At 61.5% G+C, this 47,137-nt stretch carries 51 protein-coding genes (1 of these 51 running past the window's edge); 16 read left to right on the top strand and 35 right to left on the bottom strand.

The window, feature by feature from the left end:
• Window positions 1–249: hypothetical protein (locus tag EN851_RS36410; RefSeq protein ID WP_210234931.1), on the top strand; the 249-nt coding region annotated here is incomplete at its 5' end.
• Window positions 250–354: 105 nt separating this feature from the next.
• Window positions 355–972, top strand: coding sequence for a MarR family transcriptional regulator (locus EN851_RS22460; protein ID WP_135906851.1), 618 nt, complete (start codon window positions 355–357; stop codon window positions 970–972).
• A 491-nt stretch (window positions 973–1,463) separates the two neighbouring features.
• On the opposite strand, the gene EN851_RS22455 is transcribed toward EN851_RS22460, so the two are convergent.
• Genes EN851_RS22455 through trbB form a run of 11 tightly spaced genes read right to left on the bottom strand, consistent with a single transcriptional unit; the run spans window position 1,464 to window position 11,105 of the window.
• Window positions 1,464–1,688, bottom strand: a complete 225-nt coding sequence (locus EN851_RS22455) for a DUF2274 domain-containing protein (protein WP_135880872.1) — start codon at window positions 1,686–1,688, stop codon at window positions 1,464–1,466.
• Window positions 1,689–1,690: 2 nt separating this feature from the next.
• Window positions 1,691–2,848, bottom strand: coding sequence for a TrbI/VirB10 family protein (locus tag EN851_RS22450; RefSeq protein WP_135880873.1), 1,158 nt, complete (start codon window positions 2,846–2,848; stop codon window positions 1,691–1,693).
• Window positions 2,845–3,900 (bottom strand): P-type conjugative transfer protein TrbG, encoded by a 1,056-nt coding sequence (trbG, locus tag EN851_RS22445; protein WP_135906850.1) that lies wholly within the window; start codon window positions 3,898–3,900, stop codon window positions 2,845–2,847. Before trbG ends, EN851_RS22450 begins: the two co-directional genes overlap by 4 nt.
• Complete coding sequence (gene trbF, locus EN851_RS22440; protein WP_135907075.1) at window positions 3,897–4,586, bottom strand: conjugal transfer protein TrbF; 690 nt, start codon at window positions 4,584–4,586, stop codon at window positions 3,897–3,899. Before trbF ends, trbG begins: the two co-directional genes overlap by 4 nt.
• Window positions 4,587–4,590: 4 nt before the next feature.
• Complete coding sequence (gene trbL / locus EN851_RS22435; RefSeq protein ID WP_135906849.1) at window positions 4,591–5,964, bottom strand: P-type conjugative transfer protein TrbL; 1,374 nt, start codon at window positions 5,962–5,964, stop codon at window positions 4,591–4,593.
• Window positions 5,965–5,966: 2 nt separating this feature from the next.
• A complete protein-coding gene (gene trbK-alt / locus EN851_RS22430; protein WP_135906848.1) occupies window positions 5,967–6,284 on the bottom strand; it encodes a putative entry exclusion protein TrbK-alt in 318 nt (105 codons plus the stop codon).
• A gap of 11 nt (window positions 6,285–6,295) precedes the next feature.
• Window positions 6,296–7,054: a P-type conjugative transfer protein TrbJ gene (gene trbJ / locus EN851_RS22425; RefSeq protein WP_135906847.1), complete on the bottom strand. Its 759-nt coding sequence runs from the start codon at window positions 7,052–7,054 to the stop codon at window positions 6,296–6,298.
• A complete protein-coding gene (gene trbE, locus EN851_RS22420; protein WP_135906846.1) occupies window positions 7,051–9,501 on the bottom strand; it encodes a conjugal transfer protein TrbE in 2,451 nt (816 codons plus the stop codon). The genes trbJ and trbE overlap by 4 nt, the downstream gene beginning before the upstream one ends.
• Before the next feature lie 10 nt (window positions 9,502–9,511).
• Window positions 9,512–9,793, bottom strand: coding sequence for a VirB3 family type IV secretion system protein (locus EN851_RS22415; RefSeq protein WP_135906845.1), 282 nt, complete (start codon window positions 9,791–9,793; stop codon window positions 9,512–9,514).
• On the bottom strand, window positions 9,793–10,125 hold the full coding sequence (locus tag EN851_RS22410) for a TrbC/VirB2 family protein (protein ID WP_135906844.1): 333 nt from the start codon (window positions 10,123–10,125) through the stop codon (window positions 9,793–9,795). The genes EN851_RS22415 and EN851_RS22410 overlap by 1 nt, the downstream gene beginning before the upstream one ends.
• Window positions 10,122–11,105, bottom strand: coding sequence for a P-type conjugative transfer ATPase TrbB (gene trbB / locus EN851_RS22405; RefSeq protein WP_135906843.1), 984 nt, complete (start codon window positions 11,103–11,105; stop codon window positions 10,122–10,124). Before trbB ends, EN851_RS22410 begins: the two co-directional genes overlap by 4 nt.
• A gap of 389 nt (window positions 11,106–11,494) precedes the next feature.
• Between trbB and EN851_RS22400 the strand changes: the two genes are divergently transcribed.
• Genes EN851_RS22400 through EN851_RS22390 form a run of 3 tightly spaced genes read left to right on the top strand, consistent with a single transcriptional unit; the run spans window position 11,495 to window position 13,579 of the window.
• A complete protein-coding gene (locus EN851_RS22400; RefSeq protein ID WP_135906842.1) occupies window positions 11,495–12,154 on the top strand; it encodes an amino acid ABC transporter permease in 660 nt (219 codons plus the stop codon).
• Window positions 12,144–12,803, top strand: coding sequence for an ectoine/hydroxyectoine ABC transporter permease subunit EhuD (ehuD, locus tag EN851_RS22395; protein ID WP_135907074.1), 660 nt, complete (start codon window positions 12,144–12,146; stop codon window positions 12,801–12,803). The genes EN851_RS22400 and ehuD overlap by 11 nt, the downstream gene beginning before the upstream one ends.
• Entirely contained in the window at window positions 12,803–13,579 is a 777-nt protein-coding gene (locus tag EN851_RS22390) for an amino acid ABC transporter ATP-binding protein (protein WP_135906841.1), read from the top strand. The genes ehuD and EN851_RS22390 overlap by 1 nt, the downstream gene beginning before the upstream one ends.
• A 74-nt stretch (window positions 13,580–13,653) precedes the next feature.
• On the opposite strand, the gene EN851_RS22385 is transcribed toward EN851_RS22390, so the two are convergent.
• From EN851_RS22385 to EN851_RS22370, 4 genes are all read right to left on the bottom strand, one after another.
• Entirely contained in the window at window positions 13,654–14,352 is a 699-nt protein-coding gene (locus tag EN851_RS22385) for a response regulator transcription factor (RefSeq protein WP_135906840.1), read from the bottom strand.
• Between the two features lie 118 nt (window positions 14,353–14,470).
• Window positions 14,471–15,085 (bottom strand): acyl-homoserine-lactone synthase, encoded by a 615-nt coding sequence (locus EN851_RS22380; RefSeq protein ID WP_135880885.1) that lies wholly within the window; start codon window positions 15,083–15,085, stop codon window positions 14,471–14,473.
• Window positions 15,086–15,151: 66 nt separating this feature from the next.
• On the bottom strand, window positions 15,152–15,880 hold the full coding sequence (locus EN851_RS22375) for a LuxR family transcriptional regulator (protein WP_135880886.1): 729 nt from the start codon (window positions 15,878–15,880) through the stop codon (window positions 15,152–15,154).
• Window positions 15,881–16,048: 168 nt separating this feature from the next.
• A complete protein-coding gene (locus EN851_RS22370) occupies window positions 16,049–16,315 on the bottom strand; it encodes a helix-turn-helix transcriptional regulator (protein WP_135906839.1) in 267 nt (88 codons plus the stop codon).
• Between the two features lie 202 nt (window positions 16,316–16,517).
• On the opposite strand from EN851_RS22370, the gene EN851_RS22365 reads away from it, so the two are divergent.
• Window positions 16,518–17,780, top strand: a complete 1,263-nt coding sequence (locus tag EN851_RS22365) for a threonine synthase (RefSeq protein ID WP_135907073.1) — start codon at window positions 16,518–16,520, stop codon at window positions 17,778–17,780.
• Here the strand turns inward: EN851_RS22365 and EN851_RS22360 are convergent.
• The 3 genes from EN851_RS22360 to EN851_RS22350 all read right to left on the bottom strand — a co-directional run bounded on the left by EN851_RS22360 (window position 17,775) and on the right by EN851_RS22350 (window position 22,276).
• Entirely contained in the window at window positions 17,775–18,848 is a 1,074-nt protein-coding gene (locus tag EN851_RS22360) for a PLP-dependent cysteine synthase family protein (protein ID WP_135906838.1), read from the bottom strand. The genes EN851_RS22365 and EN851_RS22360 overlap by 6 nt on opposite strands.
• Window positions 18,842–19,780: a kinase gene (locus EN851_RS22355; protein ID WP_135906837.1), complete on the bottom strand. Its 939-nt coding sequence runs from the start codon at window positions 19,778–19,780 to the stop codon at window positions 18,842–18,844. The genes EN851_RS22360 and EN851_RS22355 overlap by 7 nt, the downstream gene beginning before the upstream one ends.
• 114 nt (window positions 19,781–19,894) lie before the next feature.
• Entirely contained in the window at window positions 19,895–22,276 is a 2,382-nt protein-coding gene (locus EN851_RS22350; protein WP_135906836.1) for a transketolase, read from the bottom strand.
• Between the two features lie 124 nt (window positions 22,277–22,400).
• Between EN851_RS22350 and EN851_RS22345 the strand changes: the two genes are divergently transcribed.
• Complete coding sequence (locus tag EN851_RS22345) at window positions 22,401–22,868, top strand: Lrp/AsnC family transcriptional regulator (RefSeq protein ID WP_135880891.1); 468 nt, start codon at window positions 22,401–22,403, stop codon at window positions 22,866–22,868.
• A 450-nt stretch (window positions 22,869–23,318) separates the two neighbouring features.
• A complete protein-coding gene (locus EN851_RS22340) occupies window positions 23,319–24,854 on the top strand; it encodes a Fic family protein (protein ID WP_135906835.1) in 1,536 nt (511 codons plus the stop codon).
• On the opposite strand, the gene EN851_RS22335 is transcribed toward EN851_RS22340, so the two are convergent.
• Window positions 24,823–25,263: a hypothetical protein gene (locus EN851_RS22335; protein WP_135906834.1), complete on the bottom strand. Its 441-nt coding sequence runs from the start codon at window positions 25,261–25,263 to the stop codon at window positions 24,823–24,825. The genes EN851_RS22340 and EN851_RS22335 overlap by 32 nt on opposite strands.
• Window positions 25,264–25,452: 189 nt before the next feature.
• Here EN851_RS22335 and ehuB point away from each other — a divergent pair, with 189 nt between their 5' ends.
• Complete coding sequence (gene ehuB / locus EN851_RS22330) at window positions 25,453–26,325, top strand: ectoine/hydroxyectoine ABC transporter substrate-binding protein EhuB (RefSeq protein WP_135906833.1); 873 nt, start codon at window positions 25,453–25,455, stop codon at window positions 26,323–26,325.
• Window positions 26,326–26,421: 96 nt separating this feature from the next.
• Here ehuB and EN851_RS22325 read toward each other — a convergent pair whose 3' ends face one another.
• The 11 genes from EN851_RS22325 to EN851_RS22280 form a co-directional block, all read right to left on the bottom strand.
• Window positions 26,422–26,862, bottom strand: a complete 441-nt coding sequence (locus EN851_RS22325; RefSeq protein WP_189521913.1) for a CopG family transcriptional regulator — start codon at window positions 26,860–26,862, stop codon at window positions 26,422–26,424.
• Between the two features lie 5 nt (window positions 26,863–26,867).
• Window positions 26,868–28,853, bottom strand: coding sequence for a conjugal transfer protein TraG (locus tag EN851_RS22320; protein ID WP_135906832.1), 1,986 nt, complete (start codon window positions 28,851–28,853; stop codon window positions 26,868–26,870).
• Between the two features lie 141 nt (window positions 28,854–28,994).
• Complete coding sequence (locus EN851_RS22315) at window positions 28,995–30,734, bottom strand: VirD2 family relaxase/mobilization nuclease (RefSeq protein ID WP_135906831.1); 1,740 nt, start codon at window positions 30,732–30,734, stop codon at window positions 28,995–28,997.
• Window positions 30,735–30,977: 243 nt separating this feature from the next.
• A complete protein-coding gene (locus EN851_RS22310; RefSeq protein WP_135930067.1) occupies window positions 30,978–31,640 on the bottom strand; it encodes a lytic transglycosylase domain-containing protein in 663 nt (220 codons plus the stop codon).
• A gap of 110 nt (window positions 31,641–31,750) precedes the next feature.
• The gene (locus EN851_RS22305; protein WP_135906829.1) at window positions 31,751–32,080 is read right to left on the bottom strand and encodes a DUF736 family protein; all 330 of its coding nucleotides are present in this window, start codon (window positions 32,078–32,080) and stop codon (window positions 31,751–31,753) included.
• 34 nt (window positions 32,081–32,114) lie between these two features.
• Window positions 32,115–32,660: a S26 family signal peptidase gene (locus EN851_RS22300; protein ID WP_135906828.1), complete on the bottom strand. Its 546-nt coding sequence runs from the start codon at window positions 32,658–32,660 to the stop codon at window positions 32,115–32,117.
• The gene (locus EN851_RS22295) at window positions 32,657–33,148 is read right to left on the bottom strand and encodes a DUF2840 domain-containing protein (RefSeq protein ID WP_135906827.1); all 492 of its coding nucleotides are present in this window, start codon (window positions 33,146–33,148) and stop codon (window positions 32,657–32,659) included. The genes EN851_RS22300 and EN851_RS22295 overlap by 4 nt, the downstream gene beginning before the upstream one ends.
• Complete coding sequence (locus EN851_RS22290) at window positions 33,145–34,200, bottom strand: replication initiator protein A (RefSeq protein ID WP_135906826.1); 1,056 nt, start codon at window positions 34,198–34,200, stop codon at window positions 33,145–33,147. The genes EN851_RS22295 and EN851_RS22290 overlap by 4 nt, the downstream gene beginning before the upstream one ends.
• 17 nt (window positions 34,201–34,217) lie before the next feature.
• The gene (locus EN851_RS22285) at window positions 34,218–34,499 is read right to left on the bottom strand and encodes a helix-turn-helix domain-containing protein (protein ID WP_135906825.1); all 282 of its coding nucleotides are present in this window, start codon (window positions 34,497–34,499) and stop codon (window positions 34,218–34,220) included.
• Between the two features lie 94 nt (window positions 34,500–34,593).
• The gene (locus EN851_RS36800; protein WP_210234930.1) at window positions 34,594–34,755 is read right to left on the bottom strand and encodes a hypothetical protein; all 162 of its coding nucleotides are present in this window, start codon (window positions 34,753–34,755) and stop codon (window positions 34,594–34,596) included.
• Between the two features lie 46 nt (window positions 34,756–34,801).
• Complete coding sequence (locus EN851_RS22280; protein ID WP_135906824.1) at window positions 34,802–35,128, bottom strand: DUF736 domain-containing protein; 327 nt, start codon at window positions 35,126–35,128, stop codon at window positions 34,802–34,804.
• Between the two features lie 747 nt (window positions 35,129–35,875).
• On the opposite strand from EN851_RS22280, the gene EN851_RS22275 reads away from it, so the two are divergent.
• Window positions 35,876–37,150, top strand: a complete 1,275-nt coding sequence (locus EN851_RS22275; protein WP_135906823.1) for a DUF4238 domain-containing protein — start codon at window positions 35,876–35,878, stop codon at window positions 37,148–37,150.
• Here EN851_RS22275 and EN851_RS22270 read toward each other — a convergent pair.
• Both EN851_RS22270 and EN851_RS22265 read right to left on the bottom strand, forming a co-directional pair.
• Window positions 37,126–38,028: a hypothetical protein gene (locus tag EN851_RS22270; protein ID WP_135906822.1), complete on the bottom strand. Its 903-nt coding sequence runs from the start codon at window positions 38,026–38,028 to the stop codon at window positions 37,126–37,128. The two genes, EN851_RS22275 and EN851_RS22270, sit on opposite strands and share 25 nt — an antisense overlap.
• Before the next feature lie 42 nt (window positions 38,029–38,070).
• Window positions 38,071–38,799: a DUF2971 domain-containing protein gene (locus EN851_RS22265; protein WP_210234929.1), complete on the bottom strand. Its 729-nt coding sequence runs from the start codon at window positions 38,797–38,799 to the stop codon at window positions 38,071–38,073.
• Between the two features lie 243 nt (window positions 38,800–39,042).
• Between EN851_RS22265 and EN851_RS22260 the strand changes: the two genes are divergently transcribed.
• The 5 genes from EN851_RS22260 (at window position 39,043) to hxsA (ending at window position 44,840) form a co-directional block, all read left to right on the top strand.
• Window positions 39,043–40,053 (top strand): nucleoid-associated protein, encoded by a 1,011-nt coding sequence (locus EN851_RS22260; protein WP_167531260.1) that lies wholly within the window; start codon window positions 39,043–39,045, stop codon window positions 40,051–40,053.
• Window positions 40,034–41,224: a hypothetical protein gene (locus EN851_RS22255; RefSeq protein ID WP_135906819.1), complete on the top strand. Its 1,191-nt coding sequence runs from the start codon at window positions 40,034–40,036 to the stop codon at window positions 41,222–41,224. The genes EN851_RS22260 and EN851_RS22255 overlap by 20 nt, the downstream gene beginning before the upstream one ends.
• A 543-nt stretch (window positions 41,225–41,767) precedes the next feature.
• Window positions 41,768–43,177 (top strand): His-Xaa-Ser system radical SAM maturase HxsB, encoded by a 1,410-nt coding sequence (gene hxsB, locus EN851_RS22250; RefSeq protein WP_135906818.1) that lies wholly within the window; start codon window positions 41,768–41,770, stop codon window positions 43,175–43,177.
• The gene (gene hxsC, locus EN851_RS22245) at window positions 43,174–44,274 is read left to right on the top strand and encodes a His-Xaa-Ser system radical SAM maturase HxsC (protein ID WP_135906817.1); all 1,101 of its coding nucleotides are present in this window, start codon (window positions 43,174–43,176) and stop codon (window positions 44,272–44,274) included. The genes hxsB and hxsC overlap by 4 nt, the downstream gene beginning before the upstream one ends.
• On the top strand, window positions 44,271–44,840 hold the full coding sequence (gene hxsA / locus EN851_RS22240; protein ID WP_135906816.1) for a His-Xaa-Ser repeat protein HxsA: 570 nt from the start codon (window positions 44,271–44,273) through the stop codon (window positions 44,838–44,840). The genes hxsC and hxsA overlap by 4 nt, the downstream gene beginning before the upstream one ends.
• A gap of 302 nt (window positions 44,841–45,142) precedes the next feature.
• Here the strand turns inward: hxsA and EN851_RS22235 are convergent, their stop codons facing one another.
• The 3 genes from EN851_RS22235 to EN851_RS22225 form a co-directional block, all read right to left on the bottom strand.
• Entirely contained in the window at window positions 45,143–45,637 is a 495-nt protein-coding gene (locus EN851_RS22235; RefSeq protein WP_135906815.1) for a DUF2285 domain-containing protein, read from the bottom strand.
• 55 nt (window positions 45,638–45,692) lie between these two features.
• Window positions 45,693–45,887: a DUF6499 domain-containing protein gene (locus tag EN851_RS22230; RefSeq protein WP_135906814.1), complete on the bottom strand. Its 195-nt coding sequence runs from the start codon at window positions 45,885–45,887 to the stop codon at window positions 45,693–45,695.
• 128 nt (window positions 45,888–46,015) lie between these two features.
• A complete protein-coding gene (locus tag EN851_RS22225; protein ID WP_245511645.1) occupies window positions 46,016–46,741 on the bottom strand; it encodes a hypothetical protein in 726 nt (241 codons plus the stop codon).
• A gap of 98 nt (window positions 46,742–46,839) precedes the next feature.
• Between EN851_RS22225 and EN851_RS22220 the strand changes: the two genes are divergently transcribed.
• On the top strand, window positions 46,840–47,137 hold the 5' portion of the coding sequence (locus tag EN851_RS22220) for a transcriptional regulator (protein ID WP_245511644.1). Its footprint extends 8 nt past the window's final position; the window shows 298 of its 306 coding nt (coding positions 1–298); it begins with the start codon at window positions 46,840–46,842; the stop codon falls past the right edge of the window.

Here is a 47,137-nt window from a genome sequence, read left to right as displayed (position 1 = left end):
TGTTTAATTCACTCAATGATTGCTCCCGGGCGAAGCGCATCGATGAGCGCGAGCCGCGGGGAACTGCGCACAGAGGAGACGTTTCTCGTGAGTTACGCAGACCTGAGAGGGTTCATCGAGGCGCTCGATAACCAGGGCATGGAAGTCGACCTCGCATGTTTTCCTGTACAGCAGTGGCAAAAAGCGGCACCTGGCGTCGACACGGAAGCTGAAGAGGCGGCGCTGGCGTTCATCGACTGCTCTCCCTGATCGAAGCTCCGTTGCGGAGCATTTTAGGTACAATATATACCTACACTGTGTACCTTTCTAACGCGTTTGGCAAACGCAAATTTCGAGGCGAGGAGCGCAGCGCTCATGACCAATTCAAGGCATACACATGCACTCCAGCAGGGCAGCGCCGGACCCAGTGACCGCCGATCCGAGCGTTTCGTTCCAGCTGCGACCGTTTCGCACCCCGACCTCCTGCGCGATGGTAGCGATTATGAGTTTCGAGATACGATCCATCTGATGACACTCGCGATTGGTCGCCTTCTGATCTGTCGCGATGCGTTTGGAAGACGGGCCAACCTTACGGGGTCGCAGTTCGCTGTTCTTCTCGGCACCGCATATTGTGAGGGCTGCGACGGCGTGACCATAAGGAAGCTTTCAGAACACGTTCATCTAGCCCAGACGCACGTGACGACCGAGGTCGGTCGCCTCGTTCGCATTGGCCTTCTTAAAAAGAAGCCAAGCTCGAACGACCGACGGTCCGTGCAGGTCAGTCTCTCCGACAGCGGTCGCGATGCGGTGGCCCGACTCACCCCCTTCATTCGCACAGCTAACGATTTGCTCTTTGCAGGTGTCACACGATCGGAAATCGACTCGGTCCGCAACTTCTTCGCGAAGGTGGTTTCAAACAGCGAAGGCGCGATCTTTTTCGTCAAGAAGCGGCCCGAAGGCACCTTTCCCTCGCTGGTGCTCGCACCGACGTGATGGGCTTGGCCTAAGAGATGGGAGCTCGTTAGTCGGGGCGCGCCACGCGATAGCCGCCGGGCGGCAGTTCCGGCCTTATGCCGTGGTTAGAGCGTCAATGATATATTGATCGCGATATAAATAATGACAATAATTACGAAGAGCCCGATGAGCAAACCGCCAGCGGGCCGGCGGAAGTAAGATATCATCCGAGAATGCAAACCATGGCCGGCATTTGTGGTCATTTCGGTTTCAATACCATCCCTTGTGCCAAAACTTCCTATAAGTGAGCCAGAACCAGATACTAGCGTAAGTTCTTGGTTTCTCAAAGCTCGCGAGAACGGCCGTGGTCAGGTTGCGAAAGTCCACGCGTTGCAGATGAACTCGTAGGGTGTCAGACCTTGAGGGTCTTGAGCTACGGGCAAAGTTGGCTGCCTACGGGAGGAACCGGTCAGAGCAGTGAACCGTGCTGCCCTTGGCATTGCTCGTTTCGCCTTGCGGCGAGGTGACCCTCAACCTTTTCGCTCCTGCTTGGCTCTGGCAAAGCCCCGATCCGTCGCGATAAATCGCTCAAGCATGGGCACAATCAGGCGAAGGGGATCGGCGGAAGGCTGACCCGCGTCGCGGCCAAGGATCTCAGCATATCTGGACAGATCGCGGTGCAGCGGCGCCGGCAGTTCCACTGTGACCTTGACCGGCTTGTCGTCTGCAATCGGACCGAGTTTCAGCTTGGCCATTTTCAGCCTCCGTAGGGTTCGAGCACGAGATCGCGCGTAACGACGACACGCACATTGAAGCCTGGCCGTATCGTCAGCGTCGGTGCGATGTTGAGTTGGCGCTGGACGATTTGCTGGCCCACCTGGCTGAGGCTGTCGGAGGCGCCGCCGCGCAAGGCGCGCACGATGTCACTTTCCTGGCCGGACGAGCCGGCCTCCGCGCCAACGCTGAGGATGGTGGTGAGTGCGGCCGCCTTGAACAGCTCGGCCCAATGGTAGTCGACGCCGTCCTCAAGGCCGGCATAGCCTTGGGCGTCAGTGCCGGGCTGGCGTTCAAGAACAATGGAGCGTCCGTTGGGAAAGACCAGCCTGCTCCAGACAAGCAGCACGCGCCGCTGGCCGAAGCCGACCCCATTGTCATACTGGCCAATGACACGCGTGCCTTGCGGGATCAGCAGCGAGCGACCCGTCGGACTGTCATAGACATTTTCGGTCACCTGCGCGGTGATCTGACCAGGCAGATCGGAACGGATACCGGTGATGAGGGCCGCCGGGATGACGGCCCCTGCCTGGAGCACATAGGGCGATGCCGGCGGCGTGACGCGATCCGGCGTCACGGTGCGCCGATCAGCGGCCGCATTCAGAAAGCCAAGCTGGCGGTCTTGTGTGGTCGACTGGCCGACCTGACCGGCAAGCTCGGGGCCGCCAAGGTTCGCCGGAGAAGTTCCCCCGGGCGGGGTTTCGGCCATCGCCGCGGTTGACTGCCCTGTCTGGAAGAAGACGCGCGAGGTTCGGGCCGCCTCCTCTTCGGCCCGCCGGCGCTGTTCAGCCTCATCGACCATGGGTGTCGCGATCGTTGGCGGCACGACGGGCTGTCCCTTGTTCTGGGCATCAAGCATCGGCCGGCCAAGATCGCCAGGCAGTGGCGGTCCAAGAACAGGGCCGGTATAGTCGCGCGGCAGGCTGGCCAGTCCGTCGGCGGGCTGCCTGTTGGACGTCGAGTAGAGCTCGTCGCCATGCCTGCCGGTTTCGCTCGTCTGAAGCGCGTAGATCAGCGCGCCGCCGACGCCAAGCGATGCACATAAGCTGATGCCGGCGAGCACTTTGCGCGACAGGCGGGTGACACGCGGCGGATCGGCGCGAAGCTGCATCGGCGCAGCCGGTATTTCGTTCTCGTTCACGAGTGCTCCCCTCCCCTTTGACGAAATGCGTTCTTTGCATTCGGCACGGCGTTGGCGCCTGACATCCACAGGCCTCTCCTCGTGGCATCGGTGCGGACGATCCTGACGGTCTGTTGCCGCTTGCCACTGCCAAGCCGCAATTCCCCGGCGCCAAAGAGTCGGTCGACGATCAGGGTGTTCTGGTAGACGCGGCTGTTGGCAATCTCGGCCTCGCCGTCCGGGCCGATGACGAAGATGGGCGGCATCTCGCCTTGCACGATCCCGCGTGGAAACTCGACATAGACCCGCCTGCCGTCGTCATAGACGGTGACGGGTCTCCAGGGGGGCGCGTCGCCGGTGAGACCATAGCGGTAGTTGCGTGCGGTGATGGCGGGAATCACCGGTGTCGCGGGGATCGCCCGCGCTTGTCCGGCCGGCGGCGCCGGATAGGCCCATGACACGGCGGGCATGTACGGCTTCTCGCCCGATCGCAGCTCGATCATGTAGCTGCGCCGGTCGGTGGTGATGACGAGATTGGTGTTGATGTCCGAGCGTGAAGGCTTGACCAGCACGTGGACGCGCCTGGTGACGCCCGCTCCGCTTTCGGTGTCGCCGATGATCCAGCGCGCGGTATCGCCCGCCGCGATCGGACCTTCGCCGGTCAGGCTTTCGCCAGGCTCAAGCGCGATGTCCGTTATCTGTCCTGGAGCGGCATAGACCTGATAAAGGGCTCCTTCACTCCAGGGATAAATCTGAATGGCGTTGTAATAGCCCTCACGACGCGGTTGGACTCGCGCCGCCGCGTTTGCGTTCTCGACGCGCGCCACCGGCGTGCTGCCGGCGACACCGCCGCGGGCCGGGACCCACCCTGGTGGAACGTGCAGCGGCTTTGGCCTTTCATCGAGCCCGGCTGCCGGAGCGGCGGGCAAAGGCGGCACGTAGGCATCATAGGAGATCTGAGGTGGTTTCTGAGGTGTGGCGCAACCGGCAAGTATGGAGCCCGATAACAACACCACGGCAAACGCCGACCTTGTCAAAGCCGGAGTGGCGATGACACACAATGGCAGGTTCATTGGCTCATCTCCCGGGACCAGTTGATGGCGTTGACGTAGATGCCGAGCGGATTGGCCCGAAGACGTTCGGCGTCGTTTGGCATTTGTGTCACGATCGTCAGGATCGCGGTCCAGCGCTCGGTGCCGGAAAGCTGGCCGTTTTCGTAATGGTGCTCGATCCAGGCAACACGAAAGGAGCCCGGTGAAGCCCTGATGACCGAAGAGATATCCACCGCGACCTGCTGCTTGCCGACCCTGGAGAAAGGGTCGTTGGCGCGGGCGTAATCGTTGAGCGCCGCGGCGCCCTGGTCGGTGGTCCAATCATAGGCGCGCAGCCAGTCCTGGCGCAGGATGATCGGATCGGCGGGGACGGAGCGCACCTGTTCGACAAAGCGGGCGAGATGCCACGCTATCTGAGGATCAGTCGGCTTATAATCCGCGATCGCGGGCGCGGTCGCTTGAACCTGGCCCATCTTGTCGACCTGCACGACCCAGGGCACGACAGTGCCGCGGCCCAATTGCCAGACCAGTGACGTGGAAAGGCCTGCCGACAAGATGAGCGACCCGAACGCCATGGCGCGCCAGTTGCGTGCCTGCACGCGAGCAGACCCGATGCGCTCATCCCAGATCTGCTCCGCCTTCTGATACGGGGTTTCCGGTCGAGGAGTCTTGCCGTAGTGGACGTCGGGTCGCCTAAAGATATTCATCTTGTCATTTGCCTTCAGAAAGAGAAATCGAAGCTCCGCCGCCATGGCTGTCGCCGGCACGCACCGCGTGGGCGGCGGTCTGGGCGCCATGAGAGAGGCGTTGAGAGCGCTGCAAGCGTCTGGCCCATTCCGGCTGTCCGTCGGCGGCGGACGGCTTGCCCACGCCGGACGCAGGCGCCGCGGCTGACAACGCGGCGCCGCCGATCGTTCCCATGGTGGTCGACGAACCGCCGTGGATTTCAGCCGCCGAACTGGCGCCGGAGGCGAAGCTGGACTTAAACGATTGACCGGTGTTTGCGGCAGCGCGCTTGAGAGGAGAGGAGGCTGCCGCAGCGCCAGCACGCGCAATGCCGCCCAAGCCGGAGGCGATGCCTGCCGCGCCAGCTTGGCCGGTGGCGCCAAGCGTATAAGCGGCCGAGGCGCCGCCAGCGAGTGACGTCCCGCCACGCGCGGCTGACATCGCGCCGGAGAATGCGGCTGTCCCACCTCGCGCCGCCAGGCCGGCTGCGCCATGGCCCGCAACCGCCATGCCCCCCGCGGCAAGGCCAGTGCCGACAGCCGCACCCGCGCCGAGCTGCGGTCCACCCGAGACGAGGCCGTTGGCGATGCCGGGGCCGAAGATGCCGAGGCCAAGCAGCGACAGCGCCGCCAATACGATCGCCATGGCTTGGTCGATGGTGGGGCTCTCACCGCCGAAGCCTTGGGTGAATTCGCCGAAGAGCGTCGATCCGATGCCGATGACGACGGCAAGCACCAGAACCTTGATGCCCGACGAGATGACGTTGCCGAGCACGCGCTCGGCCATGAAGGCCGTCTTGCCGAAGAGACCGAAGGGGATCAGCACGAAGCCGGCCAGCGTCGCCAGCTTGAACTCGATCAGCGTCACAAAGAGCTGCACCGCCAAGATGAAGAAGGCGAGCAGGACGAGCGCCCAGGCAAAGAGCAGGCAAGCGATCTGGATGAAGTTTTCAAAGAAGGAGACGTAGCCCATCAAACCGGAGATCGCCTCAAGCAATGGTCGTCCCGCATCGAGACCGGTTTGCGCCACCTTGCCGGGGTGCAGCAGGTCCTGTGCCGAGAAACCGGTTCCACTCGCCTTCAGACCAAGACCGGAGAAACTCTCGAATACGATTTGAGCGAGACCGTTCCAGTTGGATATCAGATAGGCGAAGACACCGACGAAGAGTGTCTTCTTGACGAGCCGAGCAAGAATGTCGTCATCAGCGGCCCAGCTCCAGAAGAGCGCGGCAAGCGTCACGTCGATGACGATCAGCGTGGTGGCGACGAAGGCGACCTCGCCGCCGAGCAGGCCGAAACCGCTGTCGATGTAGCGGGTGAAGGTGGCCAGGAACTGGTCGATGACACCGGTATTGCCCATATCTATCGGGCCTCGTGCAGGACAGCATCCGGCGCGTCAGGCTCGCCTATCGAGCGCCCCGACGGCTCTTTGAGACCGAGGAAGCGATCGCGCTGTTCGGCCCACAGCCGCGGGCATCCATCGTCACGCAGGGCAGCCTCACCGAGGACCTGGCAGCGGCGCAGACCATCGCGAAGCGGGTTCGGCATCAAGCCTGCGGTTGTGTACGCGCGCTCGCCCGCCGGCCTGGTCTCCTTCCGGCTCGTACCGAGCGCGGCCGCCGTAACGGCGGCCGCGACAAAGATGACAGCTACAATGCGAGCGAGCGTGTTGCCGTCCATGGCCTTCGATCTCAGCGGTTGAACATCTGGGCCGAGCCGGCCTCGTAGCCGGAGCCTGGCGCCAGGAAGCGGCGGCGTTGCTCGCGGCCCTGATCGACCGCGGCGGCACGTTCGGCCTCACTTAGAGCCTGGGCGCGGCCGTTGGCGGCGACCACAGCGGTCAGGTCCGCGAGCTGCTGGCCCTGGAGCGCAAGCAGCTGATTGCCAGCTTGCGTCGCCTGCAGCGCTCCCGTCGCCGATTGACTGGCGCCGACCAGCGCCGACATCTGCGCGCGGCCGGTCTCGATGTTTCCAACGACGCCCGCCTGGATGCGCATCGCGTCCTGAAGGCCGCCCACCGTGTTTTGCCAGCGCGAGCGCGCGTCCGTGACGAGATCCTGGTCGGATGCGGAGAGCGAGACGCTGCCATATTGCTGCTGAAAGGCCTTGTCGACCTGCTGGACGTCGAAGGCGATGTTTTGTGCTTGGCCAAGAAGCTGTTGCGTGCGTTGCACCGACTGCTGCAGTTGCTGCAGCGAGGACAAAGGCAGGCTCGCCAGGTTGCGCGCCTGGTTGATCAGCATCTGGGCCTGGTTCTGCAGCGAGGTGATCTGGTTTGTTATCTGCTGCAGCGACCGCGCGGCCGTCAGAACATTCTGGGAATAGTTCGATGGATCAAACACGATGAAGGCATAAGCTGGCGCGGTCATCATCGGTGAGATGGCGACCGGCGCGGCAAGCATCGCCACGACCAGAAAGATGACGCGCGGTCGGCTTTGATGAACAGTCATGGTTGGGAATCCTCTTCAGGTTCGGGAAAGATGAGGTTGGGAATGAGGTCGGCGGCCCAGCCGACGTCACGGGCACGCAGCCAGGCCGCCAGGAAGCCCTCGCGGCCATGCTCGGCGATGATGCTGCCGATCAGGGCCTGATCGCTCTTCGAGGACGCGGCGCAAAGTGCCAGCCCGACCGCGGACAGGCCGAGCTCGAAGAGACGGTTGCCGCGACGGGACTGGCAGTAGTAGTCGCGTTTGGGTGTCGCTCGTGCCAGGATTTCGATCTGGCGGTCGTTCAGGCCGAAGCGCCGATAGATGGCGGTAATCTGTGGCTCAACCGCGCGCTCATTGGGCAACAGCAGCCGGGTTGGACAGCTTTCGATGATCGCCGGCGCAATGGTCGAATTGTCGATATCGGCAAGTGACTGGGTGGCGAAGACGACGCTGGCGTTCTTCTTGCGCAGCGTCTTCAGCCACTCGCGCAACTGCCCGGCAAACCCCTCGTCATCGAGGGCAAGCCAGCCTTCGTCGATGATGAGCAGCGTTGGACGCCCGTCGAGCCGGTCGCCGATGCGATGGAACAGATAGGACAGGACAGCCGGCGCGGCTTGCGTGCCCACCAGCCCTTCGATCTCGAAGGCCTGCACGGATGCCTGGCCGAGGTGTTCGGCCTCGGCGTCGAGCAATCGGCCGTGAGCGCCTCCGACACAGTATGGGCGCAATGCCTGTTTCAGGTCATTGGCTTGCAAGAGCACACTGAGCCCAGTGATGGTGCGCTCCTCGACGGGAGCCGAGGCAAGCGACGTCAGCGCCGCCCAGATATGCTCCTTTGCGTCGGGGGTGATCTGGATGCCCTCGCGCATCAGGATCGCGACGATCCAGTCAGCCGCCCAGGCGCGCTCGTATGTGTCATGAACCCGGGCGAGCGGCTGCAGCGAAACGGAGGCGTCCACGCCTTCGGTGAGCTGCCCCCCGAGATCGTGCCAGTCGCCACCCATGGCGAGTGCCGCGGCGCGGATAGAGCCACCGAAGTCGAAGGCGAATATCTGAGCGTTGCGGTAGCGGCAGAACTGCAGCGCCATCAGCGCGAGCAGCACCGACTTGCCAGCGCCAGTGGGGCCGACGACCAGCGTATGACCGACGTCGCCGACATGAAGGACCAACCGGAACGGGGTCGAGCCTTCGGTCTTGCCGTAAAGCAAGGGAGGACTGACCAGATGCTCGTCCCGTTCCGGCCCCGCCCACACGGCGGACAGCGGCATCATGTGGGCGAGATTGAGCGTTGAGATGGGAGGCTGACGGACGTTGCCGTAGGCGTGCCCGGGCAAGGAACCGAGCCAGGCGTCGACGGCGTTGACTGTCTCGGCAATCGCCGTGAAGTCGCGGCCCTGGATGACCTTCTCGACAAGCCGTAATTTCTCGTCGGCCACGCGCGGGTCGTAATCCCATATGGCGACGGTCGCGGTGACATAGGCCATGCCCGCCATGTCGGCGCCGAGCTCCTGCAACGCCGTGTCGGCGTCGGCCGCCTTGTTGGCGGCGTCGGTGTCGAGGAGGGCTGACGCTTCGTTGGTCATCACCTCCTTGAGGATCGAGGCGATGCTCTTGCGCTTTGCAAACCATTGCCGCCGTATCCTGGTCAACAGGCGGACAGCGTCGACCTTGTCGAGCAGGATCGCGCGGGTCGACCAGCGGTAGGGGAAGGCCAGCCGATTAAGGTCATCAAGCAGGCCGGGTGTCGTGGCGGTCGGGAAGCCGACAATCGAGAGCACACGAAGATGCTTGTCGCCAAGTCGCGGCTCGAGCCCGCCGGCGAGCGGTTCATCGGCCAGCAGTGTATCGAGATAGATCGGCGTCTCGGGAACACGAACCTTATGGCGTTTGGTCGAGATCGTCGAATGCAGGTAGGTGAGCGTTTCGCCGTCATCGAGCCAGTGGCATTCCGGCATGAACCCGTCGAGCAGGGACAGTACGCGCTCCGTCCGGTCGACAAAGGCGCGCACGATCTCGCCCGGATCCGCGTCCGACTGGTCGCGACCCTCATAAAGCCACCCCTCGGCACGTGTGGCGTCTTCGGGCGGTGGCAAAAACAGGAATGTAAGAAAGTAGCTCGATACGAAATGAACCCCCTCCTCGTCAAAATCGGCTTTGCGCTCGGCATCGAGCAGGCTGGAGGCCGCATTGTGAAACTGGCTCTCGGGATAGGAGGCGGCTTCGTGCCGCTGCGCTTCGACAAAGACGCTCCAGCCCGAGCCGAGGCGACGAAGGGCATTGTTGATGCGCGACGCCACCGCAACCAGCTCGGCCGCGACGGCGGAGTCGAGATCGGGGCCGCGAAACCGCGCTGTGCGCTGAAAGCTGCCATCCTTGTTAAGCACGACGCCCGGCGCGACGAGTGCTGCCCAAGGCAGATAGTCGGCAAGGCGAGCAGCGGTCCGGCGGTATTCGGCAAGGCTCATCATGGCGGCGCCCTCAAACCAAAAGATGTCCAGGCAGCCGCAGGTGCCTGCGCCCAACCTCGAAAAACAGCGGATCGCGCCTGGCGGCCCATACCGCCGTGAGATGTCCGATTGCCCAGACGAGGAGACCGACCAGCCACAGCCGCAGCCCAAGGCCGACAGCGCCCGCCAGCGTGCCATTCAGGATCGCGATTGCGCGTGGCGCGCCGCCGAGCAGGATCTGCTCCGTCAGCGCCCGGTGGACGGGCACCGTCCACCCCGGCACCGCGTCGAGTTGTTCAAGAGCGGTTGTCATCAGATCAACGCTCCGCCGCCGAACGAGAAGAACGACAGGAAGAAACTCGATGCCGCAAAGGCGATCGAGAGGCCAAAAACGATCTGGATGAGCCGCCTGAAACCGCCCGAACTGTCGCCGAAGGCCAGCGTCAGGCCGGTGACGATGATGATGATGACGGCCATGATCTTGGAGACCGGTCCTTCGACCGACTGCAGGATCTTTTCGAGTGGCTGTTCCCACGGCATCGAGGAGCCTGACGCATGGGCGCTCGACGCGACCAGGAGATTGACAGCAAGGGCGGTGGCCCCCGCGGCCAGGTGGCAGTGGCAGCGTGCAAGGAGGCGGATCATGGGGTTTCTCCTGGGTTGATCGGTGTGGCTTCAGCAATGCGATAATCGCCGTCGGGACCCAGGCCCTCGACCCGGACGAGTTCGCTCAGCCGTCGCGCGGCGCCACGTCCCGACAGGACGGCGACGATGCCGATCGTGTCGGCGATCAACGCCCGCGGGACAGTGACGACGGCTTCCTGGATAAGCTGCTCCAGGCGGCGCAGGGCGCCGATGCCGGAGCCCGCATGAAGGGTGCCGATGCCGCCGGGGTGCCCGGTTCCCCATGCCTTCAAGAGGTCGAGGGCCTCGGAGCCGCGCACCTCGCCTATGGGAATGCGATCGGGCCGCAGGCGCAGCGAAGAGCGAACCAGGTCAGCGAGCGTGGCGACGCCATCCTTGGTGCGCATCGCGACGAGGTTGGGCGCGGCGCACTGCAGTTCGCGGGTGTCCTCGATAATGACGACCCGATCCATCCCTTTCGCCACTTCGGCGAGCAGCGCGTTGGTGAGGGTGGTCTTGCCAGTCGACGTGCCGCCAGCGACAAGGATGTTCGCGCGACCGGCAACCGCGGCGCGCAATATCGCGGCCTGACCGGCCGACATTATGCCTGCCGCGACGTAGTCATCGAGGCTGAACACGGCGACGGCGGGTTTGCGGATCGCGAAGGCGGGTGCTGCGACGACGGGCGGCAACAAGCCCTCGAAACGCTCGCCGGCTTGCGGCAACTCAGCGGAGACACGCGGGGAACGGGAATGGACCTCGGCGCCGACATGATGGGCGACCAGGCGCACAATCCGCTCGCCAGCGGCAGGCGTCAGCATTTCCCCCGTATCGGCCAGACCTTCCGAAAGCCGATCCACCCAGATCCGGCCATCCGGGTTCATCATGATTTCAACGATCGCGGGATCGTCGAGAAATCGGGCGATGGCGGGTCCGAGCGCGGTGCGGAGCATGCGCGAGCTGCGCGCGCGTCCCTCGGTATCATTGTGCGAGATGGCCATCCTGTCCCCGTTCAAGCCGGGAGCGCGTCAAACAACGCCCGGTCGGGGACGATCAAAACAGCCCTGAAGCGGGCCGATTCAACGGGTTTCAGCCGTCATCGTAGCGTAGCGTGCAATTACCGGCCAACGGCGGCGCCGCTGGCCGCGGCGACATAATATGAACTTTGTCAATAATAAGTACATCTTTATTGACACGCGACTCCTGCCGGGTTTATGAGGGAACCACCGATGGCCTGCTCCTACAGGCATCGTTCTTTCCACGGAGCGGAGGGTGTCATGAGGTCCGGTCCGGAGGGCGCGATTTCTCAGCGCAAAACCGCCCTCCTCAGGTACGCCGACACTATACTGACATCGTCGCCGCCCGCCTCAACAAAGAATGGTGGCACCCCGTGAGCATGCTCGAGATCTGGCTGGGCATTCTGCAAGGGCTGGGCATCACCGCAGAGGTCACCGCCTATGGCCTGGTCTTTGCGATCCCCTTCGCGCTCGTCTTCGGCGTCGCGCAGTTTTTGACCACCGGCATGACGCGCTTTCTGGTTACCGCCGTGATCGAATTCTGGCGCAGCTCAGCGGTCGTCGTCCTGCTCTTCTTCTTTTATTACGTGCTGCCGGTGATGGGGGTCACTCTGTCGGCGCTGACCGTCAGTGCATTGGTGCTCGGTCTCAACACCGGCGGCTATGCCAGCCAGGCGGTTCGCGCCGGGCTGCAGTCTGTGCCTGCCGGCCAACGCGAGGCCGGCATGGCGCTCGGCCTCCCGCGCCCGGCGATCCTGCTCCTGATCGAGCTGCCGCAGGCGCTGGTCGCGATGAGCCCGACCTTCGTCAACAACCTTATCCAGCTCGTCAAGGCGACTTCCCTCGTCTCGCTGGTCACGCTGACGGACATGACCTTCCGCGCCAAGGAAATCGCGCAGACCGACTACGACCCGGTAACGATCTATTCGGCGCTGCTGCTGGCCTTCTTCGTCGTCTGTTATCCGATCGCACTTGCCGGCCGCTGGCTCGAGGCGCGGGTCAATCCTGAAAGAGGAACGCCGCGTGGGATTTAACTTCGATTTCGCACTATCGACCGTCCCAACGATCATCGGGGCGATCGGAACGACCCTGCTCGCAACGGTCTTGAGTTGCCTCGGCGCATCAGTGCTTGGCTTCACTTTCGAGATGATCCGCCGCGGCGGCGGTGCGACTGGTCTCGCCGTCCGCTTCCTGATCGACTTCATCCGCTCGACGCCGGTTCTGGCCTGGCTCTATTTCCTGTATTTCGTCCTGCCCTTCTACGGGATCAAGCTTGGCTCCATGACTGTCGGCATACTGGGGCTGAGCCTGTACTACAGCGGCTATCTGGCGGAGGTGTTCAAAGCGGGCATCGACGCGATCCCGAAAGGCCAGCAGGAAGCGGCCAGAGCCTTGTCGCTTAGCCGCCGCGACACGGTCGTGTTCGTCATCGCGCCGCAGATGTTGCGCAACGTCGCCGCACCGCTGGGCAACTATCTTGTTTCGATCCTCAAGGCGACGCCTTATCTCGCGATTCTGGCCGTGCCCGAAATGCTCGGGCGCGCCTTCGATATCGCGTCCGAGACCTATCGATACGCGGAGCCGCTGACGATTGCCGGCATACTGTTTCTCGCCTTGGCCTTGCTCATCTCTTATGGCGTGAAACGCGTCGAGCAGCGCCTGCTTGCAGTTGGACGTCGCTGATGCTCGCTCAAGCCCCACATCCCGTCCCGGCCGTTCAATCCATTCCTCACGTCCGGATCGACGGCCTCAACAAATGGTTCGGCGCCCTGCAGGTTTTGAAAGACATCGATCTGACGGTAGGAGCGGGCGCACGGATCGTCGTTTGCGGACCGTCCGGTTCCGGCAAGTCGACCTTGATCCGCTGCATCAACGGTCTCGAGCCTTTCCAGAAGGGAACGATTCAGTTCGAAGCAGCAATTCTGGACAAGGATGGCCGCGATACCACGAAGGCGCGCCGGCAGACAGGCATGGTATTTCAGAGCTTCAACCTGTTTCCGCACCTCACCGTGCTCGCCAACTGCACGCTGGCGCTGCGCCGGGTTCTCCTGAAACCGGCACGGGAGGCCGAAGAGATCGCCATGCAGCATCTGACAGCGGTGCACATCCCCGAAAAGGCGCAGGCCTACCCGGCCCAGCTCTCGGGCGGTCAACAACAACGGGTGGCGATCGCGCGCGCGCTTTGCCTCAATCCCCGCATCATGCTGTTCGACGAACCCACCTCGGCGCTCGACCCGGAAATGATCAAGGAAGTCCTCGACGTCATGATCGCGCTGGCGGGAAGCGGCATGACCATGGTCTGCGTGACGCACGAGATGGGCTTCGCACGCGAAGTCGCGGATGAGATCGTTTTCATGGACGACGGCCGCATCCTCGAGCATGCCTCGTCCAAAGACTTTTTCTCAGCGGCCGCTCACCCACGCGCCCGGCTGTTCCTGGATACCATCTTGAGCCATTGAGAGCCGACGCGTGTGGACCCCGCGTGCCGGCAATCGGCGCGCAAGCGCGCCACATGCCGGAATTGCCGAGCACGTCACCACTCCGGCGCGAAGGCGTAGCCAGCCGAGCGGACCGTCCGGATCACATCGGTTCCCACGGACGCCCGAAGCCTTTTGCGCAGCCTGGCTATATGAACGTCGACGCCCCGCACGTCGGTTGCGGCGGCATGTTCAGGCCACGCGGTCGCGACCAGTTCCTCGCGGCTGAAGACCTTGCCAGGCCGCGCCATAAGGCTGCGCAAAAGCTTGAACTCGATCGGTGGCATCACGATTTCCTTTTGCCGGAAGAATGTCCGGTGGGTCTGCCGCTCCAGCCGGAAATCGCCCTGAACCAAATCACCCGAGTCCGTTTCGCGCGATAGCTTCGCAAGGCCCGCTTTGCCATGCAGCCAGGCCAGAAGCTGTTCGGGGGCGAACGGCCGCGAAAATATCTCGTCGACGCCAGCCTTGATCAAGTCGAGATGCAGCTTGCCAGAACGCGGGGCAACCAGGCTCACGACCGGAGTCCCTTTGGTCGCAGCGCCAGACTTCAGCCAGGCGCACTGTTTGACCACTGCACGGTCGCCTGGATGGCAGTCCATGATCACGGCAAGCGGGGATGCCGCCTCGATGGCGCGTGCGATTTCCCGGTCTCCCGTAATCAGTTGAATCTCGAAGCCAGCTACCGACAGTATGTGGCCGAAAACCAGGAAAAAATCCGGGTCCTTCGAGGAGATCAGGACCAGCGGCTTCATGAGTCCATCAACCGGATTCGACACATCATAAGGCTGACTACCGCGCAAATGGGCGCGATGACAATATACCCTGACGATCGACGCCTCGCGGGCTTTCCGCAAGTGCCTGGTTATGAGCCTAGATGTTGTCGGCAAGTATGACGCCGCTGATGCCGTAAGCGCGGCGCGTCTGTTCAACAGCCTCGGGCGTGACATCGATCAGCAGCGCGATGATATCGCCGTCGGGATGTTCAAGAGCTTCGCCGAGCTCGATCAGCGTCCAGCCAAGCGCGCGCAGCCGTTTTGGCCAGAATGTCTCGCAAACCACGCTGATCTGTCGAATCCCAAGGCTTTGCGCGGTCTCGAGCAGGCCGCAAAGAACAATGCCGGCGATCGGCGACGGGGCGCCTTGTGTGCGAAGCGATGGAACGACGAAGAAACGCGTCCATTCGAAGATTCCAGCTGCTCTCGGAGGCCTGCCGCCGGCGAGACCCGGGAAGACCTCGCTCATGAGATGCGGCTCCAGCGTCGGCAAGAGACGGGAGCCGCCTACGATCTTGCCGTTGGTGTCAAGCGCGAGAACATAAAGCGTATGCTCGTTGTCGAAGGCGTCGATCTCGATGTTGATGGGCCGTGCGACGTCGCGCCAACGCCTCTGCTTGACGTAAATCTCGTACCGTATCCGAAAGTAGCGTTCCAGAACTTTCCGGTAGCGCTTCCTGTTATCCCAAGTGACCAGATGCATACGAACCATGACGCCTCCAGGCGGAGGGTCGTAGGAAAATGAACTTGCGGTACGTATGACGGTATTCAGGTATTGCTAAATCTGGATTTCCTGCCGTCGCAGCGCCTTGACGATGGCGTGCGCGACATTGATCGCGTCGAGCTTTGCTCGAATGTTGCGCTGATGGCTTTCAACCGTGTTCCTGGTAACACCGAGGATACAAGCGATATCCTCTGTGGATTTGCCTTGTGCGCTCCACTCCAGGAGTTCGCGCTCGCGCGCCGTCAAGGGCGTGGGCTCATCGCCATCGCCGGGCGTTCCGAGCCCTGAGAGGCTGCGAAAGGTGTGCACGCAAAGCGTTTCGATAAGGGGCATGGCGCTTGGCGGAACGTCCATCCGGTCACTCGCCATCGTGACGACGCCGGGCCCGGCCAATGGGACATGAATCGGGACGCAGATACCTTCTTTCATCCCGAACTCGGCCGCCTCGTCCATCACCAGCGTCGCGCGTGCAACCAGCCTTGCGGACGGCAGCTCGCCCCATCGGAAAGGCTCCGGCGAGTGCCGGCACTGGGCGACACAAGGATCGTGCAAGAAATATTCCTCGGTGACATAGCGACGATGCCATTCAGGAGACCAGCCATCAGCAAGGATCTCACGCTGCCAGTCCGTACCGTGCGGCACAGGCAGTCCGGTGATCAGAAAATTGCGCAATCCGTAGCGCTCCATGGCTAAGCGGAACGCCTGAAGGATTGCATCAGCCGACCGCGCGGTGTCGATCTTCGTGATCGCCGCAAAAAGGTCGATAACAGTTTCGTTCTCCATCGGTAGACCTCAACCACAGTCAGGCCCTACCCCGCGGAACAACCTATGGCTGTCTAGACACCATCTTCAATGGGACAAGCATCGAATGTACACTAAAGGAGTCAATCGCGTATCACAAAGACGAGATAAGTGAAAATCTTACCAGTACTGCATCGAGGACGTGCGGCTTCATCCATTCAACTTTGAAGTCGCCTGCTTCGTCACCCGAATAGCTCGCTTGTTTGCCGGGCTCGCTGAAACCAACTCTTGTGGTTCGACATTCAACGCCTTGGCCAGAATTTCGACTGTATCCAGCGTGGCGTTGCGCCGCCCGGCCTCGACGCTGCTGATATAGGCGCGCGTGCGGCCCGAAACGAAAGACAACTGCTCCTGAGAGAGTTTTCTCTCTCTTCGAAGCCGCTGCACGTTCAGACCAAAAACGCCGCGAAGTTTCATCAAACAAGGGATGCTACGGCGCGCACTATGGTGCGACACACTATAGTGCACATTCCGCATTGACAGCCGTGCTGCGGACTGTTTGAAACAACATGCGAATTCATCGTTTCCTGGACAAGGAATAGCCATGACGAGCCGGCCGTTTCGCGACCTCGCGCACGATATGTCCGTGCATTCCTCAGGCGAGATCAGCCGTCCCGGGATGGACAAAAGCCGGGTCCTGGAATTCGTCTGCATCCGATGCGGCGCTTCCTACCCCGCCGAAGTCACCATCGACTCCAGGGGATGCGCGCGCTGCCAAGACACCGCGCCGGCAAATCTTGCGCCCGTCTATGCAACTCCGCAGCCTCACCCTTTAACCGGCGCCACCAGCTCGCGCTCGCTCTGGCGTTTTGCGCATATGCTGCCTTGCACAGAAGCCGAGGCGGTGAGCCTCGGCGAGGGTCTGACGCCGTTGCTTGCCACGCCGCGCATCGGCGCGTTTCTCGGCGTGCCGGATCTAGCAATCAAGGATGAAGGCAGAAATCCGACCTGGTCGCACAAGGACCGCTTCTCGACCATCGCGGTCAGCGTGGCGCGCGCACGTGGTTCTAAAGTCGTCGCCACCGCCTCGTCGGGGAACGCCGGCGCTTCGCTGGCGGCCTACGCTGCCCGAGCCGGCCTCAAATGCGTCGTCACCACTTTCGCGGGATCGGCCGGCGCGATGTTGGCGCAGATCCGCAAATATGGTGCGACGGTCCTGCCCTTGGTCAGCAAAATGGACCGATGGTCGCTGCTTGAACAGGCAGCGGCCCGTTACGACTGGTTCATCGCATCGCCCTATCACGGTCCGGTCGTCGGCAGCCATCCACTCGGCATCGAGGGCTATAAGACGATCGCCTATGAGATCGTCGAGCAATCGGATGGCATGGCGCCAGACTGGTGCGTCCTGCCCGTCTGCTACGGCGATGCCTTGTCCGGTGTGTGGGCTGGCTTTTGCGAGCTGTTCGCGCAAGGGTCGATCACGCGCCTGCCTCGTCTCGTCGCGGCGGAGGTGCATGGGTCGCTGGCGGACGCTCTGGCCAGCGGCGCCGACGCGTTGAGTGAACGCAAGATGCTTTTCGACAGCCTTGCCGTATCGATCGGCACGCCGCGCAGCACCTTTCAGGCGCTGAAGGCGCTGCGAGAATCCGGCGGGCACGCCGTCCCCGTCAGCAATCACGGCCTGATCGCGATGCAGGAGCGCCTTGCGCGGGACGAAGGGATCTTTGCCGAACTGGCGTCGGTCACGCCGCTGATGGCGATATCGACATTGAAGGACCAAGGTGTCATCGCAGCCACAGACCGTGTCGTGGCCGTCGTGACAGCCAGCGGCCTCAAGGACCTCGATCGGTCCGCCGGATCGAACGAACACGATCAGGTGTTCCAGACGACGGAAGATACCTGGCGCTGGCTCGACAAAAGCGGGCTTGATCTCGTCTCATAGATTTTCCGGCGCGCCGACAGACGGTGGCACCTCGTTTGCTGCCTGCGTTTTCAGCACATCGTCGAGACTGCGACGCAGCCAAAGAAAGCGCGTCCATTGCGTCTCCGCGGCCGGTGCGATGGTGGTCAGAGTCCTTGGCTCGGCCAGTTCCTTGCAGGGCCAGCCAGGCAGAGCCGCAAGCCAGTCGTCATTGTAGACGGTCTCGGCATGGCGATGGCCTTCGTCAGGCATGATGACCGCCACTTGCGCATCCGGAAGGGTCGTTGCAACCCATTGCGCCACCAACGCGGCGGCGCCGCTGGTCGGCCCCATGAAGAGGCCGTGCTCGCGCAGCAAACGATGCGCGGTCCTGTACGCCGGATAGGCGCCAACCCAATGGATCTCGTCGACGAGCTCATGCCTGACATTTTTCGGCAGAACGCTGTTGCCCAGGCCCCGCAGCATGCGTTTGCCGACGGGCTGTCCAAACAGGATGCTGCGATGGGTATCGACGGCAAACACCGTCAGATGCGGAAAGACCGTTCGCAAAAAAGACGCGGTGCCGCAGAGCGAGCCGCCCGTACCGACGCAGCCGACCAGGCAGTCGACCTTGCCGATCGCCCGGATGAAGAGTTCGGCCAGCCGTGCATACGCAAGCCAGTTGCCCGGACTGTCGTATTGGCGTGTCCAGAAGCCGTCCGGCTCGTTGGCCAGGATTTCCTGGAGGCGCTCCAGCCGGCCTGGCTGATTGCCGTCGCCGCGCGGATCGTCAAGGGCGATAACCGTGGCGCCGATGCGCTCCAGGCGGGCTTTGTATTTGGCATCGATCAGCGTTGAAGCGGTGACGAGCGTAAGGCGATAGTCACGCGCCGCCGCCAGCAGCGCCACCGCCATGCCAAATGTGCCCGACGTGGTCTCGACAATGTGGGAGCCTGCCTTCAGTTCCCTATTAGACGCTGCCCGATCCAGAATGTAGCGGGCCGGCATGAGTTTCATCAGCGGGAACGCAGCGGCGACGAGATTTGGTGCCAGGCGCGCAAGGCGCGGGGTCTCAAGGTCCCTGAAATAGTCCACGTCGAGGCTTACCATGTCCAACCCTCCGCATTGACGTGATGGACTTCAACGTCCTTGAAGCCGGCACGCCTTATCTGCTGCGCGACCAAGGCCGCCCGACGCTTCAGATTGGGTGTGAACAGATCGAAAATCAGACCAAACAGCGAGCCGCTATGGGCGACTTGCACGCCGCAGGCCCCGGTTCTCCTGGCAATTTCGGCGATCTCGTCTAACCCCTGTTTCGGCAGGTGCCGTTGACTGATCACGGCGCTTGCCGATGCGGCGCGTCCGAGAAGATTGGGATCCTGAAGACGAACCGCCCGTGCCACCATCGCCCGAAGCACGCCGAATTCCTGGATTTCGGCACTGTCGTAGCGCGCCGGTGGCAGCTGCAATGTGTCGACCGGAACCCCGTCATTTGCCTTGAAGCCGACCAGAAGCAGCGGCGGCAGGGAGCCTCCGAAATTCTCGATCACCGTGCCTTCTCGTTGCGCGAACAGCACCGCGTGGTCGTCGAAGGCGATGGCGTCGCTGGCGCGCTCAGCGGCAACGGCGAGACGACCGATGCTCGACGGCCGCAGGTGGATATTGAGCGCTGCGGCGACTGCGCGAATGGAAGCGACGACGTCCGCAGTCGATGAGCCGTAGCCGTGCCCCACAGGGATCGAGCTTTGGAGCGTCAGCACGCCACCGCCGTCGACCTTCAGGAATTCGAGCGTGAGCCGCGCGGCGGTCGCCGCCTTGACCTTGTGATCGGGGTGGACAACGATCGCATCGCCGTCGCTCCTGGCAAAGCTCGCCTCCGATCTCAACCCGGCAAGCGGCAGCGTGACGAGCCCGCGATGCAGGCGCCCGCCATCATCCTTGAAGACGCCCTGGATGAGTTCGCCGTGATGCGCAATCGCCGCTGCCGTACCCACCGTCGACCGCAGCGTTTCATGCCTCGTAAGATCGCCGGTCCCAGCCATTTCTCCTCCCCCACGCTTTCTCGAAGCGCGGGAGGATGGCGCCGACAGCTGGTACCTGCCCTCAAGGAATTCCGGTATTGACAGCGTCCTATCGAGCGATGCGTGATGGGTTCGTCAGGCGGCGGAGCCCAGGTGCCGAAGCGGCCGGCCTGCCGAAACCGATTGCACTGCTGCCATGATCCCTTGCGCATCGATCCCGTAGTGCCGGTAGAGATCCGCGATCGTGCCGGTCTGGCCAAAATGCTCGACGCCGAGGGCGCGCGTGCGGTGGCCATAAACCGACCCCAGCCAGGCCAGCGTCGCGGGATGCCCGTCCAACACCGTCACGATGGCGCAGGAGGCCGGAAGACCGGCCAGCAGGCGCTCAACATGACTGGTGGCACCCGGATTGCCATACTGGCGCGCCCGGCTCGCGGCTGACCAGCCAGCGTTCAATCGATCTGCCGAGGTCACGGCCAGAAGCCCGACATCGCGCCGGTCGCCGGCCATCAGCCCCAGTGCCTGCACTGCCTCCGGCGCGACCGCCCCCGAAAAGGCGATGACCACTTCGGCGTTCGGCCCTGGTTTGCGCAGCCAGTAGGCGCCATCCACGATGTCGCGCGCGGGCGGTCCCTTGGCCTGGCGCGTCGGTTGCTCGATCGACCGCGTCGAGAGCCTGAGGTAGACCGAACCTCCAGTCTGATCGCGCAGCCAGCTATGGTCGTCGGGCTCGGCCTCGCCGGAACGCTGCATATAGTCGAATGCCCAACGCAGGATGACGGCCAGCTCATCGACATAGGCCGGCTCGAACGTCGCCAGCCCATCCTGCGCCATGCCGATCAGCGGCGTGGCGATCGACTGATGCGCGCCTCCCTCGGGCGCCAGCGTCACACCGGAAGGCGTCGCCGCCAGGATAAAGCGTGCATCCTGATAGCAGGCATAGTTGAGCGCATCGAGGCCACGCTCGATGAACGGATCGTAGAGGGTTCCGACTGGAAGCAGACGTTGGCCGTTGAGCGAGTGCGACAGACCCAGCGCCGAAAGCATCGTGAAAAGGTTCATCTCGGAGATGCCAAGTTCGATGTGCTGTCCCGACGGCGAGAATGTCCAGTTGAAGGTGGAGGGTATGCGCTCCTCTCGGAAAATGTCTGCCCGACCAGCGCGCGCGAACAGACCGCGCTTGTTCACCCAGGCGCCAAGATTGGTCGAGACCGTGACGTCGGGAGACGTGGTGACGACACGCTTGGCAAAATCGCTGTTTGATTTTGCGATCTCGTGCATCAAAAGGCCGAAACCTTGTTGTGTCGACATCGAGACCTGTGCGCTCCAAGGTATCTGTGCCGGCACGGGTACGGCTGGGGCTTTATGGCGACGGGTGGCTGCCTGGGCGAAAGGCGACGACGCCAGATAGGACCGGATCGCGGCCTCATCGTATGCAAGGCCCTCGAACATCTCCCATTCACGCCCCTGGCCGACACCCATGCCTTGCCGCAGCGCGTCGACTTGCGCCGGTGTCATCAATCCGGCGTGATTGTCCTTGTGGCCGGCGAGCGGCAGGCCGAAGCCCTTGATCGTGTAGGCGATGAAGCACGTCGGACGATCATGCCCGCGCGCTGCCTCAAAGGCATCGACGATGCTTGCCAGATCATGGCCGCCGAGATTTGCCATCAAGGCGGCAAGGTCTTCGTCGCTGCGCTTCTCGATCAGGCGGGTGACCGGTCCCTGATCACCAAGGTCGTCCAGAAGGCGCCGGCGCCATGCGCCGCCGCCCTGGAAGGCCAGCGCGGAATAGAGCTGATTGGGGCATGCATCGATCCAGGACCGCAGCTTTTCGCCGCCCTCTTCCTCGAAGGCCGCCTGTTGCAATGTCCCATGTTTCAGGATCACCACATCCCAGCCGAAGTTGCGAAAGATGGACTCGAAGCGCTGCCACAGGCCTTCGCGCACCACCGCATCAAGGCTTTGCCTGTTGTAGTCGACGATCCACCAAGTGTTGCGCAGGCCGTGCTTCCAGCCTTCGAGAAGAGCCTCGAAGATGTTGCCTTCATCCATTTCGGCGTCGCCGAGAAGGGCGATCATCCGGCCTTCCGGCTGGTCCGCATTCCAGCCTTTTGCCCTGACATAATCCTGGACCAGGGAGGAGAACAGGGTCTGCGCCACGCCCAGTCCGACCGACCCGGTCGAGAAATCGACATCGTCGATATCCTTGGTTCGTGACGGGTAGGACTGCGCGCCGCGATAGCCGCGAAAATTCTGCAGCTGCTCGAGCGTCTGCCTGCCGAACAGATACTGGATGGCATGGAAAACCGGGCTGGCATGCGGCTTGACGGCAACGCGGTCTTCAGGCCTGAGGATCTGGAAGTAGAGCGCCGTCATCAAGGTCGAGGCGGACGCCGAGGACGCCTGATGTCCGCCCACCTTGAGGCCGTCCTCCGACCCGCGAACATGATTGGCATGATGGATCATCCAAACAGCCAGCCACAGAACCTTGCGTTCAAGTTCGGAAAGGATCGTCATCGTCGGCTCCCGTGAAATCGGCTCAACGATAGCAGCCAACGTCTCTCAAAAGTGGCTATTCTTATGTAATCCTATCGATGATATTGGCTGATCCAGCCAACAATGACGCCCAGACGAGGGAAACGTGCCAAATCCGACGCTCGATGCAATCGACCTTAAAATCATCGCCGCGCTGCAGAAGAACGCAAAGGCGACAACGAACGACCTCGCTGAAGCCGTCGGTCTTTCGCCTTCACCTTGCGCCCGGCGCGTGAGGCTCCTGGAGAGCGCCGGCGTCATCAAAGGTTATACCGTGATCCTCGACCAGAAGAAGCTCGGCCTGCCGATCAGCGCTTTCGCGTCGATCAAGCTTGAACGGCAACGCGAGGACGATCTCGACCGCTTCTCCCAGGCGGTGCTGCGCTGGCCGGAGGTGGTCGACTGCTATCTGATGACCGGCCAGCGGGATTACCTGATGCGCATCGTGGTGCGCGACCTCGAGGCCTATGAGCGGTTCATCAAGGACAAGCTGACGCGGCTGGACAACATCGCTTCGATCGAAAGCAGCTTCGCGCTTGGCCAGGTTAAGCGCTCGGAAGTGCTGCCTATCTAACCGATCGGGTAGTCTGCGACGGTCAGGTTGTCGGTACGGAACTCACATTGTGCTCGACGAAAGCAAGCTCATATTCTTTGACAGAAAGTCCCTTAGGGCCATCGCGACCTCACTGTGATGGGATGGGGCGGCCTGTCGGGTCGATATGATATTTGTTCCGAAAGGCAAATGTGAACCGATGCCGGTAAGCTCGATGTTGCGAATCCCTGTTGCCATCATGGAACGTAAGCTTTGTAGCCGCCTCCCACAAATCCGGTTTTTCATGGTGACGCCGGCAGCGATATATCCATATATCTCATTGAGATTTAAGATTTTTTCGGCTATTTCGTGTCAAAAACTTGCGATAAAACACCATCAAAAACTTGCCTTTGCACAGCACAATTGACTTGCAATAACACAGCTCTATATACTTGCGTTTGAACGGCACAAGAAACTTGCAAGGGCACAGCCATGGCTAAGCCTCACGAAAAACTCGCGGAATCCCTCGCCATCCTTCAAGGCCTGCAGGCAGGAGGGCGCCGCATTTTCAAATCTCAAGAGATCACCCGGGTCCATCGTGAGCGCCTACTCCAAAACGGATTCCTCCGTGAGGTGATCAAAGGGTGGTTGATGTCCACCGGACCACAAGCGCAGGAGCAAGACACGACGCCTTGGTATGCCAGCTTCTGGGAGTTTTGCGCGATGTATTGCAACGAGCGTTTCGGGAAGGCGTGGTACCTTTCTCCCGAGCAATCATTGCTCCTGCACGCAGAGGCTACTGCGATCCCACCGCAGGTGGTGATCAGCAGCCCTTACGGAGGCAACAATAAAATCGGCCTGCTGTTTGGCACATCGCTATACGACCTCAAAATCAAGGATATGCCTGAAAACCTGACGGAGAAGAACGGATTGCGCCTGTTTCCCGTCAATGCCGCCCTCGTCCGTGTGCCCGAGGCATTTTTCCAGCGTTACCCAATCGAAGCCCAGGTTGCTATGGCTTCATTACGCAGTGTTTCAGGCGTGCTAGGGCTTTTGCTCGATGGAGGCCATTCGTCTATCGCCGGGCGGCTTGCCGGCGCGTTTCGGCGCATAGGGCGCGATGCCTTCTCTGACGAGATCGTCGGCGCGTTCAAGGCTGCAAGCTATGACATTCGAGAGTCCGATCCTTTCGACGGGCAGGTCGGCGTTACTGCCATCACGTCAGGCGCGCCACCGATCGTGACAAGGCTCCACGCCATCTGGGAATCACAGCGCGATGCGGTGGCTGAAATTTTCCCGAAAGCACCCGGGCTGCCGTCCGACAAGGATAGCTACATGAAATTCGTGGAAGATATTTATGAGAGCGATGCCTATCATTCGTTGTCGATCGAAGGCTACACCGTTACGCCAGAACTGATCGACCGCGTGCGCGATGGCGGCTGGAATCCAGAGATCGATGAAGCAGATCGAAAGAACCGCGATGCGCTGGCCGCCCGCGGCTACTATCAGGCGTTCCAAAAGGTCAAGGATGCGGTTGCCGCGATTATCGACGGCGCACCCGCGAGTAACCTGACAAGGGATGTGCATCGGGAATGGTATAGGGAGCTCTTCGCGCCCTCAGTGAGTGCAGGCATATTGAAAGCGAGCGCGCTCGCCGGTTATCGAAACCACCCTGTGTATCTCAAGGGGTCATCTCACGTACCGCCGCGTGTGGAGGCGGTACTCGACGGCATGGATGCGCTATTCGATCTACTGGAAGCCGAAGTAGACCCGGCCGTTCGCGCTGTTCTGGGGCATTGGCTTCTCGGCTATGTTCACCCTTATCCTGACGGAAACGGACGCGTGGCCCGCTTTCTGATGAATGCCATGCTGGCATCAGGCGGCTATCCCTGGACAGTGGTGAGAGTGGAGGACCGGAAGGCATACCTCGCTGGGCTTGAACAGGCTAGCGTTGGGATGAATGTAAAGCCTTTCGCCGAATTCCTGGCGAAACGGGTCAAATGGTCCTCAGAGCAAGCTGGCAGATGACAAACAAGAAGACGATAAACCCTACGTTTCCATCAGTCTGATACTCGCGGGTCGAATCGAGGCGATTCTTTGAAGCCACACAGGCGCTTCTGCGCCAAGGATGGTGCGGCGCGTATTTCGGCCGCACGCATTTGCGGCCCATCAAGGGAGCGATTGCTTCCTCCGGCGCCTCAACTGCCGTCAGCCGATCCTCGAAAGTGTGCCGCAGGCTGTAGAGTTTATGCTCCGATGTCGGCAGCAGTTCCTTGTTGGTGAGCACCTTGTTGAAAAGTGCCGAAGAGCGAGGCTGCCTTGTCACGATTGCGCGGGAGCCCTTTGGAGGGCGTTTCGTCGCCTTCAGGGTTGGCAACGGCCACCCTGGAGGAAATACGCAACAGGCCGCGTAGATCAACGCCGCGAATTCCACCATCGACCCAATCGCAACTCACGAACAAACGGATTCCCTCCACGAGCGAGAGCCTCTCATTGCTGAATTCGCAATATTTCGTACATATTTTATACATCTATATTGACGGACTGCCATCTTCAAACGTAGCGTCGCGCGGCTGAGGCGGAACGCCTGCACGCAACAACTCAATCTCACGGGAGGACTGCACCGATGAAATTTCGAGCCCGATCGGCCGCCATTGGCCTGGCCTGCATCGCTTATGCCGCCATTGTCGGATCCGTGTTGCCGGCAATGGCGGAGACGACAAAAGAACGCGTCTTGAAGGAAGGCAGGATCGTCATCGGCATCCATAACCGTGCGCCATGGGGCTACAAGAAGGAGGGAACCGGCGAATTGCTCGGCTGGCACCCGGACCTGCTCAGAGCTGCGTTCGCCGATCTCGGCGTCAAGCAGGTCGACTTCGAGGTCACCGAGTTCGGCGCCTTGATCCCGGGCCTGATGGCCGGGCGTTTCGATGCCGTCGCGTCCGGTCTGTCGATAACGCCACCGCGATGCCAGCAGGTCGCCTTCGGCGCTCCCGACCTGAGGTCCGACGACGCGGCGATCGTGCTCACCGGCAACCCCAAGGCGATCCACAGCTATGCGGATCTTGCCAAGAAATCCGAGGTGATCATGGGCGGCGGCCGCGGCAGCAATGTCATCACGAATGCCATCGCCGAGGGCGTGCCGCAGGACCGCATCCTGCAGTTCCCCGACATCGAGACCAACATCGCCGCACTGCGCGCCGGCCGCATCGATGCCGCGGTGTTCTCTTCCCCGACGGTGATCGGGCTGCTGGCCGGCAACAAGAGCCCCGATCTCGAGCGCGCCAGCCCTTTCACGACGAGTGAGAAGTCGATCAGCTATATCGCGATCGCGTTCAGGAAGGACGATGGCGATCTCCGCGATCTCTACAATCAGGGTCTGGCGAAAGTCATGTCGAGCGGCACCATCGCCACCATCATGGCAAAGTATGGATTTGGCCCCACCGAAGACGTGCCGCCGGGATTGACGACGTCGCAACTGTGCGGCGCCGCCAACTGACCCGCACTCGCCGGCCGAAGGCGCTGGCGTCAACAGGATTGAAGGCGTCGCGCGAAATCGGGCGGCGCCCACGGTCCGCGGACAGACGTGTCGAGTTCACGTCTGTTCCGGATCGCGGGAAGCCTCGACGTCTTCGGGGATTTCCTGCCGCAAGTTCGGCCCCTTGGCCAGGCGCCTGCCAAGCGCGGAGACGAAAGCCTCATAACGCTCGCTCGCCTTGGCGCGCGCTGCCTGGGCCATCGGCTCAGGCAGCGCCGGGGTGGTCGCCAGCCAGAAGCGAATGAACACGGCCAGCGTCTCAATCGAGATGCCGACATCGCGCTCAAGACGCGCAAGCCGGCGGTCGCTACGGTCGAGGCGCGTTGAGACAGCCGCCTCGCGTTGGGTGTCGGCATCGGGCGAGAGGAAAGACGCGATCGCCGCTTCAGCGATAAGCGACTGAGAGCGGTCGCGCCTGGCAGCGTAGTCGACCAGCATCGCCATGACAGCAGGATCGAGATAGACGGAGATCTGAACCTTTTTCTTTCCTGCCGTCACCACCTTCACAACCCCATACCGTCATCCGGATCGAGCGCGATCTGCCGCGCCACGCCGCGCGCAAGGCGCGCCATCCGGCTGCTGCTCGCAGCCAGATCATCAGCGTCGTCAGGCACGTCGGGCTCGAACTCGTTGACAAGCGGCGGCGCCGCCGCAGCAGGAAGAAAGGGATCGAGTTCGGGCTGACGCCGCAACTCGGTCTCGGTCGATTCCTGCTGGGTTTGTGCCACCACCGTCGCGGCAGCCGCACTCCCTGACGGAAGCGGCAGCGGAAGCGCCGTCCAATCGTCAGGCTCCGGCTCGGTTCGATCGGCAAGAGCCGGCGGCGGCAGAATGCGCTTAAACAATCGCGGGTCTTCGAAGTAACGCGCCTTCTTCGCCCGGATCGGCGGCGTGCCCGCCAGCATGACGATCTCGTCGCCAGCCGGCAATTGCATGATCTCGCCTGGCGTCAGCAATGGCCGAGCCGTTTCGGAGCGCGAAACCATGAGATGACCGAGCCATGGCGAGAGCCGGTGGCCGGCATAGTTCTTCATCGCCTTCAGCTCGGTTGCCGTGCCAAGGGCATCCGACACGCGCTTTGCGGTGCGTTCGTCATTGGTCGCGAAGCTGACGCGCACATGGCAGTTGTCCAGAATTGAATTGTTCGGCCCATAGGCCTTCTCGATCTGATTGAGAGACTGCGCGATCAGGAAAGCCTTCAACCCATAGCCGGCCATGAAAGCGAGCGCGGATTCGAAGAAGTCGAGCCGCCCGAGCGCCGGGAACTCGTCCAGCATCAGAAGCAGGCGATGGCGTTCCGCCCTCGCCTGCAGATCCTCGGTCAGACGGCGGCCGATCTGGTTGAGGATGAGACGGATCAGCGGTTTGGTGCGACTGATGTCGGAGGGCGGAACGACCAGATAGAGCGTCGCCGGACGGGTATCCCCGACCAAATCGGCGATGCGCCAGCCGCAGGCGCGGGTCACCTGCGCCACCACCGGATCGCGATAGAGCCCAAGGAAGGACATCGCCGTCGAGAGCACGCCGGAACGTTCGTTGTCGGACTTGTTCAGCAACTCACGGGCAGCACTTGCAATGACCGGGTGCGGACCGCCCTCGCCCAGATGCGGCGTCGTCATCATGGCTGCCAAGGTCGATTCGATCGGTCGCTTCGGATCGGACAGGAATGCGGCGACGCCGGCCAGGGTCTTGTCCGGTCCGGCATAAAGCACATGCAGGATCGCGCCAACCAGAAGCGCGTGGCTCGTCTTTTCCCAATGATTGCGTCGTTCAAGCGAGCCTTCCGGGTCGACAAGGATATCGGCGATGTTCTGCACGTCGCGGACCTCCCATTCCCCGCGGCGAACCTCGAGCAAAGGATTGTATGCGTCCGATCTGGCATTGGTCGGATCAAACAGCAGCACCCGGCCGTGGCGGGCGCGAAACCCGGCGGTGAGGCCCCAGTTCTCGCCCTTGATGTCATGGACGATCGCCGAGCCAGGCCAGGTGAGCAGCGACGGCACGACCAAGCCGACACCCTTTCCCGAACGCGTCGGCGCAAAGCAAAGCACATGCTCGGGCCCATCGTGGCGCAGATAGTGTGGTCCGTACCGACCCAGCACCACGCCGTCGGGGGCAAGCAGGCCTGCCGCCTGCACCTCGCTCCTGTCGGCCCAGCGCGCAGAGCCATAGGTCGCGACCTTCGTCGCCTCGCGCGCACGCCAGAGCGACATGCCGATCGCCACGGCGATCGCGATGAAGCCGCCCGAGGCGGCAATCAGACCGCCGCGCATGAAGATGCCAGGCGCATAGGCGTCGTAGAAATACCACCACCAGAAGATGGCCGGCGGATAATAGACTGGAAGGCCGCCGATGACGAACCAAGGCGCCCCCAGCCCCTCCTGATAACCCAGCTGCCACGCCGACCATTGCGTCGATCCCCAGATGGTGAAGAGCACGATCAGGAAGACAGCAACAATCTGCCCCCAAAGGACTTTCGTTCCCGACATTCGTTTCTCCTTTGTGCCGAGAGGTCGGCAAGGTCGAAGTGAGGTTCAACAGCGGGCTGACGCTGATCGTGTCGTCTCGCACTGCCGGCAAGGAAAACAGGCGATCGGCAACCCAAGATTCCAGATCCATGGGCAGCACTCTCACAAGCCGAGACCGGGCTTGCGGCCGAAGCTCCAATCGGCGCCGCCATCACCGCGAACAACACCGGAGACGTGGTTGCCGAGATGGCGCTCCAACGACGGCGTCCAGGGTACGAGCTGGAAGCCGAGCCCGTCATCGATCATCGCGAAACGGCCGGACGCAAGCGCAAGGCGTTGGCTATAGGTGCCGGCCACGAATTCGCCTTTGCCGGCACGGTTGAACGACCGGCCGGTTTGGACCGACAGCCTGTTTCCCAGCGCGTCGAGTTCCCTTTGGCGCAGCGTGCCGATCAAGTTGCCGGCAAAGACAGTTCCGCGCGGCTGCCGCTCTGCCAGCCCCAATCCGACCAGGTGCTCGGCGCGCCGATCAAGCGCCTGGCGCACCTCGGCGCCGAAGCCGCCATCCGATAGTGCCACCGCAGGACGGACGAGAGCCTGCCGGTCGAGCCAGGTCGCCCCTTCCGCAACGACCTGACGTTCGATGTCGAGATCCGAGCGCACGGCAAGCGCCAGTCGACGGCGTCCCTGCGCGTCGTCAAATTTGCGCAATTCGACGATCGAGCCCGGCGCGCCGTCGCCCGCCGCCTCGAGGTCGGCGAGCCGGACGTGGTGGCAACGACCGTCGATGCCATCGATGACCGCATAGGCCGTGCCCTTGAGTTCGTCATCCAGTCCGCGCTCGATCAGACGGCCGATAATCTTCTCATCGACGCTCTCGGCGGCCAGCACATAGCTGGCGCTCGCGCGTTCAATGTCGCGGGCCGAGAGGGCGCGATGCATGCGTCTGATGATATCGCCGCGCTCACCCATTTCGCGCAGCGTGGCCTCGGCTCTGTCGCTGACGATCCATTGGCCAGGCCCGATCTGATCGGCGAGGCCGAGCGTTTCCAGTCTGCGCAGCCGACCCACCTTGAGCGCGATAAATTCATCAGGCTGGCGATCGGCATGCGGCGCGAGATCGATGACACCGTTGTCGCGTGCGTCGCGGAGCATCTGGCGGTCGAGCCCGGTCCACCGCTCGGCCTCGACCTGCCGCTCGACATGCCGGCGGATTTCAAGATCAGACCGCGGGCCGAGTTCCTGCGTGACGAGATCGCTGGCGCGATCGCGCATGCCGCGGCTAATGTAGTCGCGTGAGATCACTAGGTCCTGGCCGTCGTCGGCCCGGCCGCGCAGGATGACGTGGACGTGCGGATTGTCGGTGTTCCAGTGCTCGACCGCGACCCAGTCGAGCGGCGTGCCGAGATCCTTCTGCATGCGATCCATGAGATCACGGGTGAAGGATTTCAGATCGGCCATCTCGAGCGCATCCTCGGGCGAGACGATGAAGCGGAAATGATGCCGGTCGTCCTTGCAGCGTGCGACGAAATCCTCGGTCGACGCATCGTCACCCTCCGGTCCGAACATGCGGGCTTTGGCGTCGTCGCGCGTGACACCCTCGCGGCGCAGATAGTGGAGGTGGGTAGCCAGCGGCGCGCCACGCTTCGAATGGCGAACCACCCGGGTCTTGATCGTGGCGAAGCGGGAGCGGCCGGTAAGCAAACGGTTGGCCTGAACGCTCGCTGCCCTGCCGCGTCCGAATTGCGAGCGCTTGCCTGAACTGATCCTGCCGGCCCGCGACACGCCGCCGCCAGCCTTCTGGGCGGCCGCGAGCGCCTGGGCGATGAAAGGCCGCGACGATTGGGATCGCGTCGAGCGAATGCGCCCCGGACGGACGCGGAATTCGCGCTCATCGGCCATGGCAACGCCGCACACACTGCCAAAAGCGAAACAAACACAATGATTTGCATGGTCCCAGCACATTGCGCCGAGGCGCTGCAATGTGCGGGAAGCGGCGAAAAACCCAGCAAAAACAACCAACCGACATCAGCACAATGTGCCCCCTTTTATCTTGCCATCCCTCGGTTGTTGCCCTGTGCCCGACGCGCCCCGCAGGCCGCGACGTCCAAAGAGACGCCAGGGCGCGATTTGACGGAGACTTCGTCATCGCTGCGATGTCGCGACGTCGGACCCCATGAACAGTCGGCGCGGCTGCGAACCGGCAGCGAAAAGTTCGCGCACCAAAGGTGACGACCAGCCCTCGACGGAAGCGTCATCGCCGGACGAAAGACGGGAAGCGGCCATGGACCCGGACCGCTCTACGAACAGCGGCGCGGCCTTCCAAGTGACGGCCTTGGCATAGCCGGCGGTGAGCGGGCCGGGAACATCACCGCCGCCCCAGAAAGGGCGAAGCTTCGCAACATAGTCCCGCGTCTCGGCCGGCAGCCGTCGGCCCTTCAAGGAGGCTTCGTAGCGTCCTGGCCCGGCATTGTAGGCGGCAAGGAAGCCCGGTGAGCCGTATCGATCATAGAGCTCGCGAAGATAGGCGGTGCCGGCAAGGATGTTGTCGTGCGGATCATAAGGATCGCGGCCGAGTTGATGGCGAAGGCGCAGCTCGGCAAAGGTTCCGGGCATGATCTGCATCAAACCCACTGCCCCCTTTCGCGAGATCGCGCGCGCGTCGCGGGCGCTTTCGAGGTGCATGATTGCCCGTATCCAGCGCTCAGGAACGCGGAAGCGATGCGAAGCCTCGGCGATATGCGCGGCATAAGGATCGTCCGCGGATTTGCGGGAGACCGGCGCGGATTGTGCGAGCGCTCCTGTCATTGCGTGACAGAAGATCAGCATGCCACCGATAAGGAAAAGTGTCTCACGCCGCGCAGGCAACCAACAGACGGGGCGGCTTTCTTCCGCACATTTCGGCGCCGATGGCCCACTCATCGAGCGCGCTCCGGCCGCGATTTCGGCCGCATCCAGCGCAGCGACCAGGAGCCGTCATCGGATCGGAAGAGACTGGCGCGAAAGCGCCGGCCAAACAGCGGATCTTCCAATCGGCAAGACAGATAGTCGCCAGCCGTCTGTCCGGTTTCCTTCCAGGCCGCGCCGACCTCGGGGCCGCTGCCGTCGCCGATGTGGATGCGAAAATCCGGCGCCTTGCCGTCGGACGCGCTGGTGGGGACGAGCACCAGTTCGGCATCCACGAGCAACGTTCGAATGCGCCCGGAGTAACCGGATTCTGTTTCCTGGAAGACGCCGATCTCGGCCATGAAGTAGCTCCTTTTTCTTGTTGGCTGGGTGAATTCAGTTCACTGGCGCGAGCCAGGCGTAGTGGCCATCGCCCCCCTCGTCGGTCCAAAGCGGCAGCGCGCGACCGACGATCGAACTCGCCGGGAACGGGCCGAAATAGCGGCCGTCGAGACTGTCCTGGACCTTTGGATTCATGACGAAGATTTCGTCGGCCGCGATGATGCGGCAGCCCTGCCAGTCGGGCAGCGCGCGACCAATGCGGTCGCGCTCGAGTGCGGCACCCACCGCAAGCCCGTTCACCGTGATGACGCGACCGACGCGGCAGACTTCTTCTCCAGGAAGTCCCTCGACGTGCTTCAGCATCGGCACACCGAGCGGAAGGTAGCCACGCTCGGCGGTGAACCGGGCGACCGCCTCTGGCGGTTCGATGACAGTGAGCACGCCAGCCGTCGGAGCGCCTATTTCCCTGATCGCATAGAGCCCGATCGGCGTGCTGGCCGATGCGTTCCATAGCAGCAGCGGCGGCATCTCCATGACAGCCGGAGCGACCGTCGCGATGACCGCCGCAAGGGCCGCGGCTAGGCAAGCGGCGCGGCTCATGATGTGGCTCGCTTGCGCAGCAGGAAGGCTTGGTGCTGCTCGAGCGAATAGGCGCGCGGCGTTCCGCCGGCGACCAGACGGTTGTTGGTTTGACGCCAATAGTCCGGTGCGGCCTCGACTGGATCGAGGCCGATCGCCTCGATCGCATCGATCAGTTGGAGAACCCGCTCGACCTTGTCCCAGCCTGCGATCTTGAGCAGGGACTCGCCGCCTGGCCGGATATAGGGCAGCGTCTGATATGGTTCAGCGGGCAAGACGGCGCGCACGATGTCGACGCGCGAAACGATGGTGCCAAAGTCATTCGCCGCCCAGCGCACGAACGCAAAAACACTGCCCGGCGCAAATCCGACGACGCGGCGCCGCTCGTCGACGATTGTCTCATGTGCATGGCGTCCGAAGCGTATCCAGTGCTCGATCCGCTTCTCGATCCAGATCAACTCGACCGTCGTGAAGTTGCTGCGCGGCGTCGATCGGGTAGACGACGTCATGTGTCGTCTCCCTCGCGCCGGCCAACCCACCGCCATTTCTGGTCGCCATCGCCGGCCCGCGTCTCGCGCGCAAGAAGGTTAGTTTGTGAGTTAGACTCTAAGTTAGGAGCGCGATTTTCCGTTCCGGGCCCGTCCCTTAAGGCCGGTCGCGGTTCCCGAAAGCACGAGGCTGCGGTTCCCGATGGCACGATAGTTCGGGTTCCCGATGGCACGATCCTGTCAACAGGCGCGGGCGCCGGTTCGAAAGCCAACAGCACGCGACCGCTGGCTTCGACCTCCGTGAACAGCAGATATCCCGGCAAAGGTTGGCGGCGCACGATGTCACGCAGCTCGAAGGCGAAGCGCTTGAGCGGCGAGAGGCTGCCGGACTTGCGATGCAGGTGGCTGATGTCGAAACGCCAGCCGGCGCGCTGGCGTCCGCCATGCTTGCGCACCAGCCGATAAAGCCAGCGCTCCAGGCCGCCCGTCAGCCCGAAATAGGCGCGGTCGATGGTCAGGATCAGCGCATCGTCCATGACGGCGCGATAGAACCAGTCAGGCAGGACCAGTTCGACGCCGAGCGGGCGGCCGTTTCGACCGGACAGTTCCTGCCATTCATTGATCCACGAGAAGCGATGGCGCCGGCCTTCCGCGGGCTGGCGAATGGAGGTGACGACGCTTGTCGACTGCAGGCGGTCGAGCGCCGCCTTGAGGCGCAGATAGTCCCGCTTCGAGACGCCGCGGCCGATGAAGGTAAGGATTTCGTATGGCGTCGCGGCCATCAGGCGCGAGGTGCGCAATCCGGCATCCCGCGCGCTGACGATCTGGCTCGCGGCCCAGATCAGGATATCGGCGTCCCAGATCGTCGCCATGCCGTGGTCGGGCATCGCTTCGACGCAGATAACGACATCGCCGGCGCGAAAATCGATCGGCGCGATGCGCCTGGATTTGGCAAGCGAGAAGAAGGGATAGGCCATGAGGTCCTGCGCATCGCGTGGCGCGACGACACCGGGCAGCGCGTGGAACAGATCAAGCTGTCGGCGTTCTGACGGTTGGCGTGTGCGTCCAGACATAGGAGAGATCAGCGGGCTCAGCGCCTCTCGCGCCCGGCATAGGCGATCAGGCGCGCCGCCTGAGGCTTGGCGGGCAGCACCGAGCCATGCGGATCGGATGTCGATGTCATGGCGCCGCGCTGCGCCCAGGCCTGGAGGTCGTCGACCGCGTAGACGACGCGGCCGCCAAGTTTGCGATAGGCAGGCCCGGTGCCGTAGGTGCGGTGTTTTTCTAGCGTGCGCGCGGAAAGACTGAGGAAATGCGCGGCTTCCGAAGTGCGCAGGTAGCGCGGCGGCAATGGCGCGGCGTCGGCGTTCATGAGGTCTCTCCTTCCGGCCGTTGCGGTTGAACGGCGATAGATGGCCAGGATGGAGGAGCGTGGGGACGGTGATCAGGTGCGCAATTGAGGGGCGCTATTTCGCACCGCCGATGGTCTTCAGGATGTGCGTCGGCGCGCGCAGCAATTGGTGGTGGCCGCGCTCCGCCATCTTCACGCCATCGCGCATCCAGAAACGCATCCGATGACAAGAGGCCGGGCTATGGCGGCCGGCGGTGCGGAGAGCTTCCGCGGTCACCGGCAGAAGACGCCTCGCCCGGTACCGGGGCGAGGCGTCTGCCACCTTACTCGCCGTTGCGGCGGTTGGGGCGGGACCAGATGAGGCTGTGGCCCTCGCCTTCCTCGTCGGCGAAGAGGTTGGCGTAGATCGGAGCGGTGAAGCTTGGATCGTCGAGCTTGAGACCGAGATAGTCGCGACCCTCGTTGGAGCGCTTGGACCAGGCGGCGCCGATCTCGGCCTTGCCGACCACGACGCGGTGGCTTGGAGCGTTCTCGCCGCTGGCCCTTGTGTCGGGGACGATGCGCACGCCCTTGGCCTGGACGCTGAGGGTGACGATCTCGCCGGTGAACTCGTTCGCATTGTTCTTCTTGAAGGTGCCGATGGTAGCCATTTTCAGTCTCCGTTTTCTCGTTTCCGAGCCCGCACCATGCGACCTCGATGGCGATCGTGGGGCCGAAGGCGACCGCCGCCGCATCGCTTGCGACCGCAGCAAAGCGGAGGATGGCGCAGGCGCGCGTTTCTTGGTTTCGCGAGGAATGGGCTTTGCCAAGGGGAAGAAACGCGCGACGCGCCATTGCGGCATAGGCGGTTGAGGCTTCAGCCGTCCTTCGGCCAGATCAGCCCGTTCGAGAGGTCGTTGGTGCGCTCCGCGAAATGGCCGACGTGGAGGCAAGGGCACCACTGGTTTTCAAAAAAGATGAAGCGAATTGGTGGCCGAGATGTCAGCCGACAACAGCTTGGCATGACCTGAATGAATGCTTGAGCCATCCGCTGCCAGCAGCACACGGTGAAGTACCGCGAATGTCTCATTTTGGGCCGTCTCCGGACGGTCCGAATGTGGTGAGCGTACCGCGGATAGCGGTCGTTCGGCAAAATTTGCCGTCCGTCTACGACTCCATCGTAGTCATTCGGAGCGAATTTGCGAATACACGAAACTTGCCATCCGTTGACCCAAATTGACGGCGACTCTGACTTTGGCTGAGTCGTTTACAGAAGCTAACATTCCGTGCACGTAGGAGTTAGTTGCGGTCGGATATCACAAGTGGACAAAATCTGACGGGCTTGCCGCCATGTGGTGCCCGACGAAATACCTCCGCACTTTCAACGGCGCCGAAGCACCGCATCACTGCAGGGAACGATGAACCGGCCATCCAGAAAGCATCACTTTGTTCCTCAGGCCCAGCTTCGGCACTTTGCGGCCGATCCAGAACGACGCTCCATCTACGTTTTCGCCAAGCGGTCCGACCGATCTTTTCTGACGTCGATTGCCAATGCTGGCTCCGAGAATGACTTCAATGTGGTGAGCCTGGGCGATACCAAATGGAACTTCGAGGATCTGTTCCAGGAGGTCGATGCGCGCTCCGCGCGCCTCGTCGTCGAAATCGTCTCGCGACGTTCGCTCGCGTGGATGACGGCGGATGACCGTATTGCACTGGCCGATTTCTTCGCGACCCAGATGCTGCGGACGCATTTTAGCCGAACGGGACCAAAGCATCTGGCGGGCCAATTGCGGGAGATGATGCGCCAGGTCGGCTATGACCGGGATGCCGATCCGCACATGGCTATGCCATCTGATGCGTCAGTGAGACTTGGCGCCGTCAAGGCGTTCCTTGAACGGGAAGGTCACACCGTTGCGCTACTTGATCTTCATCCCGCCATCTATGCGAGCGACGGCGAGCATCGCTTCATCATCTCGGACCATCCGGTCAGCCGGATCAACGCATTCCCCTATGGGAATGTCGGGCTCACTTCGCCGGGCCTAGTGGTGATGCTGCCGGTTTCACCTGGCCTGACGCTTGCCCTGCATTGCCAGACGATCGTCCAACGTTACGAACTGGCGGCGAGCGCAGATATCGAGCCCGAACGCAAGACAAGAATGATCCGCTATCGGGACGGCCTGCGGTCCGGTGAGCCGATCGCTATCGATGGCAACATGGTGCGCTACCTCAATGGTCTCCAGGTCTCGCAAAGCGCTGGCTATCTTTATGCCGATACCGATGCGTTCGACTTCGCACGCGAGATTCTAGGGGAGGACGAGGACCTGCGGAGCGTCGAGACCCATGTCGAGCTCGGCGAGATGGGGCATGCGCCTCCACCGCGACCGGGCATGCCCGCAGGGACGCACCTCGTCATCTTTGGTCCCCTCGATCACTGCACGCTGGCAATTGAAGAGATCGACAAGAGCGGCGAAGGCTTGACGGCACGAACCAGGCAGATCGATCTGCTCGCCCAGGTCGCCGCCGACAAGGCGATGTTGCGGGTCGAGCTGTATGTCGATCGGCGGGTGAGGCGTGGAATGGGCCAAGTGATGGTGGAGCGTTTTGGCGAACCGGCGTCCGGCTGGTTTCGGGTTGTCCATCGCGACGCGAGCTTGAGATCGCTCGGCCTTCAGCTCGATGCCGAGCGCCGTTGAGATCGCCCGGAGCGGACAGAGCGCTTCAGGATCCGGTCGAGATCGGCGTAGGTGAAGGCGGGGGCGCGGCCGATCAGGAAGGACGGCGCGAACAGATCGATCACCTTCTGACCGGGTTTCAGAGATTCACGTATCTTGCGCCTGACTTGTTTCAGTTGTGCGCCGGAAGGATTTGCGATGCCGTCGCGTTGCAGAACGGCCGTGACCATGCGCTCCAGGCGATCCTGCCGCATGCGCCCGATGCAGTAGGTTCGAATGTATCGCAACAGCGACTGCAGGAACAAACCCTGGCAGTGAAATGACTGCATGACGCCGCCCAGGGTCTGCTCGAATGCGGCTGTCACATTCGAGGTGCGGTTCATCTCTCGATAGAAGTCCAACGTTTGCGCCTCGAGGAAGCCGACGCTGATTTCAGCGGGCGGTGCGAAGAAGAGATAGGACGGCACGGGACGCCTCAGGCTCACTTGTTTGTAGAGATGCAACCCGAAGCAAAGAGCGAAGATGCAGGTGAGATTGTTGGCCGCCGCAACGTTGAGGGCACGGAGATCTTCGATGATCTCAGCCCAGCCGACGCGTTCGCCGCTCGGCGCTAGCAGGAGCCCCTCGTCAATTGTTCCGTGAGCATCGACATGGAGCACCGGCCTCAATCCCTGCTCGGCCTTCGTCGTCAACTGGCTGAACAGCTCGCTCAGTTCGCTACGATCTCGAACCGCATATTCGAACACGGGGAAACCACCGGCGGTGGAGAGGCCCTCAAGGTCTTCTAGGATACGCCGGCTGGGGCCCATCTCCTGTTCCGGTAGCGAGTGAATCCAGACGACCGCGTTGGTCTGCAGCGGTTCCGAGATCGTGAGTGCGGTGTCCGAGTACGATATCATTCTGCCGAGCCTCGCCTTGCGCTGGCGCCTGCTTGCTGGGCCTTAGACATAGCGAGGTCGACCGAGAAGGGTGGAAAGCTCAAGGCGATCGCTTAGCCCGGCGGCAGCCACATGTTGAGACACGGTGGCGCGCTCGGCTTCGGTTGTGGTTGAGCCGAGCACGATGCGTTCAATCAGAGTGGGAAGATCGACGTCGACGAGGATGCCGTGTTCGGGAACTCGGACGCCAAATTCCTCAGCCATTCTAACGGAAATGGCGAGCCGATATTCCCGCTCCCATTCAAAAGCTCGGTGCTTGAAAAAGAACCGGTCGAGCATGCCGATGCCGCGCATCCGAACCTGAGTCAAGTCTACATATTGGACCGGACCGCCCCACAGATCTTCGACGCCATATTCCGGTTTGAGCCGAAAGGGTTTGAAGGCGGCGCGCATGCGATCGGGCGTCGTGCAGATCGCGATGCCCTTGTGCTCACCGGAGTAGAGCTTCCACATCGCGTCACTCTCATAGACGGCACGGTGCCAGCAGCTTATCTTGGTCAACCGTTTAAGTTGGAAGAAGGCGCGCTCCACGCCCTCCACTTCGGCGTAGCGCGGATCAGGCGGCGGCACGTTCAATTGGACAGCGACGGCGCCTTCGAAAGGATCGATAAACTGATTGGCCGATGCAAAATAGAGTCTGCTTTCCGCGAGCGTTGAAAGGAAGCGCTCGAAACGAAAATACTTCCATAGCGTCTCGTTGCCTTCGATCGCAATTTCTCCAATCTTGCGCACCACAAACTCCATTTACAGTAACGCTTACGTAAGGCCCATTCTATTTCAAGTCTACTACGGCACGGGCTGCGGAGAAGGCGGAAGAGCCCGTCTATGATGCGCCGCCGAAAAGCCACGTTGGCGAGTTGGTAGGACTGGGTCGCCTCCTGGAGTTTTATCTGGCGCCCGTAGTGGACGCCGCCGTCTACCACTATCATGTTGTCGGCGGTGTAAGTAATCTGGTCGCCTACGGGGGAGAGACCATTGGCAGAAAACAGCATCATCAGCGTTGCCGTGCATGACCTGAAGAAGGACGCCGACAAGTTCGACATCGCGTTGGGCAAATCGAATTTGAAGGTCACCGAACCGGTCCAGCGACTCGTGGACGTACTGGACAAGCTCTATGGCCGCCGCACGTCCAAGTCCCATGGTAAATTCTCCGATGATGAGGACAACTACCCCACTCAACGGCATCTTCGAGAATACGTGGAGGCCGAGGAGAAGGATTTCGCTACCCTTACGGAATCGCTGATGAAGACGTTGGCGGTAAACGCCCAGACCAAAGCGGCTGCCACTGGTGGTCACGTTTTCTTCGCGCACTTCACCCGGGACGAGCGGCACTATCTCATGGTCGCTATCGTCACCGATACGCTCAGCGCTGCGCTTACCCAGCAGAACGACGTACACGATGTGGCTCATCTCGACATCGAAGGATTCAGGTTCGCCGGGCGCATCAACATCACCGGATGGGCGAACAAGGAGGATCGCTACATAGGGTTCCTCAAGGGCAAAGGGAACGTCGCCGAATATTTTCAGGCTTTCCTCGGCTGCATCGACTCCGTGCAGGAGAAGGCCGACACCAAGAACCTGGTGGAGGCCTTGATGTCCTTCGCCGACGATAAGAGCCTGAAGCCCGAGGCGAAGACGGCCTTCCTGACCAAAGCCAAGGAAATTTGCGACCGCGCTGCGTTCAAGCGGGAGGAACTCTCATTCGACGCACTCACCAACGAGTTGCTGCCCGAGGATCCAGGGAGCCTCCGCGATTACCTCGCCAACCCGGACCTGAAGCTCAATGACTGGTTCATACCCAACAGGGCAGTGCTGAACACCCTAGTCCGTTTCAAAGGGCGCACGGACCACTGGTCACTTGAGTTCGACCGCAAGGCGATCCAGGAAGGCGAGGTGACCTACGATCCAGAGAAGCAGACGCTCACCTTGCGCAATCTGCCTGCTGAATTGAAGGACAGGTTGAGCGGTGAATTCGAAGATGCCTAGGCTCGGTTGGCAAGACATCGAGCCCATCTATGCCGTCACGGCCTTCGCCGATGATGGCACCGGCACGCTGACCATCACTACGCAGCCCATACTGAACGCCCTTCTGCTGATTGACCAGGACGAGGACGCAGCCGCCGATGCCGGCATGGCGTTGCTCACCGAAAGAGATCAGGTCGAGCTGGGCAAGCAAGCGCATGTCCAGTTCAATGCGCCGCGGACGTCGCACGGCAGGTTCGCATTGTCCTTCGCCAACCTGATTGCTGGACCGAAAGCCCGTGTGGAAGAGCCGGCCAATTACTTCGTCGTGGACGGCAGGTTGACCCGGCACTCTCAACCACCGTCGGACCTACAACTGAGATACCGATCAGTTCTTTCGCTGGTGGCATTGCTGGCGCGGGCTGCCGCCTTCCTCGATGGAGTTCAGCAGGAACTCGTCTTCTTTCGCGATGGCCGCATAGCAATCCCGGTAAACTACGATGAGAAGGACCTGACCAGCCTCAAGGCTGACCAAGTCGCAAAACTCGTCGGACTGTTCGCGGATCCAGTGCATCTCGAGCAGAAGCTCACGATCCTGTCGGAGGCCGTCATAGACCTAGTCGCAGGTCTGCCGACCGGACAGAGGTTCCGCCATGTCATGCGTGGGGTCGGGGAGATCGTCGAAAAGGTGGCCGCAGGCTACCGGCTATTCGCCTCCAGCTTCACCTATTCCAAGATCCGGCGAGAGGTCGAAACCGCGCAGGCCGAATTCATCACCCGCATCCACAAGACTTTCGTGGACCTTCAAGGTCAGATACTCGGCATCCCTATCGCCACGATCGTCGTCGCTTCGCAACTCAAGGTCGCAAAGGCTTGTGGAGTTGAGGTATGGACGAACATCGCGGTGATAGCCGGCGCCTGGATATTCGTCCTGTTCCTTCTCGCGAGCATCGTGAACCAATGGCTGACTCTCAAGGCCATAGCGTTTGAGTTCGGGCGCCAACAAGATCGGCTGGTCAAGGATTTTGCCGAGGTAAGGGGTGACTTCAACACGGCGTTCGAGCAGCTGACGAATCGTGCCTTCTGGCACCGCGTGGTTTTCGTGGTAGTTGGTCTCATCGGTGTCGGAGGAGCAAGCTTCGCGACGTGGGCGGCCACCAAGCTTATTGAAGTCGAGATTCACACCTGCATCTGATCAGGTAGAAGGACTGTACCCGCCTACAATAGGTGGCCCGATCCCGGAACATGGCGGAACCAGCTTTAGGGACCTGAGCGGACATCGGCCCCGAATGACAGGTTTAGGTAATCGTCAAGCGAACCTGAATGACCGAAAATAGGCGCAAAACTGCCGTCCGTTCAGCAACAAGCCCAACCATCAGTGATTTCGGTGGTCACTGAAAATCGAAGTTCAACTGCACTAATTCCCATAATCCAGTTTTGGGTATAGTTTGTTGGGAGGGAGGACTTGGTACGTGGGGGCGTCGCGCTTTCTCGGACAGGCTACAATCGAGATTCCGCAGAACTTTCAGTGTTTTGTGGAAGGCGCATTAATTCGACTACAAGTCCAGTATCCGTCGCTACGGTTTTCGGCCTCGGGTCACGGCGTAGCGGTAGAAGAGATTCCGCCGGAGAGGCTGGACGATTTGCGAAAGAATGTCCTTCACGCCATCTATCGTGAGAAGATCTACTCGGAAACGCTTCCGCTGCGACAAGCGTTGATCGGGGCGGTCACCGCCAGATGACCGTATGGCCGCTCAAATTCAGAGATCGCCCGGACGGAAAGCTTCTGTTTAGCGACGATGCCGGTGGGTTCTTTCTCGGTAGCGACGAGTTTCTAGGGAGATACGCACGCGATGCGCTCTCGGCCGACGACCAGAGATTTCTTCGTGGCAATGGACATACGTTTGAACGCGAAGGCGATCCTGATTGGACATCCTTTGCCTATCGTTGGGCGGGCAGGCAGTCGAAGCAGCAAGAGCTGTCGTATCTCATTCTCGTTCCGACTTTGCGTTGCAATCTGACTTGCAGCTATTGCCAGGTTTCCCGGGCCCCTGAGGCCGCACGGGGCTTCGACTGGTCCAACGAAACATTGAACGCGGCGCTCGACTTCATCGGCAATTTGAATGGTCCTGATATCAAGATCGAGTTTCAGGGCGGGGAGCCTTTGCTTCGCGTTGATCTGCTCGAGCAGATCAGAGCTTTCACCCGCACAAGATTTCCGCGCAGCCAGTTTGTCGTTTGCACCAACCTCCAGCGCATGGGTGAGGTGGAGTGGGCTTTTCTTGATCAGCCGGACACGTTCGTCAGCACGTCACTGGATGGGAACCACGAGACACACACCCGGCAGCGGACTGGCGACAGTCTGGCGACCGATACATTCCTCGGAAATTTGGCTGAAGCTGTCAGGCGTCTCGGCCCCGGCAAGGTTTCCGCCCTGCCAACCATCGACGTTGAGCGTCCGCCGAATTTTGAGGATCTCATCGGTAACTTCGAGCGGCATGGCATACCGTCGATATATCTCCGTCCGATAAACCACCAAGGCTTTGCGCGCCGGCGCAAGAGCGATGCCAATGCGATCGCTCGATGGAATGCGCTCCATTCAGGTTTCATCGATTATCTCATCGAACGTAATCACCGCACCGGCCGATACGTTGAAGAGTACTATTTCAGCCAGTGCCTGCGGCGATTCTTGAGATCAGGCACCGATGATCATGTCGATCTTCGCAATCCGAATTTCTTCGCGTCCGACTACATCGTTGTCGATCACGATGGGCAGTTATACCCGACGGACGAAGCCAGGATGCTGTCGCGGATCGGACGTGTCGATCTCTCGATTGGAACAGTGGCCGACGGCATCAATCAGCAAAAGGTGCAGCTACTCAATCAAGCATCGATGAACAACTTCGATGCCGATTGCATCCACTGTGTTTATCAGCCTTTTTGCGGCACGGACGTCGTCGACGATCTGTCTCGCGACGGCCATATCGATCTCATTCGCAGTGAGACGTGGTTCTGCAGACGGCATATTTCTCTATTCGACAAAGTCGTAGAGGTGATGACGCGTTGCGACGACGCAGCTCGGCAATCCGTCGCCAAATGGGCCGGAGTTCCCTCCTGGGGAGATCACATGGTCCCGGTCCACGCATGATCCCGCTTCGCCTCAAAATTGAGACTAACGCGATCGATCCATATGTGGTTCGACTCCGGTCCTTCGAGGGCGTTGCCCACGACACGCCAACGCTCAGCTCGTTCGATGCGGTGCTGGGTAACGCATCCGGCGAAAGTGCAGACTTTTCGGGCGGAGAGGGAACGCTCCGTGTCTACGGAATCGACCCCAGTGACGTAAATGGCGACGTGCTGTTTGTTGTGCCTCGACGGGGGACTGCACACCGTCTCATCCGGGCAAATTCCCGTCACAACACGCTGCTGGTTACCGAACGATGCGACCAGCTTTGTCTGATGTGTTCGCAGCCGCCGAAAGCGCACCACGTAGACATGTTTCCGTTTTTTGAGACGGCAGTCCTTCTCTCGCCAGAAAACGCAACGATCGGTCTATCTGGCGGAGAGCCGACGCTCTTCAAATCGGAACTGCTCGAGTTCCTGGGGCGAATGCTGGCAGCGCGGCCCGACATTGATTTCCACGTTCTGACCAATGCGCAACACTTTGACCGCGTTGATCTGGCTAAGCTCGGCGAGCTGAATTTAAATCGTGTCCTTTGGGGTGTTCCCGTCTACTCGAGCGACCCCGAGGTTCATGACCGGATCGTGGCAAAGCCAGGTGCGTTCGACAAAGTTAGAGAAGGCCTGTCAATCCTTTGCCAGGCCGGCGCAAAAATCGAATTGCGTACGGTGCTTATGAAGCCGAACGCCCTCGGTCTGGCGGATTTGGCCAAGTTTGTGACGACATCGCTGCCCTTCATCGACAAATGGGCGATCATGCAGCTCGAGAACATCGGCTACGGCAGGCAGAACTGGCACTCGTTGTTCTTCGACAGCTCCACAGGTTTCGACGTGGTTGGCAAGGCCCTCGATCTCGCCATCAGCCGCGGAATTGACGCCATACTGTACAATTTTCCGCTGTGCACGCTTCCGCCCAACTATCGGACGCTGGCCCCGTCGACGATTTCAGATTGGAAGCGAACTTACCTCTCGGAATGCGCTGGCTGCGTACTGCGTGACGACTGCGGCGGTTTCTTCGAATGGCACCCGAAAACGCATGGGTACGAAAGGTTCGGTCTCGCGTGAAAAAGCGGCTCTTTACGATCCCGTCGTTGCTCGCTGCCGGCTTCATGCCGATTGAAAGTATCGCAATGCCGATTGCTCCGTTCATTGACGGAGGCAAGTCGAAATCATTGTTCGACATTTTCAAGCTTGACCACAAGTTCACCTTGGCCGGTCACAGATCTCACTCCAGCCACAGCAGTCACAGCTCTCACAGCAGCCATCGATCATCGACGGGCGGCACCTATTTGCCGCGTGCCCCGGTCTATCAATCTCCAGCGCCTGTCTATCAAGCTCCGGCGCCAGTCTATCAGGCGCCCGCGCCGACCTACCAGGCGCCGACCGCCGCTCCGCCGGCTGCGGCGTCGCCGCTGGTCGTGCTTCCAGGGACCGCTGCCAAATTCAAGGAGATCGTCCTCCAGGTTCAGTTCGCGATGCTATCGTTCGGCTATTACAATGGCGAGTTGGATGGAAAGATGAGCCCTGCGATGCGATCTGGGCTCCTGACAATGCAGTCGGATTACAATCTCAAGGTAACAGGCACCATTACGCCGGAGACACTGAACGCCTTGCGCATTACAGCGGATTAATTTCACCGAAATGATTCGTATTTACAGACAGCGGCACTACCCCGCACTGGCGCCCCCTCATTCTTCGGCGGAAAGACCCACCCACCAAATTCCGACAATGCTGGCTTTAGTAAACCGCGAGACTGATCTCACGGCCAACACAAACGGCGATCCCAGCGCCAGCATCGCTAACCACCCGTCTGCATTCGGCGGGTGGTCAAATCGGAAGCAGTGACCGAGATTGGCGCTGAGCAGCCGTTCACTCCAGGATCGTACGCCTGCCGATAGCGCAATAAGTGGACCAGGCGCCGGACGGAGCCTCTTCAGGAAAGGCGCCGTCGAACGCGCAGCAACTGGCGATAGCCGCGCTCGACCATTTTCAGGCCGTCCCGCACAAGGCGTTGCGTCTGATAGCGAAAGGCCGAGTCGTGCCAGTCGGCGACGCTGACTAGCCGACGGCCAAACAAGGCGGTTGCGACGTCGAAATGAGATGCCTGCTCCTCACGGCCGTCAAGGCATCGCAGCATCAGGCCAAGACGCCGGCGCTGTGCCCCGGTCAAGCGGGCATCGGGAAGGTGCTGCCTATGGATCGAGCGGATGAACCGCTCGATCGCCTGAAGCCTTTCGTGCGCCATGTCATCGAGTGGAATTATGGCGGCCAACGGTTCGCCTGCCTGCGCATCGCCGAGAAGCGCCAGTTGCGTAGCGCCTGACGTAGAGCGCACGTGAAGGCCGATTTCATCACGCTGACCCGTGGCCAGCGGAACGTCGAGGACCTCCCGCGCTCGCAGATCCGGCGGAACTTCGACTAGGTTCACGACCCCAGGATCGATCTGAGGCGCCCAATATACGGGCTGCTCGACTGCGGATTGGTCAGGCCTGGCGGCGAAACTGCAAACCCCAGCGCTTGCGCAATGCGCGCATCGCCTTGGCCGAGCGGGAGACCGCGAAGTCCTGCTGATACTGGGGATTGCGTCGCAGGAACTCCCATGCAATCGCATCGGCGGCGGCCCCTTTAACGAACGCATATGCCTGTGGGTCACGCCACTGCGATGTATCCGGCTTCATCCGTATCCTTCCCTTCTCAAGGATTTGATAGGGGGACGCGGCGTTGAGCGAAATCCTTGGATTCCGTCATTGACGAATGAACAAAGAGCGATCTCGGCGCCGAGCAGTCAGGCCTAGACTTGCGGTGCCTACTGGCTCGCGCCTTGCAGTGTCTTGAAAGTGTCCGTCCAGGCGCGATACGCGTCATCATCGCCCTGGCTCCAAGCGCTGAAGGCGCGCCAGGCGGCGAAAGATGATGCAGGCTGCTCGAACAGCACGCCGATAGACTGATCGCCTGCGGGCCAGCCGGTAGGCTCGTCGCTTATCGTTTCATGCGTGAGGCGCCGCAGATCGGCCAAGGCCGAGCGGATGTGCGGCAGCGGAAATTCGCAAAGGTCGGTGTTGTCAGTCGCCTCCCGAAGGATGACCGCGAGCTTGGCGACCACGCCCGCCAAGGACTGCGCTGGCGTCGCCACAATCTCAGCCAGCAAGGCGTCTGCCTTTTCAGCGTCATCCTGCTCCGTCGTCCGGGCATCGAGACCGCCACAGTCGGCGTCAGCCCCCTCCTCGCGCCCAATGACTTCGTCGGAAGACAAGATCGCGCCGCGCCTTAAGAGCCCCTCGTCCGCCTGCTGCTGCCGGACACAAGAAGCCAGCATCGCAACGTGCGCTTCAATCCAGGCAAGGGACAGAACGAGGGCGGGATCGGCTGACGGCTGATTTTCGGCTCCATGGCCAGCCAAAGGCTTAGGATGCCCTGCGGTCAACGAACTGCGCGATTTCCGTCCACGCGTGACGGAAGGCAAAGTCGTGGTAATGTCGGAATCAGCCATGATCCGAGCTCTACACAGCTTGGTTTTGGTCAGGTCGGGCACGGGTGTTCCTGCACTCTGCTCGACCGTTTCGCCGCAGCATTGCAGACCTTGGAGGTCACCCTCCCGGGCCACATGCGTCGGTAACAGTGGTGATTTAGATGAACGCGGACAAAAAATCAAGCCCCATGGCATCAAATGATACTTTTGGTATAGATGAACTTACAAGCGGACAAATGCGAGCCGCACGCGCTTTGCTTCAATGGGATCAAAAAACGCTTGCGGAACAGTCGAAGGTTTCCCTCGCGACAATCAAGCGACTAGAGCCTCAGGCCGGCCCGATAAGAGCAAACAGAGTCACTATTGACGCGTTACGACGCGCATTCGAATCCGCAGGTATTCAGTTTATCCCAGAGAATGGTGGCGGTGTGGGCGTGCGCCTCTCCCGCCGTTCCGATT

The organism is Mesorhizobium sp. M8A.F.Ca.ET.208.01.1.1, assembly GCF_004791315.1.
In the GTDB taxonomy this organism is placed as follows: Bacteria; Pseudomonadota; Alphaproteobacteria; order Rhizobiales; family Rhizobiaceae; genus Mesorhizobium.
Note: the sequence above shows the minus strand (reverse complement) of the source record. Positions and strands in the feature narration are given on the sequence as shown.

Bases quoted from the DNA above. Each gene is read 5' to 3' on its own strand.
- EN851_RS22460 (WP_135906851.1), top strand. From the start codon at position 355: ATGACCAATTCAAGGCATACACATGCACTCCAGCAGGGCAGCGCCGGA.
- EN851_RS22455 (WP_135880872.1), bottom strand. From the start codon at position 1,688: ATGGCCAAGCTGAAACTCGGTCCGATTGCAGACGACAAGCCGGTCAAG.
- trbG (WP_135906850.1), bottom strand. From the start codon at position 3,900: ATGAACCTGCCATTGTGTGTCATCGCCACTCCGGCTTTGACAAGGTCG.
- trbF (WP_135907075.1), bottom strand. From the start codon at position 4,586: ATGAATATCTTTAGGCGACCCGACGTCCACTACGGCAAGACTCCTCGA.
- trbL (WP_135906849.1), bottom strand. From the start codon at position 5,964: ATGGGCAATACCGGTGTCATCGACCAGTTCCTGGCCACCTTCACCCGC.
- trbK-alt (WP_135906848.1), bottom strand. From the start codon at position 6,284: ATGGACGGCAACACGCTCGCTCGCATTGTAGCTGTCATCTTTGTCGCG.
- trbJ (WP_135906847.1), bottom strand. From the start codon at position 7,054: ATGACTGTTCATCAAAGCCGACCGCGCGTCATCTTTCTGGTCGTGGCG.
- trbE (WP_135906846.1), bottom strand. From the start codon at position 9,501: ATGATGAGCCTTGCCGAATACCGCCGGACCGCTGCTCGCCTTGCCGAC.
- EN851_RS22415 (WP_135906845.1), bottom strand. From the start codon at position 9,793: ATGACAACCGCTCTTGAACAACTCGACGCGGTGCCGGGGTGGACGGTG.
- EN851_RS22410 (WP_135906844.1), bottom strand. From the start codon at position 10,125: ATGATCCGCCTCCTTGCACGCTGCCACTGCCACCTGGCCGCGGGGGCC.
- trbB (WP_135906843.1), bottom strand. From the start codon at position 11,105: ATGGCCATCTCGCACAATGATACCGAGGGACGCGCGCGCAGCTCGCGC.
- EN851_RS22390 (WP_135906841.1), top strand. From the start codon at position 12,803: ATGCTCGCTCAAGCCCCACATCCCGTCCCGGCCGTTCAATCCATTCCT.
- EN851_RS22385 (WP_135906840.1), bottom strand. From the start codon at position 14,352: ATGAAGCCGCTGGTCCTGATCTCCTCGAAGGACCCGGATTTTTTCCTG.
- EN851_RS22380 (WP_135880885.1), bottom strand. From the start codon at position 15,085: ATGGTTCGTATGCATCTGGTCACTTGGGATAACAGGAAGCGCTACCGG.
- EN851_RS22375 (WP_135880886.1), bottom strand. From the start codon at position 15,880: ATGGAGAACGAAACTGTTATCGACCTTTTTGCGGCGATCACGAAGATC.
- EN851_RS22370 (WP_135906839.1), bottom strand. From the start codon at position 16,315: ATGAAACTTCGCGGCGTTTTTGGTCTGAACGTGCAGCGGCTTCGAAGA.
- EN851_RS22365 (WP_135907073.1), top strand. From the start codon at position 16,518: ATGGACAAAAGCCGGGTCCTGGAATTCGTCTGCATCCGATGCGGCGCT.
- EN851_RS22360 (WP_135906838.1), bottom strand. From the start codon at position 18,848: ATGGTAAGCCTCGACGTGGACTATTTCAGGGACCTTGAGACCCCGCGC.
- EN851_RS22355 (WP_135906837.1), bottom strand. From the start codon at position 19,780: ATGGCTGGGACCGGCGATCTTACGAGGCATGAAACGCTGCGGTCGACG.
- EN851_RS22350 (WP_135906836.1), bottom strand. From the start codon at position 22,276: ATGACGATCCTTTCCGAACTTGAACGCAAGGTTCTGTGGCTGGCTGTT.
- EN851_RS22340 (WP_135906835.1), top strand. From the start codon at position 23,319: ATGGCTAAGCCTCACGAAAAACTCGCGGAATCCCTCGCCATCCTTCAA.
- EN851_RS22335 (WP_135906834.1), bottom strand. From the start codon at position 25,263: ATGGTGGAATTCGCGGCGTTGATCTACGCGGCCTGTTGCGTATTTCCT.
- ehuB (WP_135906833.1), top strand. From the start codon at position 25,453: ATGAAATTTCGAGCCCGATCGGCCGCCATTGGCCTGGCCTGCATCGCT.
- EN851_RS22320 (WP_135906832.1), bottom strand. From the start codon at position 28,853: ATGTCGGGAACGAAAGTCCTTTGGGGGCAGATTGTTGCTGTCTTCCTG.
- EN851_RS22315 (WP_135906831.1), bottom strand. From the start codon at position 30,734: ATGGCCGATGAGCGCGAATTCCGCGTCCGTCCGGGGCGCATTCGCTCG.
- EN851_RS22310 (WP_135930067.1), bottom strand. From the start codon at position 31,640: ATGACAGGAGCGCTCGCACAATCCGCGCCGGTCTCCCGCAAATCCGCG.
- EN851_RS22305 (WP_135906829.1), bottom strand. From the start codon at position 32,080: ATGGCCGAGATCGGCGTCTTCCAGGAAACAGAATCCGGTTACTCCGGG.
- EN851_RS22300 (WP_135906828.1), bottom strand. From the start codon at position 32,660: ATGAGCCGCGCCGCTTGCCTAGCCGCGGCCCTTGCGGCGGTCATCGCG.
- EN851_RS22295 (WP_135906827.1), bottom strand. From the start codon at position 33,148: ATGACGTCGTCTACCCGATCGACGCCGCGCAGCAACTTCACGACGGTC.
- EN851_RS22290 (WP_135906826.1), bottom strand. From the start codon at position 34,200: ATGTCTGGACGCACACGCCAACCGTCAGAACGCCGACAGCTTGATCTG.
- EN851_RS22285 (WP_135906825.1), bottom strand. From the start codon at position 34,499: ATGAACGCCGACGCCGCGCCATTGCCGCCGCGCTACCTGCGCACTTCG.
- EN851_RS22280 (WP_135906824.1), bottom strand. From the start codon at position 35,128: ATGGCTACCATCGGCACCTTCAAGAAGAACAATGCGAACGAGTTCACC.
- EN851_RS22275 (WP_135906823.1), top strand. From the start codon at position 35,876: ATGAACCGGCCATCCAGAAAGCATCACTTTGTTCCTCAGGCCCAGCTT.
- EN851_RS22270 (WP_135906822.1), bottom strand. From the start codon at position 38,028: ATGATATCGTACTCGGACACCGCACTCACGATCTCGGAACCGCTGCAG.
- hxsB (WP_135906818.1), top strand. From the start codon at position 41,768: ATGACCGTATGGCCGCTCAAATTCAGAGATCGCCCGGACGGAAAGCTT.
- hxsC (WP_135906817.1), top strand. From the start codon at position 43,174: ATGATCCCGCTTCGCCTCAAAATTGAGACTAACGCGATCGATCCATAT.
- EN851_RS22230 (WP_135906814.1), bottom strand. From the start codon at position 45,887: ATGAAGCCGGATACATCGCAGTGGCGTGACCCACAGGCATATGCGTTC.